The 57,671-nt window shown below is 42.9% G+C and carries 45 protein-coding genes and 4 tRNA genes (1 of these 49 running past the window's edge); 26 read left to right on the forward strand and 23 right to left on the reverse strand.

Translation table 11 applies throughout. The features are described from left to right. Window positions 1-223: 223 nt before the first annotated feature. The 11 genes from trxB to KSW37_RS06785 all read left to right on the forward strand — a co-directional run bounded on the left by trxB (window position 224) and on the right by KSW37_RS06785 (window position 8,888). Entirely contained in the window at window positions 224-1,156 is a 933-nt protein-coding gene (gene trxB / locus KSW37_RS06735; protein ID WP_217313791.1) for a thioredoxin-disulfide reductase, read from the forward strand. A 108-nt stretch (window positions 1,157-1,264) separates the two neighbouring features. Beyond that, window positions 1,265-1,356, forward strand: a tRNA-Ser gene (locus KSW37_RS06740). A 52-nt stretch (window positions 1,357-1,408) separates the two neighbouring features. Beyond that, complete coding sequence (locus KSW37_RS06745) at window positions 1,409-2,302, forward strand: DUF4468 domain-containing protein (protein WP_217313792.1); 894 nt, start codon at window positions 1,409-1,411, stop codon at window positions 2,300-2,302. A gap of 15 nt (window positions 2,303-2,317) precedes the next feature. Next, entirely contained in the window at window positions 2,318-2,668 is a 351-nt protein-coding gene (locus tag KSW37_RS06750) for a mechanosensitive ion channel protein MscS (RefSeq protein WP_233400434.1), read from the forward strand. After that, on the forward strand, window positions 2,668-5,019 hold the full coding sequence (locus KSW37_RS06755; RefSeq protein ID WP_217313793.1) for a putative porin: 2,352 nt from the start codon (window positions 2,668-2,670) through the stop codon (window positions 5,017-5,019). The genes KSW37_RS06750 and KSW37_RS06755 overlap by 1 nt, the downstream gene beginning before the upstream one ends. A gap of 54 nt (window positions 5,020-5,073) precedes the next feature. Next, window positions 5,074-5,991 (forward strand): 1,4-dihydroxy-2-naphthoate octaprenyltransferase, encoded by a 918-nt coding sequence (gene menA / locus KSW37_RS06760; protein ID WP_217313794.1) that lies wholly within the window; start codon window positions 5,074-5,076, stop codon window positions 5,989-5,991. Between the two features lie 65 nt (window positions 5,992-6,056). Then, a complete protein-coding gene (locus tag KSW37_RS06765; RefSeq protein WP_217313795.1) occupies window positions 6,057-6,686 on the forward strand; it encodes an HD domain-containing protein in 630 nt (209 codons plus the stop codon). Between the two features lie 524 nt (window positions 6,687-7,210). After that, a tRNA-Ser gene (locus KSW37_RS06770) sits at window positions 7,211-7,297 on the forward strand. 28 nt (window positions 7,298-7,325) lie between these two features. Next, window positions 7,326-7,397 (forward strand) — tRNA-Glu (locus KSW37_RS06775). Between the two features lie 71 nt (window positions 7,398-7,468). Further along, window positions 7,469-7,540 (forward strand) — tRNA-Glu (locus tag KSW37_RS06780). 103 nt (window positions 7,541-7,643) lie between these two features. Next, window positions 7,644-8,888 (forward strand): DUF5103 domain-containing protein, encoded by a 1,245-nt coding sequence (locus KSW37_RS06785; protein ID WP_217313796.1) that lies wholly within the window; start codon window positions 7,644-7,646, stop codon window positions 8,886-8,888. A 74-nt stretch (window positions 8,889-8,962) separates the two neighbouring features. On the opposite strand, the gene KSW37_RS06790 is transcribed toward KSW37_RS06785, so the two are convergent. Genes KSW37_RS06790 through metA form a run of 4 tightly spaced genes read right to left on the reverse strand, consistent with a single transcriptional unit; the run spans window position 8,963 to window position 15,331 of the window. Next, on the reverse strand, window positions 8,963-11,344 hold the full coding sequence (locus KSW37_RS06790; RefSeq protein ID WP_217313797.1) for a TonB-dependent receptor: 2,382 nt from the start codon (window positions 11,342-11,344) through the stop codon (window positions 8,963-8,965). A 42-nt stretch (window positions 11,345-11,386) separates the two neighbouring features. Next, window positions 11,387-12,313 (reverse strand): zinc ribbon domain-containing protein, encoded by a 927-nt coding sequence (locus KSW37_RS06795; RefSeq protein WP_217313798.1) that lies wholly within the window; start codon window positions 12,311-12,313, stop codon window positions 11,387-11,389. After that, a complete protein-coding gene (locus tag KSW37_RS06800; RefSeq protein ID WP_217313799.1) occupies window positions 12,314-14,377 on the reverse strand; it encodes a peptidase U32 family protein in 2,064 nt (687 codons plus the stop codon). It abuts the gene before it with no gap. A 36-nt stretch (window positions 14,378-14,413) separates the two neighbouring features. Continuing rightward, complete coding sequence (metA, locus tag KSW37_RS06805) at window positions 14,414-15,331, reverse strand: homoserine O-acetyltransferase MetA (protein ID WP_217313800.1); 918 nt, start codon at window positions 15,329-15,331, stop codon at window positions 14,414-14,416. Window positions 15,332-15,648: 317 nt separating this feature from the next. Between metA and kdsB the strand changes: the two genes are divergently transcribed. The 8 genes from kdsB to KSW37_RS06845 all read left to right on the forward strand — a co-directional run bounded on the left by kdsB (window position 15,649) and on the right by KSW37_RS06845 (window position 29,690). Beyond that, window positions 15,649-16,392, forward strand: coding sequence for a 3-deoxy-manno-octulosonate cytidylyltransferase (gene kdsB, locus KSW37_RS06810; RefSeq protein WP_217313801.1), 744 nt, complete (start codon window positions 15,649-15,651; stop codon window positions 16,390-16,392). 34 nt (window positions 16,393-16,426) lie between these two features. Continuing rightward, window positions 16,427-17,776, forward strand: coding sequence for a tRNA lysidine(34) synthetase TilS (tilS, locus tag KSW37_RS06815; protein ID WP_217313802.1), 1,350 nt, complete (start codon window positions 16,427-16,429; stop codon window positions 17,774-17,776). Then, window positions 17,773-19,443 (forward strand): GH25 family lysozyme, encoded by a 1,671-nt coding sequence (locus tag KSW37_RS06820; RefSeq protein ID WP_254368573.1) that lies wholly within the window; start codon window positions 17,773-17,775, stop codon window positions 19,441-19,443. The genes tilS and KSW37_RS06820 overlap by 4 nt, the downstream gene beginning before the upstream one ends. Window positions 19,444-19,560: 117 nt before the next feature. After that, window positions 19,561-20,433, forward strand: coding sequence for a sigma-70 family RNA polymerase sigma factor (locus KSW37_RS06825; RefSeq protein WP_217313803.1), 873 nt, complete (start codon window positions 19,561-19,563; stop codon window positions 20,431-20,433). Window positions 20,434-20,497: 64 nt separating this feature from the next. Further along, window positions 20,498-22,624, forward strand: a complete 2,127-nt coding sequence (locus KSW37_RS06830) for a DUF5686 family protein (RefSeq protein WP_217313804.1) — start codon at window positions 20,498-20,500, stop codon at window positions 22,622-22,624. A 71-nt stretch (window positions 22,625-22,695) separates the two neighbouring features. Beyond that, window positions 22,696-25,905 (forward strand): UvrD-helicase domain-containing protein, encoded by a 3,210-nt coding sequence (locus KSW37_RS06835; protein WP_217313805.1) that lies wholly within the window; start codon window positions 22,696-22,698, stop codon window positions 25,903-25,905. A 74-nt stretch (window positions 25,906-25,979) separates the two neighbouring features. Next, window positions 25,980-28,967 carry a PD-(D/E)XK nuclease family protein gene (locus KSW37_RS06840; protein WP_217313806.1) on the forward strand — a complete coding sequence of 996 codons (2,988 nt, stop codon included), beginning with the start codon at window positions 25,980-25,982 and terminating at the stop codon, window positions 28,965-28,967. Window positions 28,968-29,072: 105 nt separating this feature from the next. Further along, entirely contained in the window at window positions 29,073-29,690 is a 618-nt protein-coding gene (locus tag KSW37_RS06845; RefSeq protein ID WP_217313807.1) for a sigma-70 family RNA polymerase sigma factor, read from the forward strand. Between the two features lie 93 nt (window positions 29,691-29,783). Here KSW37_RS06845 and KSW37_RS06850 read toward each other — a convergent pair whose 3' ends face one another. Next, complete coding sequence (locus KSW37_RS06850) at window positions 29,784-30,152, reverse strand: helix-turn-helix domain-containing protein (protein ID WP_233400418.1); 369 nt, start codon at window positions 30,150-30,152, stop codon at window positions 29,784-29,786. 237 nt (window positions 30,153-30,389) lie between these two features. Between KSW37_RS06850 and KSW37_RS06855 the strand changes: the two genes are divergently transcribed. The 5 genes from KSW37_RS06855 to KSW37_RS06875 all read left to right on the forward strand — a co-directional run bounded on the left by KSW37_RS06855 (window position 30,390) and on the right by KSW37_RS06875 (window position 36,238). Further along, window positions 30,390-32,300 (forward strand): LTA synthase family protein, encoded by a 1,911-nt coding sequence (locus KSW37_RS06855; protein ID WP_217313809.1) that lies wholly within the window; start codon window positions 30,390-30,392, stop codon window positions 32,298-32,300. A 70-nt stretch (window positions 32,301-32,370) separates the two neighbouring features. Beyond that, window positions 32,371-33,069, forward strand: coding sequence for a phosphatase PAP2 family protein (locus tag KSW37_RS06860; protein WP_217313810.1), 699 nt, complete (start codon window positions 32,371-32,373; stop codon window positions 33,067-33,069). Between the two features lie 76 nt (window positions 33,070-33,145). Then, window positions 33,146-33,520 carry a hypothetical protein gene (locus KSW37_RS06865; RefSeq protein ID WP_217313811.1) on the forward strand — a complete coding sequence of 125 codons (375 nt, stop codon included), beginning with the start codon at window positions 33,146-33,148 and terminating at the stop codon, window positions 33,518-33,520. Window positions 33,521-33,817: 297 nt separating this feature from the next. Then, window positions 33,818-35,533 carry a glutamine--tRNA ligase/YqeY domain fusion protein gene (locus tag KSW37_RS06870; RefSeq protein WP_217313812.1) on the forward strand — a complete coding sequence of 572 codons (1,716 nt, stop codon included), beginning with the start codon at window positions 33,818-33,820 and terminating at the stop codon, window positions 35,531-35,533. Between the two features lie 63 nt (window positions 35,534-35,596). Beyond that, complete coding sequence (locus tag KSW37_RS06875; RefSeq protein ID WP_217313813.1) at window positions 35,597-36,238, forward strand: DedA family protein; 642 nt, start codon at window positions 35,597-35,599, stop codon at window positions 36,236-36,238. Window positions 36,239-36,786: 548 nt separating this feature from the next. Here KSW37_RS06875 and KSW37_RS06880 read toward each other — a convergent pair. The 10 genes from KSW37_RS06880 to galE all read right to left on the reverse strand — a co-directional run bounded on the left by KSW37_RS06880 (window position 36,787) and on the right by galE (window position 45,963). Continuing rightward, window positions 36,787-38,274, reverse strand: coding sequence for a xylulokinase (locus KSW37_RS06880; RefSeq protein WP_217313814.1), 1,488 nt, complete (start codon window positions 38,272-38,274; stop codon window positions 36,787-36,789). 109 nt (window positions 38,275-38,383) lie between these two features. Continuing rightward, complete coding sequence (locus KSW37_RS06885; RefSeq protein WP_217313815.1) at window positions 38,384-38,737, reverse strand: hypothetical protein; 354 nt, start codon at window positions 38,735-38,737, stop codon at window positions 38,384-38,386. Between the two features lie 103 nt (window positions 38,738-38,840). Further along, window positions 38,841-39,155: a winged helix-turn-helix domain-containing protein gene (locus tag KSW37_RS06890; RefSeq protein ID WP_217313816.1), complete on the reverse strand. Its 315-nt coding sequence runs from the start codon at window positions 39,153-39,155 to the stop codon at window positions 38,841-38,843. A 267-nt stretch (window positions 39,156-39,422) separates the two neighbouring features. Further along, entirely contained in the window at window positions 39,423-41,183 is a 1,761-nt protein-coding gene (aspS, locus tag KSW37_RS06895; RefSeq protein ID WP_217313817.1) for an aspartate--tRNA ligase, read from the reverse strand. A 171-nt stretch (window positions 41,184-41,354) separates the two neighbouring features. Further along, entirely contained in the window at window positions 41,355-41,792 is a 438-nt protein-coding gene (locus KSW37_RS06900) for a hypothetical protein (protein WP_233400411.1), read from the reverse strand. 65 nt (window positions 41,793-41,857) lie between these two features. Continuing rightward, the gene (locus KSW37_RS06905) at window positions 41,858-42,247 is read right to left on the reverse strand and encodes a hypothetical protein (RefSeq protein ID WP_217313819.1); all 390 of its coding nucleotides are present in this window, start codon (window positions 42,245-42,247) and stop codon (window positions 41,858-41,860) included. 57 nt (window positions 42,248-42,304) lie between these two features. Then, complete coding sequence (locus KSW37_RS06910) at window positions 42,305-42,847, reverse strand: RNA polymerase sigma factor (RefSeq protein WP_217313820.1); 543 nt, start codon at window positions 42,845-42,847, stop codon at window positions 42,305-42,307. Window positions 42,848-42,867: 20 nt separating this feature from the next. Beyond that, on the reverse strand, window positions 42,868-44,223 hold the full coding sequence (locus KSW37_RS06915) for a L,D-transpeptidase family protein (RefSeq protein WP_217313821.1): 1,356 nt from the start codon (window positions 44,221-44,223) through the stop codon (window positions 42,868-42,870). Between the two features lie 219 nt (window positions 44,224-44,442). Continuing rightward, window positions 44,443-44,760 carry a T9SS type A sorting domain-containing protein gene (locus KSW37_RS06920; RefSeq protein ID WP_217313822.1) on the reverse strand — a complete coding sequence of 106 codons (318 nt, stop codon included), beginning with the start codon at window positions 44,758-44,760 and terminating at the stop codon, window positions 44,443-44,445. 165 nt (window positions 44,761-44,925) lie between these two features. Then, window positions 44,926-45,963, reverse strand: coding sequence for a UDP-glucose 4-epimerase GalE (gene galE / locus KSW37_RS06925; protein ID WP_144150875.1), 1,038 nt, complete (start codon window positions 45,961-45,963; stop codon window positions 44,926-44,928). Between the two features lie 176 nt (window positions 45,964-46,139). Between galE and KSW37_RS06930 the strand changes: the two genes are divergently transcribed. Then, window positions 46,140-48,128: a fructose-1,6-bisphosphatase gene (locus KSW37_RS06930; RefSeq protein ID WP_217313823.1), complete on the forward strand. Its 1,989-nt coding sequence runs from the start codon at window positions 46,140-46,142 to the stop codon at window positions 48,126-48,128. Window positions 48,129-48,390: 262 nt separating this feature from the next. Here the strand turns inward: KSW37_RS06930 and KSW37_RS06935 are convergent, their stop codons facing one another. The 8 genes from KSW37_RS06935 to KSW37_RS06970 form a co-directional block, all read right to left on the reverse strand. Continuing rightward, window positions 48,391-48,849: a lipocalin-like domain-containing protein gene (locus tag KSW37_RS06935; protein ID WP_217313824.1), complete on the reverse strand. Its 459-nt coding sequence runs from the start codon at window positions 48,847-48,849 to the stop codon at window positions 48,391-48,393. Between the two features lie 21 nt (window positions 48,850-48,870). Beyond that, window positions 48,871-50,451, reverse strand: coding sequence for a capsule assembly Wzi family protein (locus KSW37_RS06940; RefSeq protein WP_217313825.1), 1,581 nt, complete (start codon window positions 50,449-50,451; stop codon window positions 48,871-48,873). A gap of 131 nt (window positions 50,452-50,582) precedes the next feature. Beyond that, window positions 50,583-51,857: an NADH:ubiquinone reductase (Na(+)-transporting) subunit F gene (gene nqrF, locus KSW37_RS06945; protein ID WP_022121847.1), complete on the reverse strand. Its 1,275-nt coding sequence runs from the start codon at window positions 51,855-51,857 to the stop codon at window positions 50,583-50,585. Between the two features lie 18 nt (window positions 51,858-51,875). Continuing rightward, a complete protein-coding gene (gene nqrE / locus KSW37_RS06950) occupies window positions 51,876-52,499 on the reverse strand; it encodes an NADH:ubiquinone reductase (Na(+)-transporting) subunit E (protein ID WP_117664010.1) in 624 nt (207 codons plus the stop codon). 1 nt (window position 52,500) lies between these two features. Then, window positions 52,501-53,127 (reverse strand): NADH:ubiquinone reductase (Na(+)-transporting) subunit D, encoded by a 627-nt coding sequence (locus KSW37_RS06955; protein ID WP_217313826.1) that lies wholly within the window; start codon window positions 53,125-53,127, stop codon window positions 52,501-52,503. A 12-nt stretch (window positions 53,128-53,139) separates the two neighbouring features. Next, window positions 53,140-53,742: an FMN-binding protein gene (locus KSW37_RS06960; protein WP_217313827.1), complete on the reverse strand. Its 603-nt coding sequence runs from the start codon at window positions 53,740-53,742 to the stop codon at window positions 53,140-53,142. An 18-nt stretch (window positions 53,743-53,760) separates the two neighbouring features. After that, on the reverse strand, window positions 53,761-54,918 hold the full coding sequence (locus KSW37_RS06965) for an NADH:ubiquinone reductase (Na(+)-transporting) subunit B (RefSeq protein ID WP_217313828.1): 1,158 nt from the start codon (window positions 54,916-54,918) through the stop codon (window positions 53,761-53,763). 82 nt (window positions 54,919-55,000) lie between these two features. Next, entirely contained in the window at window positions 55,001-56,356 is a 1,356-nt protein-coding gene (locus KSW37_RS06970) for a Na(+)-translocating NADH-quinone reductase subunit A (RefSeq protein ID WP_217313829.1), read from the reverse strand. A 352-nt stretch (window positions 56,357-56,708) separates the two neighbouring features. Here KSW37_RS06970 and KSW37_RS06975 point away from each other — a divergent pair, with 352 nt between their 5' ends. Next, on the forward strand, window positions 56,709-57,671 hold the 5' portion of the coding sequence (locus KSW37_RS06975; protein ID WP_217313830.1) for a translocation/assembly module TamB domain-containing protein. Its footprint extends 3,234 nt past the window's final position; 963 of the gene's 4,197 nt are visible here — the first part of the coding sequence; its start codon is at window positions 56,709-56,711; its stop codon lies off the right edge, out of view.

Below are 57,671 nucleotides of genomic sequence, written 5' to 3' on the forward strand. Positions count from 1 at the left end.
ACAGAAATCTATCAAATATAGCCAATATCTGACTTCATTCTGTCTCAGGACACACATTCCGGGTGCAAAGATAACAATAATTCTTTAAATGAAAGCTATAATTTATGCAAGAAAGGAAAAATATTGTATTTTTATTTTGATTTCTCATCGTTTTGATGTACCTTTGCAGAGAAAATGGCTTGTTTTAAGCCATCGGAAACAAAAATATAACTATAAGATAAAAATGGAAAAAGTAAAGACATTAATTATAGGTAGCGGGCCTGCAGGATATACAGCTGCCATTTATGCGGGTAGAGCCAACCTGCAGCCAGTACTCTATTCGGGAATGCAGCCAGGCGGCCAGCTCACCATCACCACAGAGGTAGAAAACTTTCCGGGCTATCCTAACGGCGTAGACGGAACGCAGATGATGATGGACATGAAGGAACAGGCAGCCCGATTCGGAGCAGAAATGAGAGACGGAAGCATCGTGAAGGCAGATTTCAGCTCACGTCCATTCCATCTTACCGATGAACGCGACAACGAGATTGAGGCAGAAACCGTGATCATCGCCACAGGCGCATCTGCCAAATATCTGGGTCTTGCCGATGAAGAGAAATATCGCGGACAGGGCGTTTCAGCCTGCGCTACCTGTGACGGATTCTTCTACCGCAAGCGCACAGTAGCCGTAGTGGGCGGTGGCGATACTGCCTGCGAAGAGGCCATGTATCTTTCAGGACTTGCCAAGAAGGTTTACATGATTGTGCGCAAGCCTTATCTCCGTGCTTCAGAAATCATGCAGCAGCGCGTAAAGAACAAGGAGAACATCGAGATTCTGTTCGAAACCAATACGCTGGGACTCTTCGGCGATAATGGTGTAGAAGGTGCTCATCTCGTGCGCCATAAGGGCGAAGCCAACGAAGAGAAGTTTGACATCAGCATCGACGGATTCTTCCTGGCTATCGGACATAAGCCTAACACCGACCTATTCAAGGGGCAGATAGATCTCGACGAGCAGGGCTTTATCAAGGTTGTGCCAGGTACTGCCACTACCAACATTCCGGGTGTTTTCGCAGCAGGCGATGTGGCCGACCCAATCTACCGCCAGGGCGTTGTAGCCGCAGGCTCAGGAGCCAAGGCAGCCATCGAAGCCGACAGATTTCTGCAGCAACAGTAAAAACTATAGTATAAAATCCTATAAAGCGGGGTTAATATAGTTAAAAAATAACAGCAATATTTTGTCAGATGCAAAAAATGTATTACTTTTGCATCTGACAATATAAAAGGAAGATTGGCAGAGTGACCGAATGCGCTGGACTCGAAATCCGGTATACCCTCTTCTGGGTATCGGGGGTTTGAATCCCTCATCTTCCGCCATGTTCCGCAATCAGGAACTGTCATTTTTTTAGTTTCACAAAAACAACTCGACATGAAAAAAATCATCATCCCCATATTTATGCTCCTCCCACTGATGACTGCACAGGCTCAAACCGTGCTGACCGAAGAGCAGCAGCTGGAACAGGCACAGAAACAGTTGGAAGCTGCCAAGAAGGCACTGGAAGTGGCTAAAATCAAAGCACAGGCTGCCAAACTGAAGGCTCAGGCTGACAGCATCAACGCTGCAAGCGCCAAGGCTGAAGCTGAAGCCAAGAAGACTGAAGCCAAGAAGGGCAATGCTACTGAGCCAGAACCTGCTGTAGTGAAGGAGCCAACCACACCAACCACGGGATGGGCGGTTCCTGTTACCGTAGCCGCTAAGCCAAAGGAGGCTGCCAAGACTGCCACCAAGCTGCCAAATGGCACTACAGCCAAAGTGGACTTGAAATATCTGGCAGGCGCCATCACCTATAATGATGAAAACAAGATTGAATTCACGCTCGATACGGATGCTAACGGAAAAACTGCCAAGCAGATTTACGACATCGTATTAAAATACATGAGTGAACTGACACAGAACGAGCAGAACATAGCAAGCCGAGTAGCCCTGGTAAACGATGTAGAACACATCATCGCCAACACGATGGACGAATGGCTCGTCTTCAGCCAGTCATTCATCTCACTCGACCGCTCTGAATTCAAATACCAGCTGGTAGCCAGGATTTCAGACAATCATCTGAATCTCTCGCTCGGCCGCATCACCTACAACTATGAGGAAGGAAGAAGCACCGGTTTCAAAGAACCTGCCGAAGAGGTAATCAGCGACAAGATTGCGCTCACCAGGAAGCAGAACGACCTGGCTAAGATCTTCGGAAAGTTCCGCAAATGCACCATCGACCGCAAGGACCAGATATTCGCAGACTTAACTGCATTAGTAAAACAATAAGTTGAAGAAAAAAACATGGATAATCAGAATACAGATAATAAGATACAGCAGAACGAGGCACAGCAGCCTGCAAACGCTACAGCCCAGCCTACAGCTGAGCAGGGAGCAGAACAGACAGAGCAGAAGCAGCCTACCAGCTACGCCGTAAGACCACAGCACCGCCGACTCCGTCCATTGGCCTACAGCGACCAGAGCAACATGCTGAAGGTACGCAACTATCTCAACATCGCCTTCATGCTGCTCGCCATCGTGGGTGTAATACTCTGGACCCAGTTGGAAGAGAGCCGTAATATCGCCTACATCGTACTCATTGTGGGTGTAGTGCTCAAGATTGCCGAAGTATGTATCCGACTATTTAAGAAATAATGAAGAAGAAGAAAATTATATTCTCATCACTCCTATTTTGTGCTGCAACCCTCCCGGTTGCGGCACAAAACGATTTTAACTATAACGAAGATTCGCAGTTCCGTCCTCAAACCAACCGCAAGGTGAACACCGATTCACTGGGCTCAGACAAAGAGATTCCGAAGGGCATCAAGGTATGGACTGTAGACGAACGCTTCGGCGACACAAAGGCTGCCGTAGTAGACACTTTGCAGCACATGTATATGAACACAACCTTCACGGAAGGACTGAGAGGCGAATACAACACCCTCGGAAACATGGGTACTGCCCGACTGAACCGAATCTTCATCGACCGCCGCAATACACAGGGCAACTTCATCTTTACAGAGCCCTATGACTATATCGTAAATCCGGTAAGCGACTTCCATTTCACCAACACCTACTCACCTATCACCAACATAACGCTGAACAGCTGCGGCGACAAGGTGACGGGAGAAGATGACTTCAAGGCCATGTTTGCCGTGAATGCCAACAAAAGGCTAGGCGCCGGTTTCAGATTCGACTACAAGTATGGCAGAGGATATTATAACGCACAGAGTACCAGCCACTTCAAATACACCATGTGGGCTTCTTACCTGGGCGACCGCTATCAGGCACACTTCCTCTTCAGTACCAATCATGAGAAGATGACCGAGAACGGCGGTATTACCAACGATGATTACATCAAGCATCCGGAAATCTACACCGAATCGTTTGCCACCAATGAAATTCCTACCGTTCTGGAACAGAACTGGAACCGACTGGACAACCAGCACATCTTCTTTACCCACCGCTATAACGTAGGTTTCAGCCGAAAGGTAAAGATGACCGAAGAAGAAATCAAGGCAAAGAAATTTGCCATGGCTTCGAAAAAGGAAAATGCTGAAGAGGATGCGAAGGAAGAAGCCAGAAAGAAAGCCAAGGAACAAGGCAAGAAATTTGATGAGAAAGCCTACGACAAACAGCAGGGAGCTAAATTCAGCGGCCGTCCTGACGGAGCAAAGATTGCCGGCGATGAACCGGCTAAAGACTTAGCCGCAAAGGACATCAGGAACGACAGCACCCGCATCGCCGTAAACGGAAAAGCCGCAGCCGACAGTCTGCTTGCTGTCCAGAAGAAAAATGCCGAAGACTCGCTTTTCTACAAGAGCGAATATGTTCCGGTAACGAGCTTCATCCACACAGTAAAGTTTGACAACTATCGCCGTATTTACGAAGCTTATCAGACGCCAGCCGACTATTATCTGAACGAATATTACGATGCAGGCAGACTGACCGGTGATTCCATCTACGACCAGACCAAGCACTGGCACATGAAGAATACCTTCGCCATCGCCATGCTTGAAGGTTTCAACAAATGGGCAAAGGCAGGCTTGAAGGCTTTCGCAGGCTACGATCTCCGTCACTATGAACTGCCAACCATGGAAGGCGGTTTCGAAAAATACAACGAGCATGTGCTGAGCGTAGGCGGACAGCTGAGCAAGCAGGAAGGCAAGACCCTCCACTACAATGCCGTAGCAGAAATAGGACTGACGGGTGTTGACGCCGGAACCCTTGCCATAGATGGTAATGTAGACGTGAACATCCCATTCCTGGGCGACACGCTTCAGGTAAGAGGCGATGCTTTCTTCCATAGAGAAACCCCATCGTTCTATTACCGCAACTATCACGCCCGTCATCTGTGGTGGGAGAATGAACTCGACAAGACCATCCATACCCGCATCATGGGTACGCTCTCCTTCCCTAAGACGCGCACCAAGCTGAGAGTGGCTGTAGATGAAATCAAGAACTACACCTACTTCTCGCAGAGCTATGACATTACAGAAAAGGGGTTGCGAACAGGAGTCATGGTTACACCCATGCAGGAAAGCGGAGGAATCAACCTGCTGACAGCACAATTGGAGCAGAACTTCAGACTGGGCATTCTGAACTGGGAAAACCAGTTTACCTACCAGCATTCGAGCAAGGAGCGTGTTCTGCCGGTACCAGCCTTCAATGCCTACACCAACCTCTACATCAAGTTCAAGGTTGTAAAGGTATTGAATATAGATCTGGGTGCAGACATGCGCTACTTTACAAGCTATGAAGCTCCAGACTATTCACCCTACATGGGACAGTATACGGTACAGGGCAACGGCGAGAACAACGTAAAGATAGGCAACTATCCTATCGTCAATGTTTACGCCAACGTTCACATCAAGCACACCCGTTTCTTCGTAATGATGAGCCATATCAATGCAGGACAGGGGGACAAGAACTACTTCTTCGCACCTCATTATCCTATGAACGAGCGAGTGTTCCGTATTGGAGTAAGTTGGAACTTCTTCAATTAATCTTCCTGATTCCTTTAAGGATTTCAGAAGATTCAATTTTAATCTTTTTAGAATATGATAGAAACAAATTCTATAAAAGCATGGTATCTAGCCGCACGCCCGAAGACTCTGACGGCGGCGGCTGTTCCTGTTTTATTGGGTATTGCGCTGGCTTATAAAGACGCTCAGCAGATACAGACATTGCCAGCCCTACTCTGCCTGCTCTTTGCATGGGTAATGCAGATAGACAGCAATCTGGTGAATGATTATTTCGACTTCAAACATGGTAATGACGACGAAACCCGACTGGGACCGAAACGAGCCTGCGCTGAAGGCTGGATTACTTTGGAAGCCATGAAATGGGGAATCATCCTCACTACCCTTCTGGGTTGCGCCATAGGACTTCCGCTGGTTCTCTTCGGTGGTTGGGAAATGGTCATCGTAGGCATCTGTTGCGTAGTCTTCTGTTTCCTCTATACTACCTGTCTCAGCTATCTGGGCATGGGCGATATTCTGGTGCTGCTCTTCTTCGGCATTGTACCCGTATGCTGCACATACTATCTCGTAATGCCCGAAAACATGCAGGGAGTAAGCCTGGAAACGGTTCTCGTATCTGTAGCCTGCGGACTGGTAGTTGATACGCTGCTCATTCTGAACAATTATCGTGATCATGACAACGACCTGAGAGCCGGCAAGAAGACTCTTGTGGTTCACATAGGAAAGAAGAATGCCGAGCGGTTATACTGCTCATTGGGCAATCTGGGCATCATTACCATAATAGGTGTCACCATCTACGAAATATTTCAGCATGAAGCCAGCAGCATGTTCCTGCCGCTTGCAGCACTCTATATCATTCTGCACAACAGAACTTATATGGAGATGAAAAAGATAGGCGAAGGCAGAGAACTGAACAGAATTCTGGGCAAAACAGCTCTGAACATCTTCTGTTTCGGCATTGTATCATCCCTGATCATTATCGGAATGGCGAATTGAACAATAACATCCTAATAATAATGTACGCGCGTACCTTATTATATAAACAAAGTGGAGGAATATCTATGAAACAACAGGTAAATCTCGAAATCATGGACTTTGTGGAGAAACAGATTCTCCCCAAATATAATGCCTTTGGCGAAAGTCATGGGCTCAGACATGTTACCCGAGTCATCAGAAACTCTCTAAAACTGGTTCCGGTAACCGGCGCCGACATTGATATGGTTTATGTGATAGCTGCTTACCACGACCTGGGAATGAGCGGTCCACGTGCCATTCACCACATCACCAGCGGCAAGATTCTGCAGGCAGATGCAAGACTGAAGCGCTGGTTCGGTCCGGAGCAGATTAAAATCATGAAAGAAGCCGTTGAGGACCATCGGGCTTCATCCAGCCGTCAACCTCGCAGCATCTATGGCAAGATTGTGGCAGAAGCCGATCGCGACATTGATGTTCATGAGATATTTCTGCGCGCCATACAGTATGGCAAAGAAAACAATCCAGAATATGACAAGGAGCAGCAATGGGAGCGGTTCAGCCAGCACATGGACGAAAAATATTCACGAAACGGATACATCAGGTTATGGATTCCCAACTCCCCTAATGAGAAAGCGCTCAACGAACTTCGCAATATTATAGAGGACAAAACGGAACTGAGAAAATATTTCGAAAAAATATTCGAAGAAAACAGCTAAAACATTTGGTAGTTTCAAAATATTGCATTATCTTTGCATTATCAAATAATGACTAAGATGTTTTGCACCGTTGCATCGTGATGATGCATGGGTGCTAGAAGGAATAAGGGTCGTTTCGGTTCGATCGGGATACTCATCAAATTACACTATTGAAACCGAGAGGACATTCTCTTGCTCATGGCGGGCCACATAAACTGCTAGGCAGGTAAGCTGAAAAGCCGGTGGATTACAAAGGCGGAGAACTCTCAAATGTTTATACATTCGGAGTTTCATCACATCATCGAGCGGCCCTTTCTTTTACAAGAGGCGGATTTCTGAGAAAGAAGTCCGCCTCTATTTGTTTTATAGGCAGATGACTATAAAAAATGTTGAAGAAAACACCCCCTGATAATGTGGGAGTTACAAAGAAAATGCATTTTTATCGAAAAAAAGTTGCAAAAAGATTTGGTGGAATCAGAAAAATGTAGTACCTTTGCACTCGCATTTGAGAACGATGCTTGGTTGATTCGGTTAAGAATCCGACTGGAAGGTTGGGTGAGTGGCTGAAACCAGCAGTTTGCTAAACTGCCGTGCGGGTTACCGTACCGGGGGTTCGAATCCCCCACCTTCCGCAAGCTATCGTCCGAAAAATGTACCGTTGGTCGATTCATCTAATGGTTAGGATACAAGATTCTCAATCTTGGCATAGGGGTTCGATTCCCCTATCGACTACATGTGTTTTTCATGGTATTAGATTAATAAGTCTCTATAAGTCGGGAGACCAATAGAGATTTTTTTTGAATGGTCGATTCATCTAATGGTTAGGATACAAGATTCTCAATCTTGGCATAGGGGTTCGATTCCCCTATCGACTACGAAAGTGTTTTCATGTATTAATTTAGATTGTTTAAGCTTGCATTTAGTTCTTTACCAAAAGGCTACTGCAAGTTATTTTTATATATATACGTACGAAGCCATATGAAACAATTATACACTATCATCTCCCTTCTTTTTCTGTTTACCCATCCTGCATGGGCGCAGCAGCACGAAATACTCAACCAGCGCATCAGAACCCTACAGGTGGTCGGCGGAACCAACTGGCTATCGCTCCCAGTCTCGTCACTGGGCGGAGAACCTATCCACATCGATTTTGACGACATGACGCACGATTATCACCGATACAGATACAAGATTGAACATTGTGATGCAAACTGGAACGTAACTTCTTCGCTCTTTGAAAGCGACTATATGAGAGGATTCAACGGCAACCAGATTATTGAAGATGTAGAGCAATCCATCAACACCAATCATCCTTATACCCATTATCATCTGGCAATTCCCAATGCCGACTGCCAACTTACCATGAGCGGCAACTACAGACTGACGGTTTATGACGACAATGCGGAAAACGAGGAAGAAGGTAAAATGTTTACAGCCTGCTGGATGATTACAGAGCCTCAGCCATTGGTTAAACTGAAGTTAGAAGCTACTTCTACAACAGATATAGATATCCAGAAGGACCATCAGCAACTGAAAATGGAACTGGATCACAGCCAGCTGAGAATCACTCATCCCAACCAGCTGAACATCGTAGTGCTTCAGAACGGAAGATGGGACAATGCTGTCATCAACCCTAAACCCGACTATCTGAGTGCGGGGAAAATGAGTTGGCAGCATGTAAGAGCTTTGATTTTCGATGCGGGCAACGAATACAGAAAGTTTGAATTTCTGGACACCGATCATCCAACCATGGGAATAGACGCCATAAATTGGGATGGAAGCGACTATCAGGTTAAAGTAATGACTGACAGCCCTCGCCCCAATTACGTTTACGATGAAGCAGCCAAAGGTTCGTTTTATATCCGCAACAGCGACAACGTAGAAAACAACAACACCTGCGAATATGCACAGATTCACTTTACCCTGAAAGCTCCAAAACTGCCAGGCGATGTTTATCTGAACGCAGATTGGACCTACGGCCGTTTCCTCCCCGAATATCGGATGGAATATGATGAAATGACGAAAACCTATCACACACGTCTCTTCATGAAGCAAGGTTATTACAGTTATCAGTATCTCATGAAGATGGAAGACGGAAGCATCAGGCTGCTCCCATCAGAAGGAAATTTCTACCAGACCCAGAACAAATACAATGTACTGGTTTACTATCGGGCTCAGAGCGACCGCACCGACCGGCTGGTAGGATATGGAGAATTAAAATAAAGAAAAGAAATCAGATTAAAAAGAAAAAGGAGTTATAGCATTTCAGAATGCCGGAACTCCTTTTCTATTTAATCCTAAAAGTGGAATTTCAGATCAACACCACATTGGAAAGGATTGCCACGCTGGGCAAAATACAGTTTCTTTCCTGTTGCTGCATTATCAACAGCAAAAGTATTGTAATTAGTATCTGTGAGATTCTTACCCCAGATACTGATGCTCATCTTGCTGAAATCAATATCACAATGCGCACCCATCACGAAATACATCTTCTGGCTATAGGTATTGGCATTATCCCAATAAGTCTTGCCCTGCGCATTCATATTCAATCCGAAGGTAAACTGTCCCAAATGATAGTCAGCCATGGCTGCTATCGTATGCTGGGGAACATAAGGAACCTTCTTGTCCTTATAATTCACAGCCTTATCACCCTCGCCATCAGTATATTCATCAAATACGGCGCGTGTAAAACCATAGTTTACACCCCAATCAAAAGCACCGTCGAAAGCCTGACCCTTGAGCGCGGCTTCAATACCACAACTGTGACTCTTACCTGCATTAACCATCATTCGGCCAAAGCCATAGGTTCCTGCCATCACTGAGAGTTGCTGATTGCGAACCTGCATATAGAAGGCACTCAAATCGAAATGAAGACGATGATCAAAAAGATTGAGATGCGTTCCAACCTCATAATTCCATGAGGTTTCCGGCTTAAAGGCAATAGTCTGGTTCACCCTATCATAATCTTCATCGGTATGAGGAACGTCATAATTGCCTCGCATCGCATGCTGACGGTTAGCATTCAGTTCGGTCTGCAAGATGTCACTGAACATCTGGATATTATAACCGCCTGCACGATAGCCCTTGCTCACTGTGGCATAAACATTGCTACCCTGCTCATCAAGCTGGTAACTTAAGCCAAATTTTGGCAGGAGCTGGTTGTAATCATCACCCGTTTTGCGGTCGAGCATTGAACGCAAAGTATAAGTAGCTTCCCTACCCATCACCTTAGCTGTCATCGCCATATAAGCATAAGTATCGTAATGAATACTTGTATGCATGAAATCGTAACGCAAACCAAGCGTAGCTTTCAGACGGGAAGAAAGATCAAACGTACTCTCGTGATAGAGACCCAAATTGCTCTGAGGAGTATGGAACAAACCCGGAGCTCCCATATCTACATTGACAGAAACCCCATTAGCCATTGCCGGAGGCATTGCATGCTGCATCTGACTCTGGATAACATTACCGATAGGCTTCGTCAATGCCGAACCGAATTTTACAGGACCATTTGTCTTCAACCACACATGGGAGAAGAATGCACCCTGGGTAAGATGCCAGAAACCGAAGAAAGGCTGACGGCTCTTAAATGTGAACTCCTGAGTGATAGAATTCTGCAACTGGTCTTGCTGCAAGCTCAAATAATCTTCAGGAAGATAATCCTGATCCATCTTCATATTGTCATCCAGGAACTGATAGCTGGTAGTAGAAGCAAAATCCCATTTTGCTCCTTCATGGCGAAGATTTACACCCGAAAGCAGCATGTTGCGGCGATAAAGCCCAGGGAATGTAGTATTTGGCAATGCAGCCTTGCCACTGTTTAAATCCAGCTGACCATAAGGAAATGCATGCTGATAGACAAATTGGTAATTGGCTAGCAAATCCATGCTCCATCCTCTATCAAAACGGAACTTAAGATTAAACTTACCGCCAGCCTCATCATAATTGTCGGCATAATCGCTGGTTCCTGCACGATGGAAAAATCCCTTCTGTCCATCATAGAAAGCAGCTACCCCTAATGCGATACGAGGTGAAAGCTTCATATAATGAGCCGCTTCTACATTACGGTAGAAATGAGAGCCCAATCCCAGATTAACGTAGGTGCCCTTGCTATCATAAGCATCGCGTGAATAGATGCGCACCAGACCACCTTCAGAATTCTGACCATAGAGTGTTCCCTGTGGACCACGGAGAATATCTATACGGCTGGTCTGATAATGGTGAAGATTGAAAGCTGCCTTACTCAACACCGGAATTCCGTCAAGATAAATTCCTACAGCCGGACTGTTGATACGGCTTCCAATGCCGCGCACATACATGGCGTTGGTAAAACGCGATCCATAGTTAGGCATTACGAAGTTAGGAACATAGCAGGAAAGTTCGCGCAAATCGCGAGAACCCAATCGCTGCATCTGATAAGAACCAAAGGAAGTGCTGCTGAGAGACTGTTGACGAAGACGGAAATTCTCCTTAGGCTGCGAAACAACCACAACTTCATCAATATCATAAACTCGACTGCTATCAGCCAGCAAGCCGTTAGCGTCTGCAAACTTTTCATTCGTACCCAATGACAGGACAGAGCAAGTAGCCCTTTCGTTATCCGCAGCACTAGCCTGCAACGCTACCGCTGCCAAACCAATGCATACGCTCTTTTTACTATAAAATACTATTTTTTTCATAACGGGTGCAAAGGTACATATTTTTTCCTGCACCCCCTATCCTTATTTATGAGGAAACAGATAAGCCCGTATGGCAAACCATATATAGGCTACTAGCAGTAAATAACCTATATAATATAAGGTAGTAACACTGAAAATGATGTAATCAATGGCGCAAACACCCACTAAACCACCCAGATACAGAACTGCATCACCTGCCGGCAAACGGTGTTTCACCTCATCAACACAAGCCAGTCCTACTATCAGTATCGCCCAGACTGTAGCCAGGAAAAAGCCCAATATAGGCGGTACGGCAAAAGGATTGAGCGTAGGATGAAAATAAAAATGACGCCATACTTCTGGCAAAAACAGCTGAATGGTTGCATAGAAGGTTGCTGATATCGAAACAATAAGCACCAACGCTGTTGGATATGGGGAATCTATATCATTGAAGTGAACCAGTTTACCATTGCTATGGAATATCCTGCGAACGGTATAGGCTACAGCTATGATGATAATGATAACCAGGAAGATGAGCAAGTGAGTATTGCTGAAGGTCATGATGAACTCTGAAATAGGATCATCGGGCACAACCTTCGGCAGCAGACGGGACTCACGGGTCCAGCCAAACTGATTATCTTCTGTAGCCAACTGCACCCAAACTGAATCTACAGAATCCTGAGGAACCATACGGATATCCGTAACCACCAGCAGGCGGTTCTTTCGGACGGCGAAGGAGTCGATAGGCAAATTGCTCAAAAACTCTTCAGGCTGTTGTGCAATCAATTCCAGGGAATCCTTGAATACCAGAAAATTGAATTTGTTGGTATAATGATGGGTGGTAGAAAACGAAATGGAATCGAGTTGTTTATTACTGTACTCTACCATAGCTGCATGCATCTGGTGATGAGCACGGCGATGATAACAACTGCTGAACATCAAGAGGATGCCCAGCATACAAAGAATCTGTATCGTCCATTTCTTTTTCATTTATTTCTCACTATATAAGTTCATCTGACATTCATTGCATGCAAACTCCAGACGGAAACGGCGACCGTCACCCAACTGCAGGAAGAGAGGTTCTCTCCAGGATGGCTTCTTGCCTCCACGCTTTACACAGTAGCCCAACGAATAACGGATACAATGGCGGCACTGCATCAGGAGCGATTCTCCCTTTTCGTTGGTATACTTAGGTTGCATACTTCGGTTTGCCTTGTCTTTTTCTATATTCTCATCATATTCTTCCTGGGTCTTAGCATCCCATGCAGAAGGAATATTCTTACCCAACTCAAATGCCGGAACTACTTGCGACAGGCCATGAATCTGATAAAAATCTCTTGCATCATAGTTAGCTATATTATAGAGGTATCCCCATTTTCCGTATTCCGGCTGCCAAGTCAATTCCTCTTTCGTAAGTCGGTGTTCACCAGGCTGACTGAATCCAAAACCATTGTTGAACAAGGTTCTATCCCATCCACCCCACAACGACTTATCAAGCTGTTTCTGATTTGCCTTGGTAAGTTCATCTATCAATTCACGCCGGATAGCAGTGAGAATACTGTTCGGAACAAAGTATGTTTCCATTCCCTTCAGAAGTTCTACCTGGTAAGCTTCGTAAATCGTATCGCCCAGTTTGCTCATCTGAGCCTTTATATTTTCGCCCTGCGGGCGTTTCGCCTTTTCGAGCTTCAACTCTTTAAACACCTCAGCCACCTGATAAATCATGCCACCATCAGCCTCTTTCGTCTTCATGATGTTGACAACTGCCTTTACACCCTGTGGCTCTTTCCTGAACTCATTGCCCATCACAGGCTCCATTGCTATGACAATATAGATTTTACGTTCAGCAGACTTACGAGCCAGCAAAGCCTCGAAAGCCCGATCGTTATTACGATAAAGAGCCATGCCCGGACGCAAGTGTTCAGGCATTCCAAACGGATAGAGGCGATTACCCTCTACTCTGTTCACACGAAAGCCTTCCAACTCACGGTCATCATTGATAAAACACAATCCATCGCCATTTTTGAAACTGGCTACTGTGGCTACGTTGAAAGAGATGTTGCCACGTATCTCCTTAACCTTACCCACAAACTCGCCGATAGCTTTCGGTGTATCGAAAGAAGCAATATCCGGCTGTCGCCCATTCAGAAAATAATGGGTAAAGCCACGATTGAAAGTCTTCTTCAGATTAGGTGTAAAATTGTATTCAACATGTCCCACCGATGCACGGCGATACTTGCGCGGTTCTGCTTTTACGATTGCATCGAGTTGACTGCTATAGGCTGCCACCACATTCTTGACGTAGTTGATATCTTTTAATCTTCCTTCTATCTTGAACGAAGTAGCTCCAGCATCAGCAAGATCCTTAAGATGATCAAGCTGACAAAGATCCTTGAGCGACAACAGATAACGCTGATGTTCAATCTCCTGACCATTGGAATCGAGCAGATCAAACTTCATACGACAGAACTGTGCACATTCTCCACGATTGGCAGAGCGCCCGAAACACTTCTCAGAAGCATAACATACACCCGAATAGCTTACGCAGAGCGCTCCATGTACAAAGACCTCTATTTCTCTATCAGGAATCGCCTGATGTATTGCCTTGATTTCATCGAGCGAAAGCTCACGAGCCAGAACGATACGTTTGAAACCTAATGTGGTAAGCCAATACGCCTTTTTTGGAGTTCTTACATCACACTGGGTACTGGAATGCAATTCTCTGCTCCACAAATTCTGCGCTCTCACCTCAGTAAGCACACCCATATCCTGCAGCAAAAGTGCATCAACACCAATCTCATCAAGTTGCTGGATCATCTTAAGCGTATCCAACATCTCATCCTGATAGATGATTGTATTCACAGTAACGTGAACCTTTGCTCCAAACTGATGAGCATAATCACACAACTGTCTGATATCTTCCAGCGAATTGCCTGCTGCTGCTCGTGCCCCAAAACGAGGTGCACCTATATATACGGCATCTGCACCATGATCTATGGCTGCAATACCACATTCCAAGTTCTTGGCAGGCGCCAATAATTCTAATGTTTGCATAAGAAATCTGTCTCTAAATCACCCGACTCCTTCAAATTAACTGATTTCGTCAATATTGTAAGGAGTCTCCTGATAAACATAATAGTTGATCCAATTACTGTAGAAGAGGTTGGCATGAGCGCGCCATGTAACTAGAGGTTCCTCGTTCGGATCGTCATGATAATAATAATTCTTTGGCAGTTCTACATCATCACGCTTACCCATATCACGCTTATATTCCTTATCCAGCGTGTTTGGCGCATACTCAAGATGACCCGTTACAAAGAATTCGCGGCCGTTTCTAGCCATCACAATGCTGACACCGCTTTCAGGCGATTCGGCAATGATGTCAAGTCCTGGTACTTTTTCAATATCCTCACGTCTTACCTCTGTATGGCGACTATGAGGCATATTAAAGATGTCATCGAAACCGCGGAAGATTGGCTGAGACAAATCGAGAGGCTTCTGTTTAAAAATACCAAACATCTTCTTCTCTAAATGATACTTAGGAACACCATAGAAATGATAAAGACCAGCCTGAGCACCCCAGCAGATATAGAGTGTTGAAGTAACATGGGTACGGGCCCAATCAAAAATCTCTTTGATTTCAGGCCAATATTCTACCTCCTCATAAGCCATCGTTTCGATAGGAGCACCGGTAACTATCATTCCGTCAAACTTCTGTTTGGAAAGTTCCTGAAAATCCTTGTAGAACATCATCATGTGTTCTATTGGAGTATTCTTTGGCGTGTGACTTTTCAGCTTCATGAAATAAACCTCTATCTGAAGAGGAGTATTCGACAGAAGACGAACGAGATCTGTCTCGGTCGTAATCTTGAGGGGCATCAAATTGAGCACACAGATTTTTAACGGACGAATCTCCTGTTTATGCGCACGACTTTCGTCCATCACGAATATATTCTCATGCTTCAGCAGTTCGATAGCTGGAAGCTTATCTGGTAATCTTAACGGCATTTATTTTATTCCTTTCTTAAAATTTTTCTGCAAAGTTACACAATTTCAGCGAAGATAACGAAAGAAGAAACATTTTTTTGAGAAATATAAATAAATTAATGTGGAAAAGCAAAAGAAATCTTTCTCTTTGAAAAGGATTGTTAAAGATAAATGCGAATATTAACCTATCAATCCGTTTTTAATCAAAAAAAAACAAAAAGTTTTTTGGTGAATACAAAATAAAGTTGTACTTTTGCGTCTGCGGAAGTGCAACTTTTTTATTTGAAGTTAAACGAGCCGCATGAATGAATAGTAAACAGGTTTAAATATAGAAGATTATGAAATTTATAGGAATTATTCCAGCAAGATACGCATCAACACGTTTCCCGGGAAAACCACTTGCCATGTTAGGTGGCAAGCCAGTGATACAGCATGTTTATGAGAAAGTAGCAGCTTGTCTAGAAGCAGCCTATGTTGCAACAGATGATGAGCGAATTTTCAAAGCAGTAGAAGCATTTGGCGGTAAAGCTGTTATGACGCGCAAGGATCATAAGAGCGGTACTGACCGCATTGAAGAAGCTATAGAAAAAATTGGTGGAGACTGGGATGTTATTGTCAATATTCAAGGCGATGAACCTTTTGTTGCCAAGAGTCAACTGGAAACCATCTGCCAGTGTTTTGATGACCCAACAACCCAAATTGCGACTTTAGGAAAGGCTTTTACCAGTATGGAAGCTGTTAAAAATCCTAACAGTCCAAAGATAGTAGTAGACAATCAAGGCTTTGCTATGTATTTCTCTCGCAGCATCATTCCATACGTAAGAGGAAAAGAAGAGGAAGAGTGGCTCAAAAGTTTTCCTTATCTGAAACATTTGGGCATCTATGCTTATCGCAAAGAAGTTTTAAAAGAGGTAACTCAGCTACCACAAAGCTCACTGGAAATAGCAGAGAGCCTGGAACAGCTTCGATGGCTACAGAATGGCTACAAGATAAAAGTTGGTACTACAGATGTAGAAACTGTAGGCATCGACACGCCAGAAGATTTGCAGCGGGCAGAAGATTTTTTGAAAAACGGAAAGTAATAAGAAGCATCATATACTTTTAAAGTTTCGCAGAATGAACAAAATTGAAAATATCGTCAAAAAATATATTATTCACCACGGTATGTTCAAGTGGCAAACACCATATATCGTTGCCTTGTCTGGAGGTGCCGATAGCGTTGCCCTATTGCTTATCCTGAAAAATTTAGGACTGAATATTACTGCTGCACACTGTAACTTTCACCTTCGCGGCGAAGAGAGTGACAGAGACGAGCAATTTTGTGTAAATCTGTGCCAACAACAGGGAATCAGTTTGTCTCGAATCCATTTTGATACTTATGCTTATGCCCATTTGCACAAGGTAAGTATCGAAATGGCTGCACGCGACTTACGCTACCGCTATTTTGCCCAATTAGTAAAAGACTTGCATGCAGGAGGCATATGTGTGGCCCATCATCGCGATGACAATGTAGAAACTTTACTTCTGAATCTGTTAAGAGGATCTGGAGTAGACGGATTAGCAGGCATCGCCCCCAAAAACGGAAACATTCTGCGCCCACTTCTCTGCATCAGCCGACAGGATATATTGCAATATCTAAAAGAAAAGAAACAAGATTTTGTCACAGATTCAACAAATTTAGAAGACGATGCTTTAAGAAATAAAATTCGCCATCATGTAGTACCTCTCTTAGAAAGTATCAACCCGGCAGCAAGTGAAAATATTGCTCTCACTGCCAAATACATACGCCAAGCAAAAATGATACTTGACAGCATGGATAGCATCAGTACAACCGATTCTTACAGGAACGTTATAAATATCCCAAAAGTATCTGTCATGAATGCTCCAAGTCCGGAATTCATACTCCATAAAGAATTAAGCAGATTTGGTTTTCATGGCAATGTTATTGATGACATCTGTGAAAGCCTCAACAGCCAGGATAGTGGTGTCGGTAAAATTTGGAAAAACGAAGATTATATGATAGTCATCGACAGAGAAAAGCTGTTGATTTCTAACATACAAGACTTGAATAACATCCAGGAAGAGAGAGCGTTCCGACTGCCGGAAGAAGGCATTTACAACATGGACGAAGGAACCCAAATCAAGATAAGAATCTTCTCGAATATGGGTAACTTCATGCCAAGCAAAGAATCGCAATGCATCACTTTGGATGCTGAAAAAGTCAGTTTTCCCCTCACCTACCGACTGGTAAAAGAAGGCGACAGATTTCAACCTTTCGGCATGAAGGGAAGCAAACTGTTGAGTGACTATATGACGGATAAGAAATTTGACTATATACAGAAGAAAACACAACATGTGTTAACTGATAGTAAAGGTGAAATCATCTGGCTTATCGGCGAACGTACGTCAGAGAAAACGAAGATTACCGAAACCACCAAGAAAATATTGGAGGTCATCATCAAATGAAAAAGAAAATATTATATATCACAAGTTTAGTTCTCATTCTGCTGGCTGCCGCCAGCACATGGAGCTATTATTGCCTGAACCCATCAAATGATAGAGTGAACAAGGCAAAAGCAAACATAAAAGTATATAGTCACTATGAATTAATTCAAAATGGAAAAACAATACTCCGGTTCGACGAAGACACAACAACACTGGCTGCCAACTTTATGAACCGTTGGGCGTTGATTCCTTCATGTCAAGGAAGACTTGCCGCCTGCTACAACAACAGCATCAGCCGGAATCACTATCTTGGCAAAGATGCAGATAGCATTTTTAAAGAGAAAGTTGATTCTTTAGACAGTTTGTATAGAGACTCCAAATGGAAAGTTGGAGAACTGAATTATTATATTCACTCTCATTCTGTTCAGGATATAGGCTACAACTCTATTTGTGCTTATACCCAACACGAACTGGAACTACGCGATTCTGCCAAGAAACTGATCGATTCCCTGAAACATGTACAGAAAAAGGGGCATTTCAAGTTGAAACGTTCCATTTCATATCAAGCCTATTATAGAGACGAGAACGGAAAGTGGAAAAGTCAGGCATGCAAACTCATCAAAGCGAAGAATGGAGAAACTGTGCAAGAAAGCCACACATTCCAACTTTCCTCAGAAACGACTCCTGAAGGGGTTAAAGCTATTTCACCTCAACTTGCAGTATCTTTAGCAACTGCTCATGGAGTCACACTTCGACGCTCTATTGATTACACCCTCTTACCTGATTCTCTAGGATATTATCGGGGTACAACCGACAGTATCTATCAACCCAACGGTCATGGATGCTGGCAAGGATACGATGGAACCTATTATGAAGGTTACTGGAAAAACGGAAAACGTGAAGGATTCGGATTCAGCATTGCTCCCAAGAAGCCTTTACGAATAGGCGAATGGAAAAATGACCGCTATAAAGGCGAACGACTTGTATATACATCAGAACGTATTTATGGCATAGACCTGAGCAAATACCAGCATGGAAAAGGCAGAAAAAAATATGCTATCAACTGGAACCGTTTACGCATTACACATCTTGGCCGCCTCAGCAAAAAGACAGTGTCAGGAACAGTAAACTTCCCTATTCGCTTCATCTATGTCAAGAGTACAGAAGGTAAATCGCTGTTAAATCCATATTATAAAAAAGATTATCGTGATGCAAAAGCACATGGTTACAAGGTTGGAACCTATCACTTCTTTACCACCATAACACCTGCTGCCGAACAAGCACGACACTTTCTGAAACATAGTATCATTAGGAAAGGCGATTTTCCCCCAGTTCTTGATGTAGAACCGCTTCCTAGTCAAATCAAAAAAATGGGAGGATCAGGAGTATTGTTTGCACGCATCAGAACTTGGCTTAGAATAGTAGAGAGAGCAACAGGTGTTAAGCCTATTCTTTACATTAGCCAAACTTTCGTAAATCGCTATCTGACACGAGCTCCCGATCTGAAACATAACTATCAGGTTTGGATTGCGCGATATGGTGAGTATAAACCAGACATCAGACTGGTATATTGGCAGCTCTGCCCTGACGGAAGAGTTGCGGGAATACATGGAGAGGTAGACATCAATGTGTTTAACGGATACGATGACGCTTTTCAAAGTTTTGTTAAGAACAAGACGGTAAAATAACCTTTAAATGAATAAGTTAGGTTAATTACGTTAAAGTAAGTTATAAATCTAGTTACGTATCAATATTTTTATTATCTTTGCGTCAATTGTGCAATGTGTAACTAAGAGGAAAAGATAATGAGACAGCTTAAGATACAAAAGAGTATAACCAATCGTAACAGCGAGGCCCTCGACAAATATCTTGTAGAGATAGGTAGAGCCCCAATGGTTTCTATTGATGAAGAAATAGAATTGGCTCAAGCTATTCGCAAGGGAGGCAGAGCTGGCGAAAGAGCAAAGAATAAGTTGATTGAAGCCAACTTACGTTTTGTGGTGTCAGTAGCAAAGCAATATCAGCACCAGGGGCTAACCCTGACAGACTTGATTGACGAGGGAAACATCGGACTCATCAAGGCTGCAGAACGCTTTGATGAAACACGAGGGTTCAAATTTATCTCATACGCAGTCTGGTGGATTCGTCAGAGCATTTTACAGGCAATAGCTGAGCAAAGTCGAATCGTTCGACTTCCTCTCAACCAGGTAGGATCGCTCAATAAGGTAAACCAGGAAATAAATAAGTTTGAGCAGGAAAACCAACGCCGTCCAAGCGTTGAGGAACTTGCCGCCAGAACGGGTGTTGACGAGGACAAGATTTCCCAGAGCATGGCAGCCAGCGGTCATCATGTGAGCATAGATGCTCCATTCAGTGATGACGATGACAATTCTATGGCAGATGTAATGGCAAGCGGAGACGAGGGCAGAACAGACAAGCAGGTTGACCATGAAAGTATGGCACAAGACCTAAGACAGGTTTTAAAAGTTTGCCTCAAGGATCGCGAACTGAAAATCATCTGCGCATGCTACGGAATTGGGGAAACCGAAAAGGGACTCGAGGAGATTGGTGATAAAATGGGCTTGACACGTGAGCGAGTTCGTCAAATAAGAGAAAAAAGCATCACCAAACTGAGAGAATCCGGAAAGATAGGAATCCTTATGAAATATCTTGGTTAGGAAAGCTGCTGCCCAAAATATGTGGCATAGTTCTTCTGCCAAGTAACATCTTAACTCATAATAAATGAAGAAATATCAAACACACATCATTTTGACGATTATCTTCTGCATGATGGCTTTTGCAGCACATGCAAGAAGAATGTCACCGAGAGACGCCTTTTGTGACTCGGTGATGTGTTTGGTATTTAAATATGCACAAACTGTTGACACGGCAGGTAGAGCAGCACACAAGAGTTATGCCTATACTAAATTTCAAATCAAAACAAACAAGCGTAATGCTACCCTCATGCTTGTGCCAACAATGTATGCTGTAGCACATGGTGGTGGTAGAAGATTTATCAGTGAGTATTATAACCAAATGACGTTGGATGCTAAAGGTAAACCTGTAGCCAAACGCTTGTTGAACATAAGCACTATTCCGCATAGAAGCAATACACTGTCATCGGTTCTGAAATACATGACTCCAACAGTATATGGAGAAACTCTTTTCGAAACCAATATTCTTTCACCTTTTCATCAGAAGAATCGCAGATATTATAAATACGCCGTCACTCAACTACCATTCGGCAAAGCTCAAATTTACGTATATCCTCGTCTCAAAAACACACAAGTTATAGAAGCACGTGCTATTGTTGATTCAAAAACCGGCAAGATAAGCATGGTAGACTTTGAAGGTGAATATGATATGACCCGTTTCTATATCTCTATCATAATGGGAAGAGACGGATTTGGCTCACTTTCTCCTGCCAAATGCAGCATGAGAGCCAACTTTAGCTTTCTGGGCAACAAGATAACCGGAATGTACACAACAGTATACGGACTACCAAAAATATTAAGTGACTCACTCAATAACGTAGCCGATACAACATTAATGGCAAAAGTGCGCCCTATTGAGTTAAACCAAGAAGAAACAGATATATACAATAGATTCTATGAAAAAAGAAAACAAGTTGCAGATTCCTTGAATAACAACATACCAAAGACTAACTTTGCAAAAGATATACTTTGGGATGTTATCGGTGATAATGTATTAAACAGAATCTCTCAAGGCTTCGGTAAGCAAAACCAAGGTTATTTCCGTATCAGTCCTATTCTCAACCCACTCTATATGGGATACTCCGAACGTAAAGGTGTTGTATATAAGTTTGACTTGAAAGGCAGCTACCGGTTTACGGAAGACTTACAATTAGGACTTCGCTTTAAAGGTGGTTACAGTATGAAACAACACAGATTCTATTTCAGAATACCGTTGACTTTCAACTACAACCAAAAGCACAATGGACACATCAAGTTAGAAATAGGTAACGGTAATAGAATATCGAACAATCGTGTTGCACGAAAGATGTTAGGCATCAGCAAACCGGAAGATAATGATTTTCTATATCCTCTACTCACAGGATATCCGGGACTGGCATTACCAGAAATTTCAACAGAGATTGATGCTAATAACAGGAAACTGACAGAGTTTAAAGATGATTACCTTCGTCTTACTAACCACTGGAGTTTCAACGACTATGTCGGTTTTGAGATTGGCTTGGTTTCACATACCCGAAAGGCAGTGATAGAAAGTTTCTATAAACTGTTTAATTACCCAAGCAAATATGTATCAGTAGCACCAGCTGTGGCATTAGAACTGTTACCCTGGGGAAAGAAAGGCTCGATTTTTAAAATAGACTACGAAAAGGGATGGAAAAACCTACTTGGATCAAATATAGACTACGAACGGGTAGAAGTAGATGCACAAACCATTTTCCAAGCGTCACGCCGCCAATCATATTCTGTTAGATTAGGAGCAGGTTTTTATACCCGTAAAGGTGACCATTGGGATTTCGTTGACTATACAAATTTCCATGATGATAATATTCCTGGAGGTTGGAATGACAGTTGGAGTGGAGAGTTCGAATTACTGTCTTCGCAATGGTATAATGCAAGTGATTATTACATACGTGGAAATTTCACTTATGAAGCTCCTATGATTGCAACCGCATGGCTCCCTCTGATTGGAAAATATATAGAAGCAGAGCGTCTCTATGTAAGCAGTCTTGTTGTAAACCATTTACACCCATACACAGAATGGGGATATGGAGTAACAACAAGAGCTATTACCCTAGGAATTTTTGCTGCCTTCAAAAACACGAAATTTGATGGCGTAGGCTGTCGCTTCGGTTTTGAACTATTTAGAGATTGGTAATATTCATACAAGCATGGATAAGACATAATTTCCAAAACACAATATCAATAACATCATTTAAAAAACAAAATATGAGTTCACAACTAACTGTTTATAAAGCAAGTGCAGGCTCAGGTAAAACATTTACCTTGGCTCGTGAGTATATGACACTCGTGATAGCTAATCCTGCTTCCTACAGAACCATTCTTGCAGTAACCTTCACCAACAAGGCTACTGAAGAAATGAAAATGCGTATCTTAGGAAAATTATACGAAATTGCACACGGACTACCAGAAGCAAACGATTATGTAAATCAAATACAGCAGGCTTTACCGTATCTTTCATCCAAACAAATTCAGAAAAATGCAGAATCTGCCCTGCATCTGCTCATACACAATTATAACTATTTCCGGGTTATGACCATCGATACGTTCTTTCAGAATGTATTGAGAAATCTAGCTCGTGAACTTGACTTGACTGCTAATTTGCGTATTGAACTCAATGACTATCAAATTGAGCAACAAGCTGTTGATGAACTCATAGAAGGTTTGGAAGATACAGACCGATTACTCTTCTGGATTATGGATTATATCAAAGAAAACATCGATGATGATAAGAGTTGGAATGTCATTGGACAGATCAAGAAATTCGGTGAGAACATATTCAAGGATTATTACAAAGCTCATTCCGACAAGCTGACAGAATTGATGGAACAAGAAGATTTCTTCAAGGATTTTACCGACCGAATGAAGAAAAAGCGCGATAAGGCAAAAGAGCAGCTTAAAGAAATTGCTGCTACTTTTTTCGATTCCCTTGAAGAAGAAGGCTTTACGTCAGACGACTTAGCTGGAAAAACGAGAGGTATTTGGAGTTATTTCAACAAGCTGAAAAATGGCAAATACAGTGATGATGATCTACACAATGATACTTTCTATAAATGTCGGGAAAGTCCGGAAGCATGGGTCAAAAAATCTGATGTAAAAAATTGTACTGATATTTTCAATTATGTAGAATCGGTGCTCTACCCTATTTTGCTGTTTGCTGAAGACAATCGTCCAAGACTCACACGAATCTTTAAAAGTACCGACTTGACCATAAAGCATCTTAATCAGCTCCGCCTTTTGGGAAGCATAGATAAAAAAGTCAGGGAGATGAACAGAGAGGCAAACCGTTTCCTTTTGAGCGATACTCAGACCTTGCTCAATTCACTGATAAAGGATAGCGATTCGCCATTCATCTTTGAAAAAATTGGCACTCAACTCGACCATATAATGATTGACGAGTTCCAAGATACCAGTACTATACAGTGGAAGAACTTTAAAGTACTGCTCGAAGAAACCATGAGTAGAGAAAATGCCGGCAACCTTATCGTAGGTGACGTAAAACAAAGCATCTACAGATGGCGTTCCGGCGATTGGAGACTGCTCAATAATATCAATAAAGAATTTAATAAAAGCGCAAAAGTAAGCATAGAAACTTTGGATACCAACTACCGCTCTGATAGAAACATCATTGAGTTTAACAATGCTTTTTTCACAGAAGCAGTAAAGTTGGAGATTGAAGACCTGACGGATAAATGTCCTGAGGAATGTAAACAGCTGGAAAGCGCATATAGCGATGTCTGCCAGCAAGTACCAGACCACCATTCTGTTCCTAATGGATCTATCAGTATCCAGCTCTTGGGCGGTGAAAATATTGAAGACAGAATGATGCAAACCACACTGGACACTGTAGCCAAGTTGGTTGAAAGAGGTGTTCCTTGCAACAAGATAGCAATCCTGGTAAGAAGCAATCGTAACATACAGGACATTGCTGAGTATTTTATGAACCATTCCGACTATCCGTTGGTTTCAGATGAGGCATTCAGACTGGATGCCTCCCAAGCAGTATGCACCTTGGTTAACGCTCTCTATATCCTTGTACACCCAAATGACAATATAGCTTTAGCAACTCTCAATAAGTTTTGTGACACTTATTCTGTAACGGGAAATATCCCAGAAAAACTTTTGAACAATCGTTCTGAGTATCTGGAAATGCCACTTTTCGATCTAACAGAACGCCTTTTTGCAGAGTTAAAGTTTAGCGAAATCAAAGACATGATCAAGCAAAGCGCCTACATCTGCGCTTTTTATGATAGTCTGAGTAAATATCTCACAGACAACAGTAGTGACATTGCAGGATTCCTTAAAGAATGGGATAGCCATATTCACGAAAAAAGCATCCACAGTGATGGCGATGGAGGCATCAGATTCCTTACTATACATAAGAGCAAGGGACTAGAATACGATCATGTTATCATGCCTTACTGTGACTGGCAATTAGAAAAAGCCAACACAATCTGGTGTACACCGCAAGAAGCTCCATACAACGAACTGCCACTTGTACCAATAGACTTCAGTGCTAAACTGATGAAACAAAGTATATATGAAGCAGATTATAATCATGAACATCTACAAAACGTAGTTGATAACCTGAATCTGCTTTATGTCGCCTTTACGCGTGCCAGTCACAACCTGTTTGTAATTGGCAAACGAGCTAATTCTGCATATCGTTCTGCCATTATCGAATCCGTACTTGACAAGGTAGCCAGCCGACTTGAAGCTAATGATGTAAAGATGGAGTTAACAGGAATAGGTTCTGATGCCAAAACAGATGACATATCTTTCTGCTATAATGAAATATATGTACCTGATTCTTCCAAGAAATCAAACGAGAAGAAGGATACAAATGTGCTCTCTGCGTTTTCACAACCATTGGAAATAAAAATAAATGTCACACCAGCAATGCCTGAATTCAGACAAAGTAACCAAAGTCGTGACTTGATAAAACGTGATGAAACAGAAGAACAGCAGAAATTTTATATCAAAATGGGTACGGTGCTGCACAACCTCTTTTCCACAATCCGTACGGCTGATGACATTGATGGAGCCCTGAAGCAACTAGAGTTAGACGGACTTTTGTACGATCAGAACCTCACACCAGAGAAAATAAAGGAAATGATTAGGAAAAGGCTTGAATCACCAAAAGTTGCAACATGGTTTAACAAGGAATGGACTATTCTAAATGAATGTTCTATCTTGACTGTAGAAAATGGGAAAATGACAGAATATCGTCCAGACCGAGTGATGCAAAACTCAAAAAAAGAGACAATAGTTGTAGACTTTAAGTTTGGCAGACAGAAAATAGAACATCATGACCAGGTACGAAAATACATCAGCTTATTAAGAAGCATGGGCAACCATAAAGTAACCGGTTATCTATGGTACGTTTACCCTAACAAAATTATTAAAGTGGAGAAATAATACAATTCTATTGCTCTGCATGAAAAACAGGGCAAAATAAAGAACATTTTCAAACATAAAATGAGCATTGAGATATGAAAACATTTTTAAAATATGTAGCAAGAGATATACTGGAGAAATATGGCAATAACCTCAGCGATATTGCAATCGTATTTCCAAACAAACGTGCAGCTCTCTTCCTCAATGAGAGTCTGGCCCGTTTGACCGACCATCCCATCTGGTCACCATCTTACATAACCATCAGCGACCTGTTTCGCAAACATAGTACATTGAAAGTTGGAGACCCGATCAAACTGGTTTGCGATTTACATAAAACATTCGTAGCCTGCACAGGTATCGATGAGACCCTAGACCATTTTTACGGATGGGGACAACTCCTTATCACTGATTTTGACGATATAGATAAAAACATGGCAGAGGCAGAGAAACTCTTTGCCAATCTTAGCGATATACATGAACTTGACGATATATCATATCTTACAGAAGAACAGAAAATGCTGATTAGAAAGTTTTTCAGCAACTTCAACGATGATCACAACTCTGAACTCAAAAAGAGATTTCTGCAACTATGGAGCCATTTTCTCGATATTTACCAACAGTTTAACCAGCGTCTTGAAGAACAAGGCTTAGCTTACGAGGGGGCTCTGTATCGGAAAGTTGTAAATGATGAAAACATCAAATTTCAACACAAGAAATATCTCTTTGTCGGTTTTAATATGATGCAAGTTGTAGAACAGAAACTCTGCGAACGCTTGATGAAAGAGGGTAAAGCACATTTCTATTGGGACTACGATGACTATTATATGCAAAACAACCATGAGGCAGGTCACTATATTCGAGAATATCTTAAATATTTTCCTAACGAATTGAATGATATGCCTCCTCATGATCTTCGTGATATTTATCATAACTTTGATAACGATAAAGACATTACATACATTTCGGCATCAACTGAAAACATTCAGGCTCGCTATGTAAACCAATGGCTTAAAGAAAAAAAACGATATAAATGTGGAAAGAAAGTTGCAATCGTATTAGCCGATGAAGGATTATTACAAAGTGTAATACATAGTCTTCCTACAAACGAAGACATCAAGTCGTTACCAGACTATTCTGAGACCGACCAGTTATCATATAACATAACATTGGGTTATCCGCTTCAACAGACACCATTCTACAGCTTGCTGCAACATCTCATCAATTTGCAGGGTATTGGTCATCCCAAGCATAGTAACAACTATCGCTTACATTATGTGCTCATGGCACTTCGTCATCCATACACACGCTATATTTCTCAAAATTATAGCAAACTCTTGAGCGCTCTTGACGAACAAAAGCAGTTCTATCCTACCCGCCAATTCCTAAGCATGGATGGTGATGAAGGCTTGTCTCTGCTTTTCAAAGATTTGGGTGAGACTGCAACAGAAAATGAATACAACTTGAGACTCATCCAGTATCTGCTGGAAATTTTGAAGACAATAGGTGTGAATAGTAAAGAACAAGACGATCCTTTATTCCAGGAATCGCTCTTCAGGACCTATACATTGTTGAACCGTCTGCAAGAACTCATCCAGACAGGAGACTTAGCAGTAGACTGCATCACTCTGGAACGACTCATGCAACAGCTCATCCAGTCAACAAGTATTCCATTTCATGGTGAACCTGCAGAAGGAATACAGGTAATGGGTGTATTGGAAACTCGAAATCTGGATTTCGAGCATATCTTAGTACTCTCATGCAACGAAGGAAAACTACCGAAAGGAGTAAACGATGCTTCATTTATTCCCTATTCGTTGAGAAAGGCATACGGCTTGACTACGGTTGATAACAAAGTAGCCATATACGCATATTATTTCCATAGTCTCCTTCAGCGCTCACGCGACATCACTTTATGTTACAATAACGCTACAGAAGATGGTCAATCGGGTGAGATGAGCCGCTTTATGCTCCAGCTTTTAGTAGAAAGCCATCATGACATTAAACGTTCATCACTGGTTGCAGGGCAAAGTACTATACGTCCTACTTACGATCCTATAGAAAAGAAGCTACATACGTTCATCAAGCTCAAGAATCTGAAAATGCTTACGCCAACATTTCTGAATACATATTTGAGATGTGAAAAGCAATTCTATTATAAATATGTAGAAGGACTGATTGAGCCAGATGAAATAGATGAAGACGAGGTAGACAACAAAGTATTTGGAAATATTTTCCACCGTGCTGCAGAACTGTTTTATCAAGGACTAGCAAGCAACAATGCCCTGACTACAGACAATAAAGGTAAACTCAAACTGACTCGTCCTATCGTTATAACAAAAGAGCAATTAGAGCAAGCCTTAAAAGATGAATCGCTTGTTTATCGCCTGGTAGATCAGGCGTTCAGAGAAGAACTCTTTAAAGTTAGCGCTGCAGGATATCACCCGAAATATAATGGTCTGCAACTTATCAACAAAGAAGTAATAGCAAGGTATATCCGGCAACTTATCACGATTGATATGCGCCAGGCTCCATTCACTATACTGGGATTAGAGCTGGTAGTGAAAACAGGTATTGAAGTAGAAACCAGTATCGGTAAATTATCTCTTACAATAGGAGGTTTTATCGACCGACTGGACGCTGTTGCGGCTAATGGCAATGCAAACGGAAAAAATCTTGCAGAACGAATCCGCGTAATAGACTATAAGACAGGACGTATTTCAACAACACATCCTAGAGCGCTGGATGAAGTATTTAATCCTTCTATGCTAAACAAGCATACAGACTATTACTTGCAATCCATGCTCTACTCAATCATTGTGAAGCATAATAAGGATTTGAATCCGGGGCAAGACCCCGTATCGCCCGGTTTGCTGTTTATACAAAACGCAGGAGCTGAAGACTATGATCCGACATTAAAAATGGGCAAGGAACTCATCAGCAGCATAGATGTATACGAAGAGGAGTTTATGAAACAACTGAAAGTTCTCATCGCCAACATCTTTGACAAGGACCAACCATTCCGACCAACTGATGATAAGCATCGTTGCGAATACTGTCCATACGCAGCTTTATGCAAATCATAGAAACATCCATATATAAGTGGAAACCAAAAATGATTGGTTAAAATGCGCAAAATACTTGCTTTTTTGAATTTTTCTATGTATTTTTGCAAAAAAGAAATATTGGATATGACAGAAAAAGAAATAAACAAGATAGTTAGTGAGAACTTAAACTATGTAAAATCAGTAGCCAACCAGTATAAAGGTAAAGGCGTTGAGTTTGATGACCTGGTTAGCGAAGGAACTCTGGCAATGCTTATGGCAGCCAGAAAGTTCCAAGCTGACCGGGGCACCGATTTTGTGGCGTATGCCGGTCCTTTCGTTCATAAGGCTATATCACAGACCATCGATAAACAATCAGGACTTTATCGTTTACCGAAAGACCAGAAGAAATTTGCCCCAAGAAACGCAGACAAGGCTGTATCTGTAGATGCGCCACTAAGCGCAAACAATCCGTATACTCTATTAGACATATTAAACGATCCGGATGTAAAAATTGCAGATGATACCCTGAATATAGAAATGATGAAGAATAAGATGGCAGAAAGCATTGCAGATTTATTGCCACGAGAGAAAGAAATCATCACCAAATTCTATGGTATAGGTGTTCCTAAAGAAACGATGGCTGAAATTGCTGAAGATATGGGACTCAAACGTGAGCGAGTACGCCAGATACGAAATCTGACCATACGCAGATTGAACAGGAGTATTCGCCACCAGGCATTGAGAAACTACTTCAAGAGGTAACTCTCAATAGCTTGTAAAACCAAAAAGAGGGTGAATCATTAACTTATGATACACCCTCTTTTTGTTTCATGATCTAGTTATTATATATTGCACTTACTCCAATCCTTTGAAGTGAGAAGCACGATATTGACGAGGAGTAACTCCTGTTCGCTTGAAGAAATTAGCATAGAAACTCTGACGAGTATTGAAACCAGCCATTTCGCTGATATCTTCTACACTCATTCTTGCATAACGCTTATCGGTAAGCAAAGACATTGCATCGTTTACTCGATAATCATTCACCAACTCAGCATAATTCTTATGGAATCGGGTTGCACACACAGCTGAAATATAGCGAGAGTTAGTATTCAAATCCTCTGCCAGTTTCTTGGAACTATAGTCTGGATCCTTGTACTTTCTTTCAGTCACAAGAACGCGGAGTATCTCGTCGCGAAGGCGGTCCTTAGTTTCTTCACTCAGCATAGATTGATATCTTGCTATTTTTTCCTTTTTAGGTTGAATATTATACTTAGCCATAGTTATGTTATAAAATTTATTACAACAAAGGTACTATTTTTATTTAAAACAACCAAACTTTTTCTCATTTTTTTGAAAAATAAACACAAAAAAGTCGTTTATATGAAATAAAATGGTTATTTTTGCATTAAATTTCAAACTCCGAACAGAGTATAGTGTAATTATTAGTCAAGAAGCATAGATATGAAGCAAGTATTGTGGTTTATAAAAACGTATTTTACGTTTGTCATTTTGTTCTGTATTCAGAAACCATTTTTCATGATAATGGAAAAGGCTTCTGCTACACAACCCATCGATAATATCTGGAGCGAAATACCTACAGTGATGTGGTACGGTTTATCTCTCGACCTCTCTATGGCTGGTTACCTAACCGCCCTACCTGGTTTGTTGCTCATTGCAACGATTTGGTTTCGTAAAGAGATTATACGCCCAATACTGAATGCTTATTTTATACTGGCATCTTTCCTGGTTTCCATTACATTCATACTGAATGCAGGATTATATCCGTATTGGAACTTCCCGCTAGATAGCACTCCATTATATTATTTCTTTACTTCGCCAAAGGATGCACTTGCAAGTGTTGGAGGGCTTTACATCTTTTTTGCTCTCCTCATCACCGTGCTGCTTACCATAGCCGTCTGGTTCGCACTCCGCATGCCTCATACCCAGAAGCGCTATTCCAGCAGATACAGCAATTATGGTTTTGGAGATTTCGGCAGTGGTCGCAGAACACGCTACTCTGATATAGAGCATCATCGTTTGCGCCATTCTCTAATTTTGTTGCTGCTTACTGCCCTTCTCTTCATCCCTATCAGAGGAGGATTTACTGTATCTACAACAAATACAGGAAAAGCATATTTCAGTCAAAATGCGTTTTTGAATCATGCTGCTGTCAATCCGATGTTCAGCCTGTTTGAATCACTTACCCATCAAGAAGATTTTGCATCACAATATAGATACATGTCAGAAGAAGAAGCTAACAAGCTCTTTGCTCAAATGATAAGTTCAAGCGACCAGAACACCTACCCTCTTCTGAATGAAGAGACCCGGAAAAACGGAAAGCCGGATATACTTGTCATTATTATGGAAAGCTTTGCCAACGACATTATGCCTTCCGTTGGAACCCATAAAGACGTAGCTATATGCCTGGATTCAATTGCTAAAAAGGGAATTTTCTTCTCAAGATTCTATTCAAATACTTTCCGCACGGATCGTGGTCTGGTTGCTGTTTTGAGCGGTTATCCTGCACAACCTACAACCAGCATCATGCGCTACCCGGCAAAATCTGCACAATTACCGTCATTGGCACGTTCATTGGCTAAAGCAAAGCATTACGGCAATGCATATTATTATGGTGGTGATGTTGATTTTGCCAACCAACGCTCTTGGCTGGTTTCCCAAGGCTATGAGAGAATCATTTCAGATAGTGATTTCCCTATAGAAGACAAATTGAGCAAATGGGGAGTACACGATCATATCGTAGCCAATCGTCTGCTTGCAGACATCAAGAAAGAACAGAATGCCAAACAGCCTATGCTGAGAATATTCCAGACATCAAGCAGTCATGAGCCATTCGATGTACCATATAGCAGACTGAAAGACAAGCGTTTAAATGCATTTGCCTACACTGATAGTGTCATAGGTAATCTTCTGCGTGAATACAGCAAATTGCCTAGATGGAAAAATACTTTAGTATTACTCGTTGCCGATCATGTTGGCGCATACAAAGAACATCTTGACAACTTTGACCGCAGCCGCTATCAGATTCCACTTATCATGACCGGTGGAGCAATAGCCCGCCCGATGAATGTTAAGCTCATTGGAAGTCAGCATGATATTGCAGCTACACTGCTCGGCCAATTAGGCATTCCTCACAAAGACTTCTTGTTCAGCAAGAATATGTTGAGTGATGCTACTCCTAAATTTGCATTCTTTGATGTACCCGATGCTTTCGGCATGGTATCAGAGGAGAACTCTATCATCTACGACAACAAATCCAAAAAGGTTGTTTATGATAAAGGCAAAAAAGGTTATAACCTGAAGCGAGGCATGGCTTATCTTCAGAAGTTGTACGATGACTTGAGTGCAAAATAGCCCAAACGACAGGGCAACAGATTATCAGAAACAAGAAAGCGAACATTACAGAATTTCATAAAGAAAGACAATGATAGAATTACTTCATCAAATAGAACAGATTGATACGCAGATTTTTCTGTTTTTCAATGGTTTTCACAACGAGTATTGGGATTACTTCATGATGATTTTCTCAGACCGTTTTGTATGGGTTCCATTCTATGCCAGTTTTATCTTTGTACTGCTAAAGAATTTTCCTGTCAAGGTTGTGATGAGCACTTTAGTTGTTATCATTCTGATTATCTTATTTTCAGACCAGACCGCATCAGGATTTCTGAAACCGCTAGTAGCAAGAATGCGTCCCAGCAATCCTGATAATCCAATCAGTCCGATGGTACATGTTGTTCAAGGATATCGGGGTGGCAGATATGGTTTTCCATCTTCTCATGCAGCCAATGCATGGAGCATGGCCTTCTTTGCACAATATCTGGTTCGCCGAAGCAAACTCACGATATTCTTATGCCTATGGGCATTGATAACCAGTTATTCCCGAATGTATCTCGGTGTACACTATTTTGGCGACCTCATGATTGGTACGCTAATTGGTTTTCTCTATGCCACCTTATATTATTATATATTTCAGCATTTTTTGAGAAAGCATACCGAACGTTTTAAGCCCAACCACGACATCAGATTTGCAAGCGTCCCTATTATTACGGGGCTCGTTTCAATTTGGGTAATCATTTGTACTAGTGGAATACTATCTTTCTATAATATACCACTGAGATAAACAAATGTATAAAAAGAGTTAGCTTATAAAAAAGGTTTAAATTAACATTATTATTAACATATAAAATATAAAGATTATGAAGAAATTATCAATTCTTGCATTTGCTTTAGGGCTGATTGCCTTTACTGCATGTTCTGAGAAAAAAGCACCAGCTCCGGCTCAGGCAGAACAGACAGTTGTAACCGATTCTGCATTTCAGGCTGCAGCAGCCGGTGAATATAAGAGCGCAGATGGTGAGCGCAGTGTTACTTTGAACAGTGATTTCTCTGTTAAAGTAAAAGGCCTTAACAAGGAATTTTACAAGTGGGAATTGCCTGCTAAGCCAGAAGGTAAGGCTGCAGTAATAATCCTGAGCCGCAAGGGTCTTGATGCAGACGTTCAGGAGCAGGCTACACTCGATACTGAAGAAGGTTCAATCATTATTAAGAACGAAACTTTCCGCAAAAAGTAATTAAATATGAACCTGGTATAAAAACAGAACGCCCCCACTTCACAGTGAAGGCGTTCTTTTTGGTATTAGTTTCCTTTAAGGTAAAAAGATTGTATTCAGGATAACGATGCAAAGATAGACATATTTTTCGAAACGAACGAATCTTTTTATATGTTTAAAAACATATTTTGTGAATTATTGCTTTTAAACGCAAATTATCACTCTCAAAACAAAATTATCTGCCAGATAATTTCGGTACTTACAATTAAATTTGTATCTTTGCACCATAATATTAAAAATTATTCTTTTTATTGAATTATGGCAATTAATGAAGAAAACAAATTGGAAGAGAAGAAAAGTATCTCTTTCGTAGAACAGTTAGTTGAGGAAGACCTCAAAGAAGGCAAAAACGGAGGACGAATTCAGACTCGTTTTCCGCCAGAGCCTAATGGTTATCTGCATATCGGCCATGCCAAAGCTATCTGCATGGATTTTGGTGTTGCAGAGAAATATAATGGTGTTTGCAATCTTCGTTTTGATGACACCAACCCTAGCAAGGAAAATAATGAATATGTAGAAAATATTCTTCAAGACATCCAGTGGCTTGGTTTCAAGTGGGGCAATATCTACTATGCTTCCGACTATTTTGAGAAGCTTTGGGACTTTGCAGTCTGGATGATCAAGAAGGGCAATGCATATATTGATGAGCAAACTGCTGAAGAAATTGCACAGCAGAAGGGTACCCCTACCACACCAGGTACTGCTAGCCCATATCGTGATCGCCCAATCGAAGAAAGTCTTGCTTTGTTTGAGAAGATGAATACTCCTGAGGCCGTAGAAGGCAGCATGGTGCTTCGTGCAAAACTCGATATGGCAAATCCAAACATGCATTTCCGCGATCCTATCATGTATCGTATCATCCATACTCCTCATCACCGTACAGGAACTAAATGGCATGCATATCCTATGTATGATTTCGCTCACGGACAGAGTGACTACTTTGAAGGGGTAACCCACTCTATCTGTACATTGGAATTTGTACCTCACCGTCCGCTTTACGATAAGTTCATCGACTTCTTGAAGGAGAAGGACGGAACTGCAGATGTATTAAACGACAATCGTCCACGTCAGATTGAGTTCAACCGATTGAACCTCACTTATACAGTAATGAGCAAGCGTAAGCTTCACCAGCTGGTTGATGAGAAACTGGTTATCGGATGGGACGACCCACGTATGCCTACTCTTTGCGGAATGCGCCGTCGCGGTTACTCTCCTGAGAGTATTCGTATGTTTATCGACAGCATCGGTTATACTAAATTCGATGCTCTCAACGATATGGCCTTACTCGAAGCATCTGTAAGAGAAGACTTGAACAAGAAAGCTTGTCGTGTGAGTGCAGTACTTGATCCTGTTAAACTCGTAATCACCAACTATCCGGAAGGTGAATCAGAGGAAATGGAAGCAATCAATAATCCAGAAAATGAAGCTGATGGCACACACACCATCACATTCTCTAAGAATCTCTGGATAGAGCGTGCTGACTTTATGGAAGATGCTCCTAAAAAATTCTTCCGAATGACTCCGGGTAAAGAAGTTCGTCTGAAGAATGCTTACATCGTTAAGTGCACTGGATGCACAAAGGACGAAAATGGTGTTATCACTGAGATTCAGGCAGAATATGATCCTATCAGCAAGAGCGGCATGGAAGGTGCTAACCGCAAGGTTAAGGGTACATTGCATTGGGTATCAGCAGATCACTGCGTAAAGGCAGAGGTGCGCGAATACGACCGTCTCTTTATGGTAGAAAATCCATCTGCTGACGAGCGTGATTTCCATGAGTTGCTCAACCCAGATAGCTTCCACGACTATCCTAACTGCTATGTTGAGGAATATGCAGCCAACAAGAAGCCAGGCGAATATCTCCAGTTCCAGCGTATCGGTTATTTCATGGCCGATCTTGATTCAACTGCAGAAAAACCTGTATTCAACAAAACCGTTGGTTTGAAGGATACATGGGCAAAACAGAATAAATAAATCACCTATATCTGTCTCAGTTTCAACAGCTGAGACAGATATTATTTATATTCAAGATAACAAATGAATACTGCAGATCTTTTTCTTTGGATACTCGACAATTTAAATTATTGGGTAGTAACCCTTTTCATGGCTATCGAGAGTTCATTCATCCCATTCCCATCAGAGGTGGTTGTGCCACCTGCAGCTTGGAAGGCTATGGATCCAGATAGCGGAATGTCGTTTATCCTAGTCATCGTATTTGCCACCATTGGTGCCAATATCGGTGCACTCATCAACTATTATTTAGCCAAATGGGTAGGCCGTCCTATCATCTATCGTTTTGCAGACAGCCGCATCGGACATATGTGCCTGATAGACCGCCAAAAGGTAGAAGTTGCAGAAGAGTATTTCCGCAAGCATGGAGCCGCATCAACAATCTTTGGGCGCTTGGTACCAGCTGTTCGCCAATTAATCAGCATTCCAGCCGGTTTGTCAGGTATGCATGTAGGCAAATTCTTGCTCTATACCACTATTGGTGCTGGCGTCTGGAATACTGTTTTAGCAACCATCGGTTGGGGTATTTACCAATATACAGACTATAAAACAACTCAAGATGTATATCAGCAGGCATTAAAGTATAGTCATGAGCTCGGTTACATCATCTTGGCTCTTGCCGTTGTTATTGTAGCTTTCCTTGTATACAAGGGGCTCAAGAAGAAATAAGTCATTATAGATTACATATTATAAATCCTCTACGAAATCTTCAATAGAATTCGTAGAGGATTTTTTATGAGAACAGGTTATTACTTCACTAAATACTTGAGTATTTGTCATGTAAAGCTGCTTATTTATAAGGTAAAAACACATAGATTAAATAGTCATACCAATAAGTTTTATCTGTTTAAGAATCAGGTTCTATTCAATTGCTGACTGCTGCCAGCAACCTTGCTGGCAAATGCCGACAACCTTGCTGGCATATGGCAGCAACCTTGTCGGCATATGCCAGCAAACAAATACATTCAGTTCCTTAAACCAACAGATACGTTATCTCTAACCATTCAATATATTAGTTGTAGAATTCTAAAACAATAGTATCCAGGATATAAAGATACTCATGAACATAAACTACAGATATTTAAATCCATCTTTGAATAAGACGGAAACTCCTTAAAAGAGTTTAAAGAATAGGGAAAAGAAATAAAGGGTGAGACTTCTCCCACCCTTTATCTGATATATAATAAAAAAGTTTATCTAAAGTAAATTACAAACGTTTAGAGTTTTTTCATCTCTTCTTTCCATGCAGAATAAGCCTCGAGATAAGCCGAACGGTTAGCCTCATCAGGATCAATGACTGCAAGTTTCTTCAATGAAGCAAAAGCCTCATCATGATCCTTATAGATACCGGCACCAATACCAGCACCCTTAGCAGCACCTGCACTGCCATCAGTCTCATAAAGTTCGATTGTAGCACCACTAACACCCGCCAAGGTATCTCGGAACAACGGACTGAGGAACATATTAGCCTTACCTGCATGAATTTTCTTGATATCCATACCCATCTGCTGCATGATTTCCATTCCATAGCAGAAACTGAAGACGATACCCTCTTGTGCAGCACGAACAATATGAGCACGATTATGCTTATTAAAGCTGATGCCACGAATAGAACAACCAACTTCCTTATTCTCTAATACACGCTCAGCTCCATTACCAAATGGGATAATCTTAACACCATCACTACCTATTGGCACAGATGCTGCAAGATCATTCATATCCGCATAGCTTACATCAGGAGTGATATTTCGATGAACCCACGCATTCAATATACCTGTTCCATTGATACACAACAATACACCAAGACGGTCAAGGTCTGTTGTATAATTAGCATGAGCAAAAGTATTGACACGGCTCTTTGGATCATAGTTTACATCACCCAATACACCATATACAACTCCTGATGTACCTGCAGTACTTGCAATTTCACCCGGATTGAACACATTCAGACTCACAGCATTATTTGGCTGGTCACCCGCACGATAAGATATTGGTGTACCTTCTTTCAGACCAAGTTCTTCAGCTGCCGCTTTACTTACTACACTCTGTACAGAGAATGTAGGAACAATATCAGCCAGAATGCTTTCATCGAAGCCAAAGTAATCAAGCAGGAATTTAGCTGGTTTCTTCTGGGTAAAATCCCACATCATACCTTCAGAAAGACCGCTGATAGTTGTCTTTACTTCACCAGAAAGCTTCATTGCAAGATAGTCACCAGGAAGCATGATCTTATCAATCTTGTCAAACAGTTCCGGTTCATTTTCCTTTACCCAAGCAAGTTTTGATGCAGTAAAGTTTCCTGGAGAATTGAGCAGATTACGCAAGCAGAAGTCCTCACCTAAAGCATGAAAAGCCTTCTCGCCGTAAGGTACGGCACGCGAGTCGCACCAGATGATACTAGGACGCAAAACCTGCTGATTCTTATCTACACAAACCAAGCCATGCATCTGGTAAGAGATACCAATAGCAAGGATATCCTCACCCTTGGCACCAGATTCCGCCATGATTTTCTTAAGCGCCAACTTAGCATTGTCCCACCACATCTGAGGATCCTGCTCTGCCCAACCGGTCTTTACAGCTATAATTGGGGCTTCATGATCCGGATAGAATGCAGAAGCTACAATTTCACCATTGTCAACATCAGTAAGTGAAGCCTTTACAGAACTTGAACCTACATCAAAACCTAATAAATATCTACTAGCCATAGTTTATTCGTTTATATGTTTATTATTTATAATTTTTCGGTTATAGCCTTTTATAAAGTCTACATATATTACGAACATACTACAACATTCCCCTTAGAAAAAATAATATTTAAAACATTTCGTCATTAAAAAGACTTTGAGGAGTGCTATCACCAGCCTTATTCTCCTCTTCATTACTCTTTTCTAATACAGAAGATGAAAAATTGAACATTAACTGCTGTACGGCCTTTGAATCAAAGTTGAGATGATATACGCCATACCCTTTACCTTTCTCTATAAGCGATTGTGGATCTTTAGCGCATCGTGTGAGATATTGCGTAACATAGCCATGTACATCCTTATAATTCAAAGGTGTAAAAATAGAATTACAAGTATTATATACATGGCGAGCTATTTTTTCTACTTTTAGCCCCTTACTGCCTGCTGCTAAAAGAACATTGAATATCTCCTGATCAAGTTTCATATAATAATCTTAACTATCGTCCCCTTTCAAGAGAGAACATAAAATGAAAAAACCGCGGTTACTCACTTACAAGCAACCGCGGCTCTTTGAAAATAAACCTTATTTAAGCGAGAGCAACCTTATTGTCCTCATCCTTAATCTTACCCTCTTTGAAGAGCCAGCCGATACCAAGGATTACATCCTCTGTACTGATATTAGCAGCCTTAGCAATCTCTGCTACAGTGAGAGCCTTCTCTGAAGCTGCCAATGCCTGATATACATCACCAGCTCTAAAACCTGCGTTCTCTGCGTTCAAGTAAAGAACGTCCTTCTTTGTTGTAGTTTCCTTCTTTGCTGCAGAAGCCTTCTTTGCTACTGGAGCCTTCTTTGCTGCTGGCTTCTTTGCAGCAGTCTTAGTTGTCGCTTTCTTTTCTACCATGTTTTAAGAATTTTATGATTCTATTGAGCTTCATTTTGTCGGCTCAACCTTAATATCTGCTGCAAATTTATAACTTTTATTTCGAAATAATGTTAGAAAAAAAGAAAAAACAACCATTTATAAACAAAAGTGCTGCATTTCTTGATTTACGTCAAGAGACACAGCACTTTATTTACTAAAAATCAACTACTTATTATAAATAATTGAATATTTCATAAGGCATTTAAATCATATATTTGCTGATACAAATACCTTTATTCCGTCTTTTTATTCTGCCTTCAAATCAAGCTTGATTTCCAATTCATCCAACTGCTTAGGATCAAGTTCAGAAGGAGCATCGAGCATTACATCGCGACCAGAGTTGTTCTTTGGGAAAGCAATACAATCACGAATACTGTCGAGACCTGCCAGAATGCTGACAAAACGGTCTAAACCGAAAGCAAGACCTGCGTGAGGTGGTGCACCATACTTGAAAGCATTCATCAAGAAGCCAAACTGTGCCTCAGCACGCTCTGGAGTAAAACCAAGAACCTCGAACATCTTCTCCTGCAGCTTAGTATCGTGAATACGGAGAGAACCTCCACCTACTTCAATACCATTGCAAACAAAGTCGTATGCCTTGGCACGAACCTGCTCAGGATGCTCATCGAGCAATGGGATATCATCAGGATTTGGCATAGTGAATGGATGGTGCGTAGCCATCAGGCGCTGCTCCTCATCGCTCCACTCAAAGAGAGGGAAGTCAATAATCCAAAGACACTTGAATACGTTCTTATCACGAAGACCAAGACGGTCACCCATTTCCAAACGCAAAGAGCAAAGCTGAATACGTGTCTTGTTAGCATTATCACCGCTCAAAATCAAAACAAGGTCACCATCCTTGGCTCCCATTACGGTCTTGATTTCAGCAAGTTCCTCTGGAGAATAGAACTTATCGATGCTACTCTTTACAGTACCATCAGCATTATACTTGATATATACCAATCCCTTGGCACCGACCTGAGGACGCTTAACAAAATCAGTCAATTCGTTCAACTGCTTACGACTATAATCAGCGCAGCCAGGAACACAGATACCACCGATATACTTAGCCTCATCAAATACAGAGAAATTACCCTTGCCTGTGAAAGCATCTTTCAACTCAACAAATTCCATACCGAAGCGCAAGTCTGGTTTATCACTACCAAAACGGCGCATAGCTTCGTGCCAGGTCATCTGCTCCAACTTAGGAAGTTCTACACCACGAATCTCCTTGAACAAATGGCGAGCCATTTCCTCGAAAAGGTTGATAACATCATCCTGATCAACAAAACTCATTTCACAGTCAATCTGTGTAAACTCTGGCTGACGGTCAGCACGAAGGTCCTCATCACGGAAGCACTTGGCTATCTGGAAATAGCGGTCGAAGCCAGCAACCATCAAGAGCTGCTTCAAAGTCTGAGGGCTCTGTGGAAGAGCGTAGAACTGACCTGGATTCATACGAGAAGGAACCACAAAATCGCGGGCTCCCTCTGGTGTACTACCAATAAGAACAGGTGTTTCAACCTCCATGAAGTTCTGTGCATCGAGGAAGTTACGAATCAAGATGCACATACGATGGCGCAACTCCAAATTCTTGCGCACAGCAGGACGACGCAAATCAAGATAACGATACTTCATTCGGATATCATCACCACCATCAGTATTATCTTCGATAGTGAAAGGAGGAGTCTGACTCTGAGAGAGTACATTGAGTTCCTTCACCAGGATTTCGATGTCACCAGTATCCATTTTAGGATTCTTGCTCTGTCGTTCACTTACTACACCCTTTATTTGAATGCAGAATTCACGACCTAGCTTGTTAGCTGCATCACACAAGTCTTTGTTATCAGCCTCGTTGAAGACCAACTGTGTGATACCATAACGGTCGCGCAAATCGACGAATGTCATACCACCCATCTTTCTTGAGCGCTGTACCCAACCAGCAAGTGTCACTTCCTTGCCAGCATCAGAGAGACGTAACTCTCCACATGTGTTACTTCTGTACATACCTTATAATATTATATTATTATTTTCCAAAGTGCAAAAGTACAACAAATAACGGAAAGGACAAAATAAAATCGCGAAAATATTATTAAAAATATCTTCGCGACCCTATTAATGTGACCAAAAGTCACAGATATACATATTAAATGGTTTTATCTCTGCTTTTTTAGAGATTTATTTCTTCATTCGTTTGAAAGCTTGACGATGAAAACGTTCCTCAGCCTTAATGACACTAAACACCTTATTAGGTGGCAAGATGGTCATAAATCTAGAATGATACTCTTGCTGCAACTGTTTCAGCTGAATATCCAACTCATCCTGTCTTCTGATAGCTTCGGCACAAGCCTCATTATCATTCGGATTCACATGACGGAAGCGGCGCATTTCATCGAATATCATACGCATTTTCTTGCCCATCTGTCGATAAACCGGGAAGAATTTAGCAGCTTCACTCGGCGTAAGACAAGCATTAGTCGTAATAAATTGTTCCAGTTCTGCCTGAAACCTTTTAGGATCGAATCCACCATGATGTTTTCTACCCTGAGGCTGTGAAGCAAGCGAAACCAAACTAATCATCAGTATAGCTAAAAGCGCAAGAAACCTATGTTGCATTATCTTTATCATACCTTATCTTTATTGTTAAATCTTTATCTGTAGACAAAAAGAAATACCAACCATTAATTTTCTGCAATCAGCGATGCATAGATAGTTTCATTATCCATCATCGTATAATCGGCCATCTCATTAAAAGTTGCATCCTCATTATTATTCACAGCACCTTTCTGAACCATGTGGTCCACATGGGCCATAGCAGGCTTGCTGCTTCCCATATATTTCAGCGCCACGACCGAGCCACCTCCCATCACAGCTAATACAGCAACAGCCGCTGCAATTTTTCTAAGCGGCATACGCTGCCACAGGCTAGGCTGCATGTGAATGATGCGGGGTTCCTGCTCCGGCAAATTTGCCATCACCCTATCAGTAAGCTGGTCAAAATAACCAGCCGGCACCTGGAAATGGTTTTTCTTACCAAAACGGCTATTTAATATATTGTCTTCTTTTAACATATATCTTATTCCTTTCTTTTTTACTTTATTATATAGACGAGAAATATCCTAAAAGGTTTAATCCTTACGATTGAAAAAATCGGTTATTTTTTTCACTGCAAGATGATAGGAAGCTTTCAGAGCGCCTTCGCTTGTTGACAGCACCTTGCTAATCTCTGAATATTTCATATTATCATAATATTTTAGAGTGAAAACTGTGCGCTGTACATCGGGCAGTTGGGCTACAGCCTCTTGCAATTCTGCCTGAATCTGGTCTCCATCAAAATAATCGTCTGCCAGAAGACGAGAAGCTAAGCTCGGTTCGTCCTCGGTACTGACATTAATCATTTGTTTCTTGCGTCTCAAGAAATCAAGCGCTTCGTTAACGGCTATACGATAAAGCCATGTTGAAAGCGAAGACTTCCCCTGAAACGAATCCAGATTGGTCCAAGCCTTGACAAAGGCATTCTGCAACACATCATCAGCATCATCATGATCTATAACGATATGGCGAACCTTCCAATACAACGACTCGCTATACTGCCTGACCATTACAGCAAAGCCTTCGCGTTGGGTCTTAGGATCCTTGAGCATCGCCAAAAGTTCTTTATCCTTCATCATTGCTTTTATAAATGTGTTGTTTATAGATATTTCCTCAACATATCGAATATTACCGCATCAAATCCATACACATCAGAATATTCAGCTATTCTGCCTCCCGCAAACGGATAGAGCGTATAATAGGTTATGAAGAGAGGTACTTGTGGATTCACTTTAACGTTGCTCACAACAAGTTTTTTATTGGCAAGCGAATCTGCGGTCATCGAATAGTATATTTTTTCCTTCAGTTTCTTATTTTTATCAGCCAATAGGAAGACTGCGAAATCGTAAGGTTTTTCTATTCTGACGCATCCGTGTGAAACGCCCCTATCTTCTCGTCCGAACACTCCCTTGCTGTTAGTATCGTGCAGGAAGACCGAGAAATTATTATCAAAACGGAAGATGATTCTTCCCAAAGCATTACCCTTTCCTCCCCGCTGTGCAATACCGTAAGCTCCAGAAAGAAGCATGGAACGAGTCACCCTGTTAAGATCAACTTCCTTACCAGTTGCCACTTCCCTCACATAGTAGTTGCGCGAATGAAAGTAAGCATGATTACCCACACGATGCATCATATCATGGATAACGATGCTACGGGGTACAAACCACTGGGGATTCAGCTCCATACGTTTGATATGACTGTTCAAAATCGGCGTCTTAGTCTTATTAGCTCCACATCCTATACGCATCGAGAGCGTATCCTGATGATCGATAGCCATCAGATGAAAGGATGGAATATTCACGACTACGTATTTTTCGTGTTGCCAAGGATTATCATACTGTCTCCAGCGGCATCGTTCCATATTGCAGAGAATTTTATTTCTCATGGCTTTGTTCAAGCCACCAGCCTTCAATTTCTCCATCAGCTGATAATAGAAAGGATTCTTTGGCTGAACTTCCTTCAAGAAGGAAGCCACCGAGTCACATCTAATCATTTGCATAGCCTTAAGAAAAAATGCATCATCAGCATGTGCCATTTTCACATCAAACAGACCTCTGAACCGTACAGGTCGCTTGGTACTATCATAAGGATTGGGAGCAAGAGTATCTAAACGGTTGAAAACAAAACTAGGATTCATAAATCCAAAATTCTGCCCCATCGTATATCTGAAGTAAGCCTTGGTCAAGCGATACTCCAGTCGGGCTATCACTTGATTAATCTGATTATCAGCTGAATCTAGTTTTAAATCTCGTAACCTGTCAATATCTCGGGCAATAGCATCCACATAGAACCGACGTTTATCAAATCCCATATCCGCTACGGAACGCAGGCAAGTCACCAGGGAGTCAGCCTGACTATTTACCCCATGACGTGTAATCCAAAGCAGACTACCTTTATTCTGGTAATATCGACGGGTATGCAAATCGGCAGCATGACGATCTTTGTCGTTTCGCATGATACTATCCAACAGATTTCTTATAACCTTTGAATTAATAGCATAAGCCGAAGAACGGGAGTTTTTGAACTCATCTAACGATAAATGAAAATTGCTGTTTGGTACTTTGTCGTGGCAAGAACAGAACATCAAACAGCAAAAAATGATAAGTAACGAAGTATGAAAGAACTTCACTTTCTGATTAAAGTTTAACGGCATTCTATGGCCTCTTCAATATCATTAATGCTTCACGCAAATTTTGCGCGTAAAGCTATTTCCCACTTTTACAATATAGATACCATCAGCCAGCGGCACGTTTACTCTCTTGTCATTACCTTCTATTCGGAAAGTCTTAATTGTAACACCTGCCACATTATATATTCTCACCACCTGTCCGCTAGCACCTGTGATATGCATCACACCACCAGCATAGTTCAAGTTGATGTCTGCCACATCTAAGTCTGCCCATTCTATATTCCCCTCGTTAGCCATAGCAACAGAAGGTATAGAAAGTGCAAACATTGCAATTGCTAATATCGAAAGTAAAGTTCGTCTCATAAATTTCCAAGTTTCGTTATAACCTATTGTTCTTTCTGCAAAGATATATAAAAAAAAGGAAACTCACCATCTTCCCGACGATAAGTTTCCTAAAAATTAGCTTTTTTAACCTTTCATCAGGAAAAAAGAACCTAATTCACATTATTTTCTAAAACAACCACCACTTTACATGATGCCATCAGCGCGAAGTTTCTGCTGCCATTTCCATGCAGAAGCCAACACGTCCTCAAGCTTAGCCTCAGCCTTCCAGCCGAGCACCTTGTTCGCCTTGGTGCAATCGCCCCAAATCTTCTCGATATCGCCCTCTCTTCGTGGACCATACTTCCAATTCAGTTTTACACCAGTAGCCTTTTCAAAAGTCTCAACAATCTCGAGTGTTGAGTTTCCATTACCTGTACCGATATTGAAATATTCAATAGGCTCTGTTTCCTTATCAAGAACACGTGCCATTGCTGCAACGTGAGCCTTTGCCAAGTCTACAACATAAATGTAGTCGCGGATACAGGTCCCATCAGGAGTATCATAATCATTACCAAAGATAGTGAGTTCCTTGCGGATACCCATAGCTGTCTGAGTAACATATGGAATCAAATTGTTTGGCACACCATTTGGCAGCTCACCAATTTCTGCAGAAGGATGTGCACCGATAGGGTTGAAATATCTCAACACAATGCTCTTGATGGCTGCACCACTATGGATATAATCTGCAATAATTTGCTCATTGATTTCCTTAGTATTGCCATAAGGTGAGGTAGCCTTCTGATGAGGAGCCTCTTCTGTTACAGGCAAATTCTCTGGCTTCGGTTGACCATAAACGGTACAAGAAGAAGAGAAGATGATACCCTTCACCTGATACTTTGGCATAAGTTCCAGGAGATTGATAAGCGATACGATATTGTTGCGATAATACAACAATGGTTTCTGTACGCTCTCGCCTACCGCCTTGCTGGCAGCAAAATGAATAATACCCTCAATATCAGGATACTTCTGGAATACAGCCTCGGTAGCAGCCTTGTCGCGCAAGTCAACCTGCTCAAAAGCAGGACGAATGCCTGTAATCTTCTCAATGCCATCGAGTACTTCAATCTTTGAGTTTGAGAGGTCATCTACAATAACAACATTGTAGCCAGCCTGCTGCAACTCTACAGTAGTATGGCTACCAATGAAGCCTGTACCACCTGTAACAAGAATAGTTTGTTTCATAATCAAATATAGTTAGTTTGAAGAATTATTTTATTTCTTCTGCAAAAGTACTGCAAAAATCTGAAAAACAGAAAGATTTTTCAAAAAAAACACTTTTTTCCTTTGTTTTATCTATTATTTATACTATCTTTGCAGAAGATAAATAGTAAAAAGGCTCTAAGAAAATGGAAAAAAACATGAAACATTATAATGTAGAACAAAACATGAGATATTTGCAGTTGCTCTCTCAGTCGTTCCCAACAATAGCAGAGGCGAGTACTGAGATTATCAACCTGCAAGCCATCCTCAATTTGCCAAAGGGTACCGAGCATTTCCTTGCCGACATCCATGGTGAGTATGAGGCCTTCCTGCATGTTCTGAAAAATGCATCAGGAAATATCAAGCGTAAGGTAAACGAACTCTTCGGCAATACCCTTCGCGAACAGGAGAAGCGAGAGCTCTGTACTCTTATTTATTATCCTGAACAGAAACTGGAACTCGTCAAGCAGAATGAACCAGATATCGATGACTGGTACCACATCTCCTTACACCAGCTGGTGGCAGTATGCCGTGATGTTTCCAGCAAATATACCCGAAGCAAGGTACGCAAGTCACTGCCATGCGATTTCTCTTACATTATCCAGGAACTTTTGCACGAGCATACTGAAGATCATGACAAGGCTGCCTATGTCAATGTCATTGTTGATACGATTATCAGCACAGGCAGAGCTGATGATTTCATTATCGCTATAGCCAACGTCATCCAGCGCCTGGCTATCGACCAGCTCCATATTCTGGGCGATATCTACGATAGAGGTCCAGGAGCCCACATCATCTTGGACAAGATGCGCCGCTACCACAGTTGGGACATCCAGTGGGGTAATCACGATGTACTATGGATGGGAGCAGCTGCCGGCAATGATGCCTGCATCTGTAATGTGATCCGTCTCTCCCTGCGATACGCCAACCTCTCGACATTGGAAGAAGGCTATGGCATCAACCTCGTGCCGCTCGCTACTTTTGCGATGGAAACCTACAAGGATGATGAATGCAAAGAATTTCTGCCTAAACTCAGCGGAGGTGCAGCTGCAATGGATGAAAAGACCCAACGGCTCACCTCTCAGATGCACAAGGCTATAGCTGTCATCCAGTTTAAATTAGAGAGCCAGCTCTTCAAGAAGCACCCGGAATGGAAGATGAAAGGACGCTGTCTCTTTGACCATATCGATTACAAGAAGGGTAAGGTAGAGATTGACGGAAAAGAGTATGACATGACTTCCTGCCACTTCCCTACCATCGATCCGGACAATCCAGACAAACTATCTGAAGAAGAGGAAATTCTGATTCATAAACTGCATCATTCGTTTATGGTCTGCGAGAAGCTGCACAAGCATATCAAGGTTATGCTGCAGCATGGTTGTATGTATGCTATCTTCAACAACAACCTGCTTTTCCATGCATCCTGTCCGCTCAACGAAGACGGTTCATTAAAAGAGGTAGAAATCTATCCAGGCAAGAAATTCAGCGGAAGAGCCTTGATGCATCATACAGGCATGCAGATACGTACGGCTTTCCAATCAGATTCTGATCCGAACGAAAAGGAATATGCCATCGATTATTTCATCTACCTATGGTGCGGTCCTGACAGTCCGCTCTTCGACAAGAGTAAGATGGCCACCTTCGAGCGCTATTTCATTACCGATAAGGAGACTCATAAAGAAGAGAAGGGATACTACTTCCTGTTGCGCGATAACGAGCAGGTTATCGACCATATTATGGATGAGTTTGGGGTAACCGGTCCTAACCGCCATATCATCAATGGGCACGTGCCCGTTCGCACAACCAAGGGCGAGAACCCTATCAAGGCAAACGGCAAGCTGATGGTTATCGATGGAGGTTTCTCTAAAGCCTACCACAACGAGACTGGCATTGCCGGCTACACCTTAGTATATCACTCCCGCGGATTTCAGCTGGTCCAGCACGAACCATTTACGAGTATGGAAGATGCTATCAAGCGAGGTACCGACATCAAGAGTATTACACAAATTGTAGAAATGTCGAACCGCCGAATGCTGGTAGCCGACACAGATATAGGTTGCGAACTCCGTAAGCAGATAGAAGACCTGAAGGAGCTTCTCTATGCTTACCGACATGGTTTCATCAAGGAATCAGAAAGGAAGAAGTAAAAGAGGGTGTGTCATAAGTCCTGATTATGGCAGCCGAGGACGGGCTGAAAGCCCAAAAGCTCCTAGCCCAGGGCAGCGCCCTGGGTAAAGTTGGTAAAAACGAAGTCGCCCTGAAAGGGCAAAAGCTTTGAAATTGAAAGCTTTTGCCCTTTCAGGGCGACTTTTTTGTATTTGTTCTAAAACCCAGGGCGCTGCCCTGGGCTAGGTGCTTCTGCCCTTTCAGGGCGTATTGGATGTGACTTATGACACACCCTCCTTTTTTTCAGAATTTTCTGAACCGTAATCTCAGAGTTTTACTCTTCAGTTGCATCTTGCTTCCTGTCATTATCTCCTTGGCAAAATGTTCATTCAGATGATTGATGCCACAGGCACGCAAAGAATCATTCATTTGGGTTAGAAGTACATCGCCTCCATAATCTTCATGCCATTTATTACGATAAACAGATGTAATCAGCAAGCTGTCAGAGGTTTGCTCAAAACGGAGATAAAATCCTCTACCATCACTAAAATAATCATAATCAGAAACCTGAATCAGCTTATACTGGCAGCCCCAGAACACGCGCTTATCTGCAAAACTACACGTACCACCTGTAGCTAGAGTATCTACCTGCTCCAGATGCCAGAAGCCATCCAAATCGCCATTCTGGCTTGTTTCTACCTCGCATGAACAGAGAGTGAACACCATCATGGCAAGGAAAAATATTCCTATTATCTTTTTCATATTTCCTACTCTATCCTATTATTATTTATTTTTCGTCAGCAATCCACGTTTACTGATGGTTATCTGCATACCGGCATTATGTCCCAGCATCTTTTCGCTTCCGAAATCCATCGCATAGCCTGCCTTCAACTGCCATTGATGTGGAAAATCGTAATGACCCTCTACCAGAAAACTTACATTATGATGCTTTTTTGTAAACGGGTTGCTATATGTACCCCAACCTTTCTGATAGGTGCCTAATATACGATAGCCCAACCGCTGAGCAGGCTGACCATCGAAGCCCAGATGATAAGCTATGAAACGGTTGTTTCTGATATCAATACATCCGTCGTTATTATAAATAGGCGAACGGTAGAGTGGATTTCCTATCACCTGTCCCCAATGCTGCCATCCAGGATAGATGCTGTGGTTATAATAATCATCAGTACCCGCTATATGGTCTGCGATACCCGATGTACGGTCGTGATTATAAGGACCACTCTGGTATTTAGTATAGAGATACTCTAATACTACATTTTTCAGCCAGCGCGAATACTTCAGATTCAGTTCGAAGCCCAGCATGATATCCTTCAACGAATACATGAAGAAACGGCGTTTTACTTTCTTATTCCAGTCTGCGCCCTCACCATATCCATTATAGTCGAGAAGAAACATCTGACTATGATCTTCGAAATAATGATCGGCATAGATGGCAGCCTTCCATCTGTCAGCATCATAATTGATACGCACCAGCCAACTGCCCAACTGGTTGCCGGCAACATTGGCATAAGCCCCTTCACCTGCATCAGAGCCCGTTGCCGACAGCGCATGCCAGAAGCCTTTCAAATTTTTCTCGGTAGGAATCTGTACCATACTGTCACCTATTGGACGATACGCATTGCCACCAAACTGAGCAACCATCTCCAAGCCCATTTCTATGCTGAGCGGACAGAAAGCGTTCTCATTGCCGATACGCAAGAAACCAGCCTTGCTGTGATAGAGAATGTGGTCGCAATATTTAGTCTGCCGTTTCGTGAAATCATGCTGCCAGCCATCATCTGTAGTCATACCATAAGCTAAATGACCTTTCAGCTGCAACCAGCCATTACCAAACGGAAGCGTCCAATATTCTGGAAGCGCCAGACGAACCTGAGGTATCGGGCGGGCATTAATACCCAGACACTGGCTTCCACTGGAAAGCGACTGATTTTTCATCTCCATCGGATATTCCTTAGCACCCGCTGTCAGCACACCATAAAGCCATCGAGCCTCTACATAAGCCTGCTGTACTACAACATCGCTTGTATAGTTTACCGGAATAGCCACATCCACTCCATAGCCAACTGCCCAGCGACGAGCAGAATCAACAGAGAGTGGACGAACCAAACTTCCCCTGAGATAACCGTTATTCTTCTCTAAAGAACTTAATCCATGTTTATTTGCGTTAAGCCACAGAGGCGTTTTACCATTCGAAAACGAACCTTGCATCTCAACACCATACTCTATACCTTTCCCAAGATCTGTTTTCTCTGAGTCATTACCCTCTTGCCACATATATTGAGCCATAGCAGGAATACCCCAAATACAGAGTGCGAAGCATTGTACAATTCTTGTTTTGCTCATAATTAAATTGATTCTTTAAAGATAATAACGTAAGTCTCTTCAAAATATTGCATCTCTTTCGGAAAATAAAAAGAGCAACACTTGCCTCTCTTTTTGGAAAACAAGCATTGCTCTTTGATTTTATTATCGTTTTATCCGAAGTTATCGTACATGATACTCTCTGGATCAACACCGAGAGAATCGAGATAATCGGTAACGGTCTTGATCAGCATTGGAGGTCCGCAGAGATAGTACTCGCAATCCTCTGGTGCCTCGTGATCCTTCAAGTAGGTGTCACGGATGCAGTTAACAGCAAATCCCTCGTAGTACTTCACGCCCTGAGCATCTGCCACTGGGTCCTTGCGGTCGAGTGAAAGATGGAAGTGGAAGTTAGGGAATTCCTTCTCAAGCTCCCAGAAGTCTTCCAGGAAGAATGCCTCACCCAATGCACGCGCTCCGTAGAAGAAGTGAAGCTCACGGTCGGTGGTGTGCAGGGTCTTGGTCATGTGCATAATCTGAGCACGCAATGGAGCCATACCGGCACCACCACCAATCCAGATCATCTCCTTGCCCGATGTGAAGTTAGGATGGAAGTCGCCGTAAGGACCACTCATCATTACCTTGTCGCCTGGCTTCAATGAGAAGATGTAAGAAGAAGCAATACCTGTTGGTACGTTCTGGAATCCTACCTGTGGACGTGGCAAGAATGGAGTTGTAGCGATACGTACGGTCAGGGTGATGATGTCACCCTCGTCAGGATAGTTCGCCATAGAGTAAGCACGAACGGTAGGCTCTGGGTTGTGAGCCTTCAAGGAAAGAATGTTGAACTTCTTCCATGCTCCGATGTACTCCTCGCCAATGAGATCCTTATCGAAGTCCTTGTCATAATCGATGCAGTCGTATGCAGGAATCTTGATCTGAGCGTAAGAACCCGGAACGAAGTCCATGTGCTCGCCTGGAGGCAATGCCACCTTGAACTCCTTGATGAATGATGAAACGTTCTTGTTGGAGATAACCTCGCACTCCCACTCTTTCACGCCCATCACACTCTCAGGCACCTTGATCTTCAGGTCGCCCTTCACCTTGCACTGACATCCCAGACGCCAGTGGTCCTTAATCTGCTTGCGGGTGAAGTGAGGCTTCTCTGAATCGAGAATCTCGCCGCCGCCCTCGAGCACCTGAACCTTACACTGGCCACAGCTTGCCTTACCGCCGCAGGCAGAAGGCAGGAAGATGCCGTTCTCATTCAGCGTAGTCATCAAACTGCTGCCCTGAGGCACGTTGATGGTCTTGTCGCCATTGATTTCGATATTTACATTTCCGCTAGGGCTCAGATACTTCTTAGCCACGAGCAGGATGATAACCAGCAGGAGAATCACCACGAGGAAAACTCCGATACTAGCCAATATAAATGATGTATTACCCATATCTATAGTCCTCCTATTTTAGATTTTCAAGCCTGAGAAGCAAAGCATAGCCATTGCCATGAGGCCTACTGTGATAAATGTGATGCCGAGTCCCTGCAATGGCTTTGGCACGTCGCAATACTGCATCTTCTCGCGGATGGCTCCCATCAGGACGATGGCGAGAGTCCAACCCAAACCGGAACCTACGGCATAAACGATGCTATCCCATACAGAGGTGATAGCCTGAGTATTGGCAGGATCCATCAGGATGCGCTGCTGCATGAAGAGAGAGGCACCCATGATGGCACAGTTTACGGCAATCAATGGCAGGAAGATACCCAAGGCTGCATAGAGCGATGGTGAGAACTTCTCTACAATCATCTCGACCAGCTGCACGATACCGGCGATGACGGCGATGAAGAGGATGAAGCTCAGGTAAGTGAGGTCAACACCCAGAATGCCATCGGCGCTGAGCACCTTGGTCTGCAACAGGTAATCTACAGGCACGGTGATGAGCAACACGAAGGTTACTGCCAAGCCCAAGCCCAAAGAGGTCTTCACGTTCTTGGATACTGCCAAGTATGAACACATACCCAGGAAGTAGGCGAAGATCATGTTATCGACGAAAATCGAACGGAAAAACAAACTTATTGCGTGCTCCATCTTACTTCTCCTCCTTATAAATATAGGCACGATGTACCCAGATTACACATCCAACGAGAATCAATGCCATGGCTGGCATGGTCATCATACCGTTGTTAACATATCCGAAGTTGTAAGCTCCCTCTGGAATCAGCTGGAAACCGAGCAAAGAGCCGCGGCCCAGGAACTCACGAACAGCACCCACAATCACGAGGATGAGGGCGTAACCCAAACCATTACCTACACCATCGAGGAATGAAGGCCAAGGCTTGTTCATCATGGCGAACGCCTCCAAACGACCCATCAGGATACAGTTGGTGATGATCAAACCCACGTACACAGAGAGCTGCACGCTCACGTCGTAGGCGAAAGCCTTCAACACCTGGCTCACGATGGTAACCAGGGCAGCAACTACCACCAACTGGACGATGATACGGATGCGCTGAGGGATGGTGTTGCGGATGATGGAAATAATCACGTTAGAGAATGCCGTGATGATAGTAACGGCAAGTCCCATCACAATGGCTGGCTTCATCTGAGAAGTAACAGCCAGGGCACTACAGATACCAAGCACCTGGACGAGGATAGGGTTGTCGCCGTTCAGTGGCTTGATGAATGCCTCCTTATTTTGTTTACTAAATAATGCCATAATTTCGCTTAATTATTTAATGAATTTAGCAAGACCTTCCTTGAGCATTGCATCCACACCGTTGGATGTCAATGTAGCACCGGTAACGGCATCCACATTGTTAGGGTCGCTGGCAGGAGCGTCTTTCTCAACGCCCAGAGCGATGCCCTCTACTCCATCCTTGTGAATCTTCTTGCCCTGGAACTTCTGCTGCCACTTCAAGTTGTCCTTGATTTCAGCACCGAGTCCGGCTGTCTCGCCTTCGTGGTTGAAATATACGCCATAGATGGTGTTGTTGTCAGCATCCACGGCGATGAAGCCTGAAATGCCGCCCCAAAGACCCATACCCTTTACAGAGAAAACAGTCTTCTTCTGACCATCAATCTCGCACTCGTAATACTTCATGCCGTCTTTCTCCTTCTCATCCTTCACCACCTCTTTATATTTGGCAGCCGCAGTTGCGTTGTCAAGGTCGCGCAGGTTCAGGGAGTTCAGAATCTGCTTCTGAGTATCAAGAGCCACGTTGGCATCCTGTGTTGCCTTCAGTGAAGAAGACACAAACGCGAGCAGGAATGCCACGATTACCACGATGATAACCGAATAGATAATAGTATAGCTATTTGAATTTGTCTTCATATCTACATTCCTCCTACATTATTTAATAGCACGTTTAGCACGGCGTGAGATGTTGCCCTGAACTACACAGTAGTCGATGAGTGGAGCAAACATGTTGCCGAAGAAGATAGCGAGCATCATACCCTCTGGATAACCCGGGTTCATCACACGTACGATAACGGCGATGGCACCGATGAAGAATCCGTAGAAGTACTTACCCTTCTCGGTACGGGCAGAGGTTACAGGGTCGGTGGCCATGAACACGGCACCGAAGCAGAAACCACCCAGCACGATGTGCTCATACCAGGCGATAGGAGTCATACCGAGAGCCTGGAAGATAAGCGCCATCACGATGCCGCCTGCAAATACTGAACCCATGGTCTTCCAGGATGCGATGCCTGTCCAGAGAAGGATGATGGCACCGATGGCGATGGCGATGACTGAAGTCTCACCGATACAGCCAGGAATGAAACCGAGGATAGAATCGCAGAGACTAGCTGAAGGCATGCTGCCCTGAGCCAGCTGACCGAGAGGAGTAGCAGCTGTGAAGCCATCAGGCAGGGTGTTACCCAGACCGAAGATAGCGTCCTTAGCTACCCAAACCTTATCACCACTCATAGCCAATGGATATGAGAAGAAGAGGAACATACGGGCACCTACAGCCACATTGAAGATGTTCATACCGGTGCCACCGAAGATTTCCTTGCAGAAGATAACTGCGAAGGCGCACGCCAGGGCGAGCATCCACAACGGTGTAGAGATAGGAATAATCAATGGGATGATGATACCGCTGACGAGGTAACCCTCCTGGATTTCCTCGTGCTTCCACTGAGCCCAGGCAAACTCGATGCCGAGACCCACGATGTAGCTAACCAGCAACTTAGGAAGGACAGCCAGGAATCCGAAGCCGAAGACCTCGATGAAGCTGGCAGCATCCAGTGTGCCTGCAGCCTTGAAATTCTGGTATCCCACATTATACATACCGAAGAGCAATGCAGGAATCAGGGCGATTACCACAAAGCTCATGATGCGCTTCGAGTCGATGGAATCGTGGATGCTGGCTCCGCTCTTCGCTGTCGTATTAGGCACGTACAGGAAGCTCTCAAAACCGTCAAACACGCTCTCGAAGGCATGCAGCTTACCTCCCTTCTGGAAGTTAGGCTTTATCTTATTGAGATAATTTCTTAATGCACTCATTATTATAATAATTAATAGTTAAAAGTTTATAGGGGTTTAGCAGCATTGCTATCAACTATAAACTGTCAACTGTAAACTAAAACTAAGCGTTCTCCTTGCGCAGGGTGTTCAGACCCTCGCGTACAATCTTCTGCAATTCGAGTTTGGATGAATCCACGAACTCAGCCACAGCAAAATCTTCAGGGCTTACCTCGTAAATACCGAGCTGCTCCTGCTTGTCGATATCGCCGGTGATGATTGCCTTGATGAGATACTCACCATAGATGTCCATCGGGAGCACCTTGTCATACTCGCCGCTCATGATCATGTGGCGCTCGCCACCCTTCACGCGGGCATCGAGATTATACTCCTTCTTCTTGCCGAAGAGCCAGGAGAGATATGAACGCGATGTAGAGAACTGATCGGTACGTGGAAGAATCCAACCCAGCATCTCGTCGTTGTCATCACCCTCTGGGATAGCTGTAATCTCTGACGTATGACCACCTACGAAATCGGCTACAGTTGTCTTTACACCTGTAAGAGGATTACCATTGATAAGTCGCACATGGTCAGTAGTTTTCAGCTGATTGGCTACAAAACTGCTTAAAGGTGCACCCACCAGTACTTCTGCATAGCCAGGAGTCTTGATTTCACTACCAGCCACAGCCACAGTCTTGTGCAGGTCAACCTTACCTGTAAGGAAGAGTCTTCCGAAGAAGATAACCGATGCAGGATCAACTGTCCAAACCACCTCGCCCTTGTTTACAGGGTCGATGTTGTTCACCTGTACGCCTACATTACCGGCTGGGCAAGGACCGTCAAAGACATTGAGTTCTACGTTCTTAGCCTCGCCGAGCGCATTGCTGTGCTGGTCAACGCCAACGCCAAGATAAGTTTTCGCAATCTTGCTCAAGGCTGTCAAACCCGTCTGGAAGGCCTCTTCGTTGCCTTCGAGTTCAACCTCAAAGTCAGCAGCGAGCGGCATGTCGCGGAGAGCGGAAACGAAAATTGCCTTAGGCTTGGTGTCAGGAGTTGTGGACACGGCATAAGGCAACTGGTTGATGTATCCGAAGAGACCAGCCTCAAGCAGCGCCTGCTTGACAGCCTCACCGTCTAATGCATCAACGTTTTTCTTACCAAAATCCGTAGAGGTCTGTACTGCGTCGGCTTTCACCTTCACGCAGAGCACCTTTCGGCGCTCCCCTCTCTCAATGGCGGTTACTTCACCGCTCACTGGCGAGGCAAACTTCACCTCCGGGCAAGCCTTGTTCACAAACAAGGCATCTCCGGCATTGACATGATCGCCCTCGCGTACCACTACCTTAGGAGTCACACCCACGAAAGCCGCAGGAACCAGCGCATACTCGCCAGCCTGAGCCACCTGGAGCGTTACATCCTTGGAAGCCTTACCCGTAAGGTTAATGTCCAAGCCTTTACGTAACTTAATTACATTTGCCATAACTACATTAAAAAATATTAAATATAAACTTACTAATCACTTCAAGATATATGCGTCAGCGCCCTCATCAAGACGCTATACTGGCCATCTGCCATAAAACATATATTTTATCTACTTCTATGCTGAAACTTCTAACGTGCTGCAAAAATAATGAAAAAAAGTGATATAAAAAAGAAAAATTGTGTGAATTATTCGATTTTATGCCGAATTTTCCGTAATTTTGTCGCAAAATTCAAATTAGTAACATTTTTGTAAACTAGAGAAAGCAACTCTGAAACATTTAAAACATATCATCAATAGCATTATATGGACGCTGGCAGCTGTCTATTTTTTGCTTGTCGTACTGTTGCACGTGCCACCAGTACAGGCCTTCATCGGCTCTGAAGTAGCCGGTGCGCTGGCTCAGAAATTCGGCACTCAGGTAAGTATCGGAAAGGTGAACCTGGGCTTCTTCAACCGCATTATTATAGATGATGTCATGATGCTCGACCAGAAAGGCGATAGCATGATCTGTGCTTCGCGCGTATCTGCCAAGCTCGATTTCCTGCCGCTCAAGGATGGCAAGATTTCGGTTTCATCAGCCCAGCTCTTCGGTCTCAACGCCAACATCTACAAGCAGGATGCCAAGAGCCCGATGAACATCCAGTTCGTGCTCGATTCGCTGGCTTCGAAAGATACCACCCGTCACACTCCGCTCGACCTGCACATCGGAAGCCTGATTATCCGTCATGGTGCCGTTGCCTACAACCAGCACGATATTGCGCCTAAGCCAGGCGTCTTCTCGCCGCAGCATCTAGGCATCAGAGACCTCTCTGCCCACATCATCCTGAGTCATCTTACCGATAAAGATATCCATCTGATAGTCAAGAAGATAGCGCTGAAGGATAAATCAGGACTTCAACTCAAGAATCTGAGATTTAAACTCGATGCTGACCAGCAGCAAGCCTTGCTCAGAGACTTCAGCATCGAACTTCCCCACTCCCAGCTGCAGCTCAACGACCTGCGCGCAACCTACCGCATCGAGAACAAGCATATCGTGAAGCCTACACTCCAGTTTCAGGGCGGCATCAAGCCGTCCACCATCACGCTTGCAGATATTGCCTGCTTCGTTCCTGAGTTCAGCAAGTTCAAGGACGCCCTGCAACTTCATCTCCAGTTCTCGGGCACCAGCACCTCAGCCCGCATCCATGACCTCGAGTTCAAGACTCAGAGCGGCAGTCTGCTGCTCCGGGCAAACGGCCGTGTGAGCGATTGGGACCGTATGCTGCGCTGGAAGGCCAACATTTCAGCCCTCAAGATATCCGGTGATGGCATC

It is taken from the genome of Segatella copri (genome assembly GCF_019127135.1).
Classification (GTDB): Bacteria; Bacteroidota; Bacteroidia; order Bacteroidales; family Bacteroidaceae; genus Prevotella.

Bases quoted from the DNA above. Each gene is read 5' to 3' on its own strand.
- nqrF (WP_022121847.1), bottom strand. From the start codon at position 51,857: ATGGGTAATACATCATTTATATTGGCTAGTATCGGAGTTTTCCTCGTG.
- KSW37_RS06790 (WP_217313797.1), bottom strand. From the start codon at position 11,344: ATGAAAAAAATAGTATTTTATAGTAAAAAGAGCGTATGCATTGGTTTG.
- KSW37_RS06955 (WP_217313826.1), bottom strand. From the start codon at position 53,127: ATGGCATTATTTAGTAAACAAAATAAGGAGGCATTCATCAAGCCACTG.
- KSW37_RS06940 (WP_217313825.1), bottom strand. From the start codon at position 50,451: ATGAGCAAAACAAGAATTGTACAATGCTTCGCACTCTGTATTTGGGGT.
- KSW37_RS06970 (WP_217313829.1), bottom strand. From the start codon at position 56,356: ATGGCAAATGTAATTAAGTTACGTAAAGGCTTGGACATTAACCTTACG.
- KSW37_RS06875 (WP_217313813.1), top strand. From the start codon at position 35,597: ATGAATACTGCAGATCTTTTTCTTTGGATACTCGACAATTTAAATTAT.
- KSW37_RS06960 (WP_217313827.1), bottom strand. From the start codon at position 53,742: ATGAAGACAAATTCAAATAGCTATACTATTATCTATTCGGTTATCATC.
- KSW37_RS06755 (WP_217313793.1), top strand. From the start codon at position 2,668: ATGAAGAAGAAGAAAATTATATTCTCATCACTCCTATTTTGTGCTGCA.
- KSW37_RS06835 (WP_217313805.1), top strand. From the start codon at position 22,696: ATGAGTTCACAACTAACTGTTTATAAAGCAAGTGCAGGCTCAGGTAAA.
- KSW37_RS06920 (WP_217313822.1), bottom strand. From the start codon at position 44,760: ATGAGACGAACTTTACTTTCGATATTAGCAATTGCAATGTTTGCACTT.
- KSW37_RS06915 (WP_217313821.1), bottom strand. From the start codon at position 44,223: ATGCGAAACGACAAAGATCGTCATGCTGCCGATTTGCATACCCGTCGA.
- KSW37_RS06820 (WP_254368573.1), top strand. From the start codon at position 17,773: ATGAAAAAGAAAATATTATATATCACAAGTTTAGTTCTCATTCTGCTG.
- KSW37_RS06795 (WP_217313798.1), bottom strand. From the start codon at position 12,313: ATGAAAAAGAAATGGACGATACAGATTCTTTGTATGCTGGGCATCCTC.
- KSW37_RS06900 (WP_233400411.1), bottom strand. From the start codon at position 41,792: ATGCAACATAGGTTTCTTGCGCTTTTAGCTATACTGATGATTAGTTTG.
- KSW37_RS06830 (WP_217313804.1), top strand. From the start codon at position 20,498: ATGAAGAAATATCAAACACACATCATTTTGACGATTATCTTCTGCATG.
- nqrE (WP_117664010.1), bottom strand. From the start codon at position 52,499: ATGGAGCACGCAATAAGTTTGTTTTTCCGTTCGATTTTCGTCGATAAC.
- KSW37_RS06905 (WP_217313819.1), bottom strand. From the start codon at position 42,247: ATGTTAAAAGAAGACAATATATTAAATAGCCGTTTTGGTAAGAAAAAC.
- KSW37_RS06860 (WP_217313810.1), top strand. From the start codon at position 32,371: ATGATAGAATTACTTCATCAAATAGAACAGATTGATACGCAGATTTTT.
- KSW37_RS06910 (WP_217313820.1), bottom strand. From the start codon at position 42,847: ATGATGAAGGATAAAGAACTTTTGGCGATGCTCAAGGATCCTAAGACC.
- KSW37_RS06855 (WP_217313809.1), top strand. From the start codon at position 30,390: ATGAAGCAAGTATTGTGGTTTATAAAAACGTATTTTACGTTTGTCATT.
- KSW37_RS06845 (WP_217313807.1), top strand. From the start codon at position 29,073: ATGACAGAAAAAGAAATAAACAAGATAGTTAGTGAGAACTTAAACTAT.
- KSW37_RS06785 (WP_217313796.1), top strand. From the start codon at position 7,644: ATGAAACAATTATACACTATCATCTCCCTTCTTTTTCTGTTTACCCAT.
- KSW37_RS06840 (WP_217313806.1), top strand. From the start codon at position 25,980: ATGAAAACATTTTTAAAATATGTAGCAAGAGATATACTGGAGAAATAT.
- trxB (WP_217313791.1), top strand. From the start codon at position 224: ATGGAAAAAGTAAAGACATTAATTATAGGTAGCGGGCCTGCAGGATAT.
- KSW37_RS06885 (WP_217313815.1), bottom strand. From the start codon at position 38,737: ATGAAACTTGATCAGGAGATATTCAATGTTCTTTTAGCAGCAGGCAGT.
- galE (WP_144150875.1), bottom strand. From the start codon at position 45,963: ATGAAACAAACTATTCTTGTTACAGGTGGTACAGGCTTCATTGGTAGC.
- KSW37_RS06870 (WP_217313812.1), top strand. From the start codon at position 33,818: ATGGCAATTAATGAAGAAAACAAATTGGAAGAGAAGAAAAGTATCTCT.
- KSW37_RS06825 (WP_217313803.1), top strand. From the start codon at position 19,561: ATGAGACAGCTTAAGATACAAAAGAGTATAACCAATCGTAACAGCGAG.
- kdsB (WP_217313801.1), top strand. From the start codon at position 15,649: ATGAAATTTATAGGAATTATTCCAGCAAGATACGCATCAACACGTTTC.
- KSW37_RS06935 (WP_217313824.1), bottom strand. From the start codon at position 48,849: ATGAAAAAGATAATAGGAATATTTTTCCTTGCCATGATGGTGTTCACT.
- KSW37_RS06850 (WP_233400418.1), bottom strand. From the start codon at position 30,152: ATGCTGAGTGAAGAAACTAAGGACCGCCTTCGCGACGAGATACTCCGC.
- menA (WP_217313794.1), top strand. From the start codon at position 5,074: ATGATAGAAACAAATTCTATAAAAGCATGGTATCTAGCCGCACGCCCG.
- KSW37_RS06800 (WP_217313799.1), bottom strand. From the start codon at position 14,377: ATGCAAACATTAGAATTATTGGCGCCTGCCAAGAACTTGGAATGTGGT.
- metA (WP_217313800.1), bottom strand. From the start codon at position 15,331: ATGCCGTTAAGATTACCAGATAAGCTTCCAGCTATCGAACTGCTGAAG.
- KSW37_RS06865 (WP_217313811.1), top strand. From the start codon at position 33,146: ATGAAGAAATTATCAATTCTTGCATTTGCTTTAGGGCTGATTGCCTTT.
- KSW37_RS06750 (WP_233400434.1), top strand. From the start codon at position 2,318: ATGGATAATCAGAATACAGATAATAAGATACAGCAGAACGAGGCACAG.
- tilS (WP_217313802.1), top strand. From the start codon at position 16,427: ATGAACAAAATTGAAAATATCGTCAAAAAATATATTATTCACCACGGT.
- aspS (WP_217313817.1), bottom strand. From the start codon at position 41,183: ATGTACAGAAGTAACACATGTGGAGAGTTACGTCTCTCTGATGCTGGC.
- KSW37_RS06765 (WP_217313795.1), top strand. From the start codon at position 6,057: ATGAAACAACAGGTAAATCTCGAAATCATGGACTTTGTGGAGAAACAG.
- KSW37_RS06745 (WP_217313792.1), top strand. From the start codon at position 1,409: ATGAAAAAAATCATCATCCCCATATTTATGCTCCTCCCACTGATGACT.
- KSW37_RS06965 (WP_217313828.1), bottom strand. From the start codon at position 54,918: ATGAGTGCATTAAGAAATTATCTCAATAAGATAAAGCCTAACTTCCAG.
- KSW37_RS06930 (WP_217313823.1), top strand. From the start codon at position 46,140: ATGAAACATTATAATGTAGAACAAAACATGAGATATTTGCAGTTGCTC.
- KSW37_RS06880 (WP_217313814.1), bottom strand. From the start codon at position 38,274: ATGGCTAGTAGATATTTATTAGGTTTTGATGTAGGTTCAAGTTCTGTA.
- KSW37_RS06890 (WP_217313816.1), bottom strand. From the start codon at position 39,155: ATGGTAGAAAAGAAAGCGACAACTAAGACTGCTGCAAAGAAGCCAGCA.